General features: G+C 23.9%; 43 protein-coding genes, 3 rRNA genes and 3 pseudogenes (1 of these 49 running past the window's edge). 36 read left to right on the top strand and 13 right to left on the bottom strand.

The window, feature by feature from the left end; translation table 11 throughout:
- The 3 genes in view from AOQ89_RS01560 to mutY are tightly spaced (at most 8 nt apart) and all read right to left on the bottom strand, a layout consistent with a single transcriptional unit that may run on beyond the window.
- On the bottom strand, positions 1-867 hold the 5' portion of the coding sequence (locus AOQ89_RS01560; protein WP_080872745.1) for a murein transglycosylase domain-containing protein. The gene continues 186 nt to the left of window position 1, outside the view; only the first 867 of its 1,053 coding nucleotides appear in the window; it begins with the start codon at positions 865-867; the stop codon falls past the left edge of the window.
- Between the two features lie 8 nt (positions 868-875).
- Positions 876-1,118, bottom strand: a complete 243-nt coding sequence (locus tag AOQ89_RS01555; protein WP_080872741.1) for an oxidative damage protection protein — start codon at positions 1,116-1,118, stop codon at positions 876-878.
- Positions 1,087-2,121 (bottom strand): A/G-specific adenine glycosylase, encoded by a 1,035-nt coding sequence (mutY, locus tag AOQ89_RS01550; RefSeq protein WP_080872737.1) that lies wholly within the window; start codon positions 2,119-2,121, stop codon positions 1,087-1,089. Before mutY ends, AOQ89_RS01555 begins: the two co-directional genes overlap by 32 nt.
- A gap of 15 nt (positions 2,122-2,136) precedes the next feature.
- Between mutY and trmB the strand changes: the two genes are divergently transcribed.
- Positions 2,137-2,841 carry a tRNA (guanosine(46)-N7)-methyltransferase TrmB gene (gene trmB, locus AOQ89_RS01545; RefSeq protein ID WP_143715376.1) on the top strand — a complete coding sequence of 235 codons (705 nt, stop codon included), beginning with the start codon at positions 2,137-2,139 and terminating at the stop codon, positions 2,839-2,841.
- On the opposite strand, the gene hemW is transcribed toward trmB, so the two are convergent.
- From hemW to metK, 6 genes are read right to left on the bottom strand one after another with little or no spacing between them, the layout of a single operon-like run.
- Positions 2,833-3,969, bottom strand: coding sequence for a radical SAM family heme chaperone HemW (hemW, locus tag AOQ89_RS01540; RefSeq protein WP_243469329.1), 1,137 nt, complete (start codon positions 3,967-3,969; stop codon positions 2,833-2,835). The two genes, trmB and hemW, sit on opposite strands and share 9 nt — an antisense overlap.
- Positions 3,953-4,642, bottom strand: a complete 690-nt coding sequence (locus AOQ89_RS01535) for a YggS family pyridoxal phosphate-dependent enzyme (protein WP_080872726.1) — start codon at positions 4,640-4,642, stop codon at positions 3,953-3,955. Before AOQ89_RS01535 ends, hemW begins: the two co-directional genes overlap by 17 nt.
- Positions 4,639-4,995, bottom strand: coding sequence for a Holliday junction resolvase RuvX (gene ruvX, locus AOQ89_RS03100; RefSeq protein WP_425356351.1), 357 nt, complete (start codon positions 4,993-4,995; stop codon positions 4,639-4,641). Before ruvX ends, AOQ89_RS01535 begins: the two co-directional genes overlap by 4 nt.
- A gap of 40 nt (positions 4,996-5,035) precedes the next feature.
- A complete protein-coding gene (gene gshB / locus AOQ89_RS01525; protein ID WP_080872719.1) occupies positions 5,036-6,034 on the bottom strand; it encodes a glutathione synthase in 999 nt (332 codons plus the stop codon).
- Positions 6,022-6,756: an endonuclease gene (locus tag AOQ89_RS01520; protein WP_080872715.1), complete on the bottom strand. Its 735-nt coding sequence runs from the start codon at positions 6,754-6,756 to the stop codon at positions 6,022-6,024. Before AOQ89_RS01520 ends, gshB begins: the two co-directional genes overlap by 13 nt.
- Positions 6,757-6,772: 16 nt before the next feature.
- Positions 6,773-7,927: a methionine adenosyltransferase gene (metK, locus tag AOQ89_RS01515; protein WP_080872710.1), complete on the bottom strand. Its 1,155-nt coding sequence runs from the start codon at positions 7,925-7,927 to the stop codon at positions 6,773-6,775.
- A gap of 209 nt (positions 7,928-8,136) precedes the next feature.
- Here metK and speA point away from each other — a divergent pair, with 209 nt between their 5' ends.
- Genes speA through AOQ89_RS01480 form a run of 7 tightly spaced genes read left to right on the top strand, consistent with a single transcriptional unit; the run spans position 8,137 to position 16,252 of the window.
- A complete protein-coding gene (gene speA / locus AOQ89_RS01510) occupies positions 8,137-10,026 on the top strand; it encodes a biosynthetic arginine decarboxylase (protein WP_080872706.1) in 1,890 nt (629 codons plus the stop codon).
- Between the two features lie 17 nt (positions 10,027-10,043).
- Entirely contained in the window at positions 10,044-10,970 is a 927-nt protein-coding gene (gene speB, locus AOQ89_RS01505; RefSeq protein ID WP_080872703.1) for an agmatinase, read from the top strand.
- A 36-nt stretch (positions 10,971-11,006) separates the two neighbouring features.
- Positions 11,007-12,158 carry a phosphoglycerate kinase gene (locus AOQ89_RS01500; RefSeq protein WP_080872700.1) on the top strand — a complete coding sequence of 384 codons (1,152 nt, stop codon included), beginning with the start codon at positions 11,007-11,009 and terminating at the stop codon, positions 12,156-12,158.
- A 24-nt stretch (positions 12,159-12,182) separates the two neighbouring features.
- Entirely contained in the window at positions 12,183-13,259 is a 1,077-nt protein-coding gene (gene fbaA, locus AOQ89_RS01495; RefSeq protein WP_080872697.1) for a class II fructose-bisphosphate aldolase, read from the top strand.
- Positions 13,260-13,305: 46 nt separating this feature from the next.
- A complete protein-coding gene (rpiA, locus tag AOQ89_RS01490; RefSeq protein WP_080872693.1) occupies positions 13,306-13,977 on the top strand; it encodes a ribose-5-phosphate isomerase RpiA in 672 nt (223 codons plus the stop codon).
- A complete protein-coding gene (locus AOQ89_RS01485) occupies positions 13,974-15,110 on the top strand; it encodes an FAD-dependent monooxygenase (protein WP_080872689.1) in 1,137 nt (378 codons plus the stop codon). Before rpiA ends, AOQ89_RS01485 begins: the two co-directional genes overlap by 4 nt.
- Entirely contained in the window at positions 15,107-16,252 is a 1,146-nt protein-coding gene (locus AOQ89_RS01480) for an FAD-dependent monooxygenase (RefSeq protein WP_080872686.1), read from the top strand. Before AOQ89_RS01485 ends, AOQ89_RS01480 begins: the two co-directional genes overlap by 4 nt.
- Positions 16,253-16,256: 4 nt before the next feature.
- Here the strand turns inward: AOQ89_RS01480 and ygfZ are convergent, their stop codons facing one another.
- A complete protein-coding gene (ygfZ, locus tag AOQ89_RS01475) occupies positions 16,257-17,231 on the bottom strand; it encodes a CAF17-like 4Fe-4S cluster assembly/insertion protein YgfZ (RefSeq protein ID WP_080872684.1) in 975 nt (324 codons plus the stop codon).
- Between the two features lie 62 nt (positions 17,232-17,293).
- Between ygfZ and prfB the strand changes: the two genes are divergently transcribed.
- From prfB to AOQ89_RS01435, 8 genes and pseudogenes are all read left to right on the top strand, one after another.
- Positions 17,294-18,337 (top strand): peptide chain release factor 2, encoded by a 1,044-nt coding sequence (gene prfB, locus AOQ89_RS01470; protein ID WP_080872683.1) that lies wholly within the window; start codon positions 17,294-17,296, stop codon positions 18,335-18,337.
- A gap of 5 nt (positions 18,338-18,342) precedes the next feature.
- Positions 18,343-19,836 carry a lysine--tRNA ligase gene (gene lysS / locus AOQ89_RS01465; RefSeq protein ID WP_080872681.1) on the top strand — a complete coding sequence of 498 codons (1,494 nt, stop codon included), beginning with the start codon at positions 18,343-18,345 and terminating at the stop codon, positions 19,834-19,836.
- 16 nt (positions 19,837-19,852) lie between these two features.
- Positions 19,853-20,716, top strand: a complete 864-nt coding sequence (gene lgt / locus AOQ89_RS01460) for a prolipoprotein diacylglyceryl transferase (protein WP_080872680.1) — start codon at positions 19,853-19,855, stop codon at positions 20,714-20,716.
- A pseudogene (gene thyA, locus AOQ89_RS01455) lies at positions 20,700-21,499 on the top strand (thymidylate synthase). The gene lgt and the pseudogene thyA overlap by 17 nt, the downstream one beginning before the upstream one ends.
- A gap of 6 nt (positions 21,500-21,505) precedes the next feature.
- Positions 21,506-22,395, top strand: a pseudogene (locus tag AOQ89_RS01450) (exodeoxyribonuclease V subunit gamma); the annotation flags it as partial.
- Between the two features lie 192 nt (positions 22,396-22,587).
- A complete protein-coding gene (locus tag AOQ89_RS01445) occupies positions 22,588-24,783 on the top strand; it encodes an exodeoxyribonuclease V subunit gamma (RefSeq protein WP_195909760.1) in 2,196 nt (731 codons plus the stop codon).
- The gene (recB, locus tag AOQ89_RS01440; protein WP_080872674.1) at positions 24,780-28,223 is read left to right on the top strand and encodes an exodeoxyribonuclease V subunit beta; all 3,444 of its coding nucleotides are present in this window, start codon (positions 24,780-24,782) and stop codon (positions 28,221-28,223) included. The genes AOQ89_RS01445 and recB overlap by 4 nt, the downstream gene beginning before the upstream one ends.
- Complete coding sequence (locus tag AOQ89_RS01435; protein ID WP_080872672.1) at positions 28,189-30,012, top strand: hypothetical protein; 1,824 nt, start codon at positions 28,189-28,191, stop codon at positions 30,010-30,012. The genes recB and AOQ89_RS01435 overlap by 35 nt, the downstream gene beginning before the upstream one ends.
- Here AOQ89_RS01435 and AOQ89_RS01430 read toward each other — a convergent pair.
- On the bottom strand, positions 30,001-30,837 hold the full coding sequence (locus tag AOQ89_RS01430; RefSeq protein ID WP_080872670.1) for a 2,3,4,5-tetrahydropyridine-2,6-dicarboxylate N-succinyltransferase: 837 nt from the start codon (positions 30,835-30,837) through the stop codon (positions 30,001-30,003). The two genes, AOQ89_RS01435 and AOQ89_RS01430, sit on opposite strands and share 12 nt — an antisense overlap.
- Positions 30,837-31,604, bottom strand: coding sequence for a type I methionyl aminopeptidase (gene map / locus AOQ89_RS01425; protein ID WP_080872668.1), 768 nt, complete (start codon positions 31,602-31,604; stop codon positions 30,837-30,839). Before map ends, AOQ89_RS01430 begins: the two co-directional genes overlap by 1 nt.
- 117 nt (positions 31,605-31,721) lie before the next feature.
- On the opposite strand from map, the gene rpsB reads away from it, so the two are divergent.
- From rpsB to tilS, 17 genes and pseudogenes are all read left to right on the top strand, one after another.
- Positions 31,722-32,465 (top strand): 30S ribosomal protein S2, encoded by a 744-nt coding sequence (gene rpsB, locus AOQ89_RS01420; protein ID WP_080872666.1) that lies wholly within the window; start codon positions 31,722-31,724, stop codon positions 32,463-32,465.
- Positions 32,462-33,268 carry a translation elongation factor Ts gene (gene tsf / locus AOQ89_RS01415; RefSeq protein WP_080872664.1) on the top strand — a complete coding sequence of 269 codons (807 nt, stop codon included), beginning with the start codon at positions 32,462-32,464 and terminating at the stop codon, positions 33,266-33,268. The genes rpsB and tsf overlap by 4 nt, the downstream gene beginning before the upstream one ends.
- A 76-nt stretch (positions 33,269-33,344) precedes the next feature.
- Positions 33,345-34,070, top strand: a complete 726-nt coding sequence (gene pyrH, locus AOQ89_RS01410) for a UMP kinase (protein WP_080872662.1) — start codon at positions 33,345-33,347, stop codon at positions 34,068-34,070.
- A gap of 17 nt (positions 34,071-34,087) precedes the next feature.
- The gene (gene frr, locus AOQ89_RS01405) at positions 34,088-34,642 is read left to right on the top strand and encodes a ribosome recycling factor (protein ID WP_080872661.1); all 555 of its coding nucleotides are present in this window, start codon (positions 34,088-34,090) and stop codon (positions 34,640-34,642) included.
- A gap of 11 nt (positions 34,643-34,653) precedes the next feature.
- Positions 34,654-35,847: a 1-deoxy-D-xylulose-5-phosphate reductoisomerase gene (gene ispC, locus AOQ89_RS01400; protein ID WP_080872659.1), complete on the top strand. Its 1,194-nt coding sequence runs from the start codon at positions 34,654-34,656 to the stop codon at positions 35,845-35,847.
- A gap of 44 nt (positions 35,848-35,891) precedes the next feature.
- Positions 35,892-36,623, top strand: a complete 732-nt coding sequence (gene uppS / locus AOQ89_RS01395) for a polyprenyl diphosphate synthase (RefSeq protein WP_280938074.1) — start codon at positions 35,892-35,894, stop codon at positions 36,621-36,623.
- A 4-nt stretch (positions 36,624-36,627) separates the two neighbouring features.
- Positions 36,628-37,443: a phosphatidate cytidylyltransferase gene (locus AOQ89_RS01390; RefSeq protein WP_195909759.1), complete on the top strand. Its 816-nt coding sequence runs from the start codon at positions 36,628-36,630 to the stop codon at positions 37,441-37,443.
- 21 nt (positions 37,444-37,464) lie between these two features.
- On the top strand, positions 37,465-38,823 hold the full coding sequence (gene rseP / locus AOQ89_RS01385; RefSeq protein WP_080872655.1) for an RIP metalloprotease RseP: 1,359 nt from the start codon (positions 37,465-37,467) through the stop codon (positions 38,821-38,823).
- 1 nt (position 38,824) lies between these two features.
- Positions 38,825-41,248, top strand: coding sequence for an outer membrane protein assembly factor BamA (gene bamA / locus AOQ89_RS01380; protein WP_195909758.1), 2,424 nt, complete (start codon positions 38,825-38,827; stop codon positions 41,246-41,248).
- 13 nt (positions 41,249-41,261) lie between these two features.
- Positions 41,262-41,759, top strand: a complete 498-nt coding sequence (locus tag AOQ89_RS01375) for an OmpH family outer membrane protein (protein WP_080872651.1) — start codon at positions 41,262-41,264, stop codon at positions 41,757-41,759.
- 5 nt (positions 41,760-41,764) lie between these two features.
- Positions 41,765-42,766, top strand: coding sequence for a UDP-3-O-(3-hydroxymyristoyl)glucosamine N-acyltransferase (lpxD, locus tag AOQ89_RS01370; RefSeq protein WP_080872649.1), 1,002 nt, complete (start codon positions 41,765-41,767; stop codon positions 42,764-42,766).
- A 116-nt stretch (positions 42,767-42,882) separates the two neighbouring features.
- Positions 42,883-43,326 (top strand): 3-hydroxyacyl-ACP dehydratase FabZ, encoded by a 444-nt coding sequence (gene fabZ, locus AOQ89_RS01365; protein WP_080872647.1) that lies wholly within the window; start codon positions 42,883-42,885, stop codon positions 43,324-43,326.
- A 10-nt stretch (positions 43,327-43,336) separates the two neighbouring features.
- Entirely contained in the window at positions 43,337-44,125 is a 789-nt protein-coding gene (gene lpxA / locus AOQ89_RS01360) for an acyl-ACP--UDP-N-acetylglucosamine O-acyltransferase (RefSeq protein ID WP_080872645.1), read from the top strand.
- A gap of 22 nt (positions 44,126-44,147) precedes the next feature.
- Positions 44,148-45,263, top strand: coding sequence for a lipid-A-disaccharide synthase (gene lpxB / locus AOQ89_RS01355; protein ID WP_080872643.1), 1,116 nt, complete (start codon positions 44,148-44,150; stop codon positions 45,261-45,263).
- On the top strand, positions 45,254-48,703 hold the full coding sequence (gene dnaE, locus AOQ89_RS01350; RefSeq protein ID WP_080872641.1) for a DNA polymerase III subunit alpha: 3,450 nt from the start codon (positions 45,254-45,256) through the stop codon (positions 48,701-48,703). Before lpxB ends, dnaE begins: the two co-directional genes overlap by 10 nt.
- An 8-nt stretch (positions 48,704-48,711) precedes the next feature.
- Positions 48,712-49,667 (top strand): annotated as a pseudogene (locus tag AOQ89_RS01345) (acetyl-CoA carboxylase carboxyltransferase subunit alpha).
- Positions 49,654-51,069: a tRNA lysidine(34) synthetase TilS gene (gene tilS, locus AOQ89_RS01340; protein WP_080872639.1), complete on the top strand. Its 1,416-nt coding sequence runs from the start codon at positions 49,654-49,656 to the stop codon at positions 51,067-51,069. Before AOQ89_RS01345 ends, tilS begins: the two are co-directional and overlap by 14 nt.
- On the opposite strand, the gene AOQ89_RS01335 is transcribed toward tilS, so the two are convergent.
- Positions 51,066-52,751, bottom strand: coding sequence for a proline--tRNA ligase (locus AOQ89_RS01335; protein ID WP_080872637.1), 1,686 nt, complete (start codon positions 52,749-52,751; stop codon positions 51,066-51,068). The two genes, tilS and AOQ89_RS01335, sit on opposite strands and share 4 nt — an antisense overlap.
- A gap of 167 nt (positions 52,752-52,918) precedes the next feature.
- On the opposite strand from AOQ89_RS01335, the gene AOQ89_RS01330 reads away from it, so the two are divergent.
- From AOQ89_RS01330 to rrf, 3 genes are all read left to right on the top strand, one after another.
- Positions 52,919-54,495 (top strand): 16S ribosomal RNA (locus tag AOQ89_RS01330).
- An 84-nt stretch (positions 54,496-54,579) separates the two neighbouring features.
- A 23S ribosomal RNA gene (locus AOQ89_RS01325) occupies positions 54,580-57,507 on the top strand.
- A gap of 35 nt (positions 57,508-57,542) precedes the next feature.
- A 5S ribosomal RNA gene (rrf, locus tag AOQ89_RS01320) occupies positions 57,543-57,658 on the top strand.
- Together the 16S, 23S and 5S rRNA genes form the textbook arrangement of a ribosomal RNA operon.
- Positions 57,659-57,671: the final 13 nt, after the last annotated feature.

The following is a 57,671-nucleotide window of genomic DNA, read 5'->3' as shown; positions in this document are numbered from 1 at the left end:
ACTATTGTACGAACAAATTATTAAATATTGTAAAGATTTTTTATTTTTTACTCTGTAAAGATATTTATTTTGTAGTATACTTAAATAAGAAACTCCTATTTCTATATTATTGCTAGGATTTAAAAGTTGTTTTTTACTAGGAAATCCATTTTTTCCCTTTTGTATAAATACTTCTCTTCCAGCGCTTTTTTGTATAATTTGCATTAGTCCAATTGCTTGTGATGCACTAATAGCATTTGGATTAAATTTCGATTCTATTTGTATCATTGCCAACACTAAATAAGGATCTATACTATATTTTTTAGAAATCTTTTTTACTATTTTCATATAATTTTCCATTTTTTCATTTATGTATAAAAGTTTTATTTTCACATTTATGTACCAAACTTTTATGTCTGATTTTCTCATACTAATTTTTCTATCCAAAAATTGATCTGCAATTTTTTCAATAAAATACTGTGATTGTATAAAATTATTGAAATTATTTTGATTTTTATTAAGAAATACAATTTTTTTTTCGAATTGATATTTCATTTCTTTTTCTGTAAAAATATCAAAATACTCTACTTTTTTTTTCAATATAGAATCTATTAATCCTTTTTTTAAATATTCTCTATACTTATTTTTATGTATGGTTTCTATAAATAACTTTTTAGATTTTAAATCTATATAAATTCTAGTATAAGGATTTAGATATCTAACAAAAAATTTAGACTTTGCTCTTATAAGTTCTTTTTTCCCCCACTTATTCTTTATTTCTTCTGAAATAGTAAGATTTTTTAAAAATTTGAATAAGTATCCTTTATTCTGTAATGAACAAGAAAAGAAAATTTGTACTAGAATAAAGAAAATAATTCCTATTTTCATAAAAATTTCTATTTAAAATTTTTTTTAAATAAAAAAGCAATCATTTTTTTTTCTACTAATTTTCTATCTTGCAAAGTTTTCATATCTAATTTATGTTCATTAATTAGTATTGTTTGTTTTTTTATCCATAAATTCCAAGCTTTTTGAGAAATATGCTTATAAATTTTTTTTCCTAATTTTCCCGGATAATTAATATACTGTAAACCTTCCAAAAATTCTTTAAAAAATACACAAAAAATTTTTCTCTTCATATTTATTTTTTTTAATATTTGAAATTATTTTAGATACTATAGAAGAAATACCTATGAGTTCATTTTCGTAAATATCATACCAGATTCCTTTTTTATCATTAATAAATTTTTTATATTTTTTATTTTTCTTGAGAACAATAAGAGAGAACTTTATCTTCTTGTTACTTATTCTTTTTGAAAAAGAATCTAATATAACAAAGTATTTTTCTATTTCTTTAGTACCTTTTATTTCTGGGAAATTAAATAAACCTGCATAAATTTCATTTTCCGAATTTCTTTGCAACCATACTTTTTGATTTTTTTTTAAAATTAGTAAATATATTCTTTTTTTTTTAATTTTTTTTTTACGATTTAATATAGTGCTAAAAATTTTTTTTTTATTAGAAGAACAACTTTGATTTAATGGACAATAGAAACATTTCGGTTTTTTAATACAAAGTTCAGATCCTATATCCATCATAGCTTGATTAAAATGATGAGATTCGTATTTTGGAAGATTCATTTGTGCTTTATGCCAAAAAAAATCTTCCATTTTTTTTTTGTTTGTGAATTTTGTACAATCGTAAAATCTATACAGTACCTTTTTGACATTTGCATCTAGAATAGGATAGTGCTTCTGAAAGGCAAAAGACAGTATTGCATGAGCTGTTGATTTACCAATACCAGGAAGCTCTATTAATTCAGAAAATTTTTTAGGAAACACTCCCAAATATTTTTTTTGTATTATTTTGGAAGAAGCATGTATATTTTTTGCTCTTTTATAGTATCCTAAACCACTCCACAAAAAAAATACTTCATCAATAGAAGATTGAGATAATTTTTTAATATTTGGAAAAAAAGAAATAAATCTTTTAAAATAAGGAATTACTGTTTTTACTCTAGTTTGTTGCAACATTATTTCAGAAATCCAAATTTTGTAAGGATTTTTTGTTTTCTTCCATGGCAAATTTTTTCTTCCAAATTTTTTGTACCAATATAAAACACCTGATTGAATTTTTTTCATAAATTGGTTATTAGAATGAAAAGTTTATTTAAAAAAATACAAAAATTTCAAGAAGATTTTATTTTTAAAAAAACTATTAAAAATTCTTCTATTAGAAGAAGAAAAATAACAAATATGCAAAGAAAATATATTTGTGAACAATGGAACAAAAATTTAGTACAATTCAAAAAAAAATATATCAAATCTCTAATTTTTTTTCAAAAAAATTCAGTTATTTTAGAAATAGGATTTGGTAATGGAATTTTTATAACGCAATTAGCAAAAAAATTTCCTAAAAAATTCTTTTTAGGAATTGAAGTATACCTTCCTGGAATCGCACGATGCTTACAGATAATAGAAGAAATGAAAATTACAAATTTAAAAATTATATATTTTGATGCATACTCAATTCTACAGTATATGATACCTGATAATTCTATTGAAGAAATATTTGTTTTTTTTCCCGATCCTTGGAATAAAAATAAACATAAAAAAAGAAGAATGCTTAAAAAAAATTTTTTAGAAAAAATATTTAAAAAATTAAAGTATTTTGGAAAATTTAGAATGGTTAGCGATAGTGTTTCTTATATAAAAGAAGTGAAAAATATATTAAAAAAAAGTTCCTATTTTCATAAAATACAAAATAAAACAAGAGTAGTAAAGTATTTAAATACAAAATATTTTTTTAAAAAATCTCAAAATTCAAAAATACTAGAATTATCTTATAAAAAACTATACTAAAAATAATTCTAGTAAATTATCTAAAAAATTTTTTCCCATTTTAGTTACTTTCCAAAATTTATTTTTTTCAATAAGATACTTTTTTTTTATTGATTTAGTAATACATGGTTTTAATTTTTTAGGATTTATTCCAGTCTTATCGAAAAATTCTTGTTTTTGAATAAGACTATTTATTCTAAATTTATTCATAAAAAACTCTATTATTATATCTTTTTCTTGTAGAGTAATTATTTTTTTTATGAAGTTATTTTTCATATATTTGTTCAATACTTTATTTTTTTCCGTTCTATAAATTTTTTTATTTTTTGTAATTTTTCCATGTGCACCACATCCTATTCCTATATAATCTCCAAAATTCCAATAATTTAAATTATGTAAGCATTGATTTTGAGTATTTTTTGCATAAGAAGAAATTTCGTATTTTTTATAACCATTTTCTTCTAAAAATTTTTCTCCAACATTAGATATTTCAATTGCTGTATCTTCTGAAATGTTCTTTTTCTTCATAGTGTTTTCGCTTACGGTAAATCTATACCAAGATATGTGATTTGTTTGTAAAGAAATAGAATTTTTTAGATCTTCTATAGCTAAATTTAAATTTTGATTTGGGAGAGCATACATAATATCTAAATTAATATTTTTAAAACCGCAATCTTTAATTATCTTTAAAAAATTATTTATCATATGAAAATTATAACTTCTATCAATGAGATTCAATTGATTTTTGTAGGTAGATTGCATTCCAAAAGATATTCTATTGATTCCAGAAGACAAATATGAATAAATTTTTTTGTAGTTTACGTCTTTTGGATGTATTTCTATAGTAATTTCTGCATTTTTTTGTATTTCTATTCTTTTAGATATTTCATGCATTAAAAATTTTATCAATTTTTCAGATACGAGACTTGGAGTTCCTCCTCCAATAAATACAGTTCGTATTCTACTTTTTTTTAAATTAAAAAGAAGTATATCTTGTTCTAAATCTTTTAAAAGATTTTTTATATAAATTTTATGTAAAAAAGAATTTTGAAGCTTATAAGTATGCAAATCACAATAGTAGCATCTTTTCCTGCACCAAGGTATGTGTATGTACAAACTAATTGATTTTGAATTATTCAAATATGCCACTCCCTATCCTTATAAGATTGCTTCCAGAAATAATAGCAGATTGCATATCTTGAGTAGTACCCATAGAAAGTACACTAATCTGTGGATGTACTTTTTTTAATTTATCAAATATTTCTTTAGCATATAAAAATTTTTTTATTTGTTTCGTAAAAGATTTCTCTATTTTTGGCATCACCATAATTCCGGAAAAATCTAAATTTTTAAATTTTTTTATATAATTAGCTAAAAGAAACGCATTTTCTTCAGAAACTCCAAAATTATTTTCTCTTTTATCTACATTTAATTGTATCAATACTTTAATTGGTTTCATACTATTCGGTCTTTGTTTTTCTATTCTATCAGCTATTTTAAAACTATTTAAACTATGGTACCAATCAAAATTTTTGGCTACATAAGAACTTTTATTTGATTGCAAATTTCCTATAAAATGCCAAGAAATTTTTTTTTCTTTTTTGAAAAAATTGATCTTTTTTATTGACTCTTGCACATAATTTTCTCCAAAATTAAAATTTTTGCAATTAAGTACAGATTGCATTTCCTCTAAAGATCTACCTTTTGTAACTACTAAAATAGTAATTTTTTTACTACTTAAAAAATTTTTTTTAGATATTTCTTTTATTCTACGTTTTAAAGAAAAAAAATTTTTTTTAATTTTACTTTTTTGTGTATTCATATAAAATTAGATTCATTAAACCAACTTTCTAGTATAACAACTGCAGAATAGGAATTAATATAGTGTTTGTTAAAATATTTTTTCTTACGCATATTTAATATGTTTCTTTTAGCTTCTACGGTAGTTAGTCTTTCATCTTGCAAGAAAACTTTTTTCTTATATTTTTTTTGTATTTTTTTTGCAAAATTTTTTGAAAGAATAGAAATATTTTGTAGTTTTCCATATATATCTATTGGGTATCCTACAACTATGTAGTATGGATTCCATTCTTCAAGAACTTTAGAAATTTTATTCCAATCTGGATTTCCTAAAACACATCGAATACAATCTATAGGAGAAGCAGTTTGAGTAATAAATTGTCCTACAGCTACTCCTATATTCTTAATTCCGTAATCAAAGCAAATAACGTTTTTTTTTATTTTTTTTCATACTGGATTTTTTTTTTATTTTTTCTTCTAGTATATCAAAAAAAATTTTTTTTATAGAAATTGAAGATTCTCTTTCTATTTGTTGCATACATGTAGGACTAGTTATGTTTATTTCTGTTAAGTACTTTCCTATCACATCTAATCCTGCAAAAAAAATTTCTTTTTTTTTTAGAATCTGGCCTATGGATTTAGAAATTTCCCAATCTTGATCAGAAAGTAATTCCACTTTTCCAGTTCCACCTGCAGAAAGATTGCTTCGAATTTCCCCGTATTTAGGAAATCTGCAAAAACAATAAGGTATAGGTTCTCCATCAACTAAAAAAATTCTTTTATCTCCCAATTTTCTTATTTCTGGCAAAAACTTTTGTGCTATACAAAAATTTTTTCCATTTTTTGTAATACTTTCATAAATAACAGAAAAATTTGGATCTTGTTTTTTGACATAAAAAACACAATGACCACCAAAAAATCCAGTAGGTTTTAAAATGACTTCTTTGTGAAATTCTAAAAATTCTTTTATAATTTTATAATCGCAACTAATGATAGTTTCTGGAGAATATTTTCTAAATATATTAGAAGAAATTTTTTCATTAAAATTTCTTAAAATTTTTGGTTTATTGATAATTAATGTTCCTTGATTTTCTGCATACTCTAATATATAAGTTGCATTTAGAAAATTTTCATTTACTGGAGGATCTTTCCTCATTAGAATAATATCTAAATTTTGCAATTCTATATCTTCATGATTCTGAAAGAAACACCATTTTTTTTCTTTATTTTTTATAGATAAAATTCTTACTTTAGATTTAGCGATATTATTTTTTAGATAAAGATCACTAATTTCCATATAAAATATTTTATATTTTCTTTTTTGAGCTTCTAAAAGCATTGCATACGTAGTATCTTTAAAAATATTAATTTTATTGATACTATCCATTACAACTCCAATATTTATTGTATCCATGGTTTTATAAAGTTTATTTTATTTTTATTTTTCTTACAGGATTCACTAATATACTTATTTATTCTTCCTTGTACTTTATATATTTTTATGTTTCTTAAACATTCCCAATCTTTTGCAGGGTACAAATTATTCCAATTACGATAAATTTCCATATCTTCATCTGAAATTTTTATTTCATACATACTATTCATGTACATATAAGTTCTTGCTACTATTCCTTTACTTTCTTGAAAAGGTTCTATAATTTTTTTATGAAAATCTATCTTGATTTTGCAAGATCCATATTGAAAATCAGTATAATTTTCTAATTCTCCATATCGATAGTTTCTTCTATCTCCGTTTATTTCTCCAATTACAGGCTGTAAATTATGCAGGTCATTTTTCGCTTGCTGAAATTTTTTATTTTTTGAACAAATCTCTTTTTTTTCTTTTCTACAGTATTTTTCTTTAATTACCGAAACTGGAACGATATGTTCCCATTCTATTCTATTAGCGCGAACTTTGTTTTTTCTTATTTTATAAGAGCAAGAACTTAGATCTGGAATTAATTTATTAGAATTTTGGTATATTATTTTACAAGAACAATAAAAAGTTTTTGGATTCTCATAATGTATACTTTTAGCAATTTTTTTAGTAATTAGGAAATTTTTTGAAAAAATAGAAAAAGAATAAAATAAAGAAAAAAGTAGTATAATTTTTTTAATTTTTTTTGTATGTTTCATAGTATTTATAAAATTTCTAATAATTTTTTACTGATTTTTTAAGTAAATCAGCTTTATCAGTTTTTTCCCAAGAAAATTCTTTTCTTCCAAAATGTCCATATACAGAAGTTTTTTTATAAATTGGTTTTAAAAGATCCAGCATTTTTATTAAACCATACGGTCTAAGATCAAAAAGTTCAATTACTAATTTAGAAAGAGTACTATTTGGTATTTTTTCTGTTCCAAAACCGTCTATTGTTATTGCTGTAGGTTCTGGTACTCCTATAGCATAGGAAATTTGTATTTCGCATTTATCTGCAAGGCCTGCAGCTACTATATTTTTTGCTATATATCTTGCTCCATATGCAGCAGAACGATCTACCTTAGAAGGGTCTTTTCCAGAAAATGCTCCTCCTCCATGTCTCGCCATTCCTCCGTATGTATCTACAATTATTTTTCTTCCTGTAAGTCCGCAATCTCCTATAGGTCCTCCAATAACAAATCTTCCAGTAGGATTAATAAAATATTTTGTATACTTCGAAAGCCATTTATTAGGTAAAACTGGTTTGATAATTTCTTCCATAACTGCTTCTCTAATTTCTGTAATCTTAATATCTTTCTCATGTTGAGTAGATAATACTACTGAATCTATTCCAATTATTTTTCCGTCTTTATATACAAATGTAATTTGACTTTTTGCGTCTGGTTTTAGCCATGGAATTATTTTTTTTTTTCTAGTGTACGACTGTCTTTTCATTAGCAAATTGGCATATGTGATAGGAGCTGGCATAAGAAATTCTGTTTCATTAGTTGCGTATCCAAAAACTATCCCTTGATCTCCAGCTCCTTGTTGAAAAGGGTTTTTATTTTTTATTCCTCTTGCAATATCTTTAGATTGTTTTCCTAAAAAATTGAGTATAGCACAAGAATTAGAATTAAAATCTGAATCTATATGAAAATCTTGAATTTCATCAATTGTTTTTTTTACTAAATCTTCTATGTTAATAGAAGCAGTAGTATCTACTTCTCCTCCAACTAAAATCATATTAGTTTTAATATAAGTTTCACAAGCAACCTTTGCAAAAGAATCTTGAGATAAAATAGCATCTAGTATAGTGTCAGAAATTTGATCAGCAATTTTATCGGGATGACCTTCTGAAACAGATTCAGAGGTAAATAATTTATGAGACATTTGTTTTTCCTAATTAATTTTTCAATGTTTTATTTATTAATTTATTGTTAATATATATTAAAATATAACATCTATTTTTTTGTAAAATTTAGTAAAATAAAAAAATTTATAATTTATTTCATAATTCTTATATTTATAAAATAAGCAATTTTAAGAAAAATTTTTTATTTATACAATAATTCTTTAAAAATACATTTTACATAAAATTCATGAAAATTAGAAAAATAAAGGTTTCTAAAAATATGTATAATATCAAAAATTGGGGCGAAAGATACTATCAGATTAGCAAATTTGGAAGTATTCTTGTTTATCCTAATCCTAATAATACGGAAAATTTTATTGATTTGTTTGAATTAACAAAAAATACTAAAATTAGTAATAAAAAATATCCTTATACAGTATCTTTCCCTCAAATTTTAAAAAATAGAGTCAAATTAATAAATTATTGTTTTAAAAGAGCAAAAAAAAAGTACAATTTTTTCGGAAAATATATATTTGTCTATCCAATCAAAGTTAATCAAAATCATTACGTAATAAAGAGTATCTTATCCACTAAATATACTGTTGGATTAGAATGTGGATCAAAAGCTGAATTAATGGCAATATATTCTTTTGCAATTAGTAAAAAAACAATAATTATATGTAATGGAAATAAAGATACCGAATATATTAAATTAGCTTTAATTGGAAAAAAAATTAAATACAAAGTATATATAGTAATTGAAAAAATTCAAGAAATTAAACTAATATTACAGTCTATAAATGATATTTCTTTATTTCCTCATATAGGAATTAGAGTAAAGTTGCTAGAAGAAAAAAAATACAATAAAGAAGAAAAAAATAGTTTTTATAATAAATACAAATTTGGACTTTCTATAAGAGATATTGTTAAAATAGTTAGGTTTTTAAGAAGAAATAAAATACTTAAAAAATTAGACTTTTTGCATTTTCATATTGGTTCGCAAATATTCGATATAAAATATATAAGAAAAAGTATAAAAGAATGCGTAAAATTTTTTATAGAGATTTCTAAACTTGGAATAGAAGTACATTATATAGATGTTGGAGGAGGCATAGCAGTAGATTATTCTGGAATAAGGAATCATCAAAGTAGCAAAAATTACGAAATGCAAGAGTATGCTAATTGTATAGTGAAATACATTAAAAATGCTTGTCAAGAAAATCGATTATTATTTCCAACAATTATTACTGAATCTGGAAGAACTATTACAGCTCATCATAAAGTTTTAATATCTAAAGTAACTTTTACAGAAAGAAGTAGATATAAAAAAATACTTAGTATTAATAAACAATCAAAAATTATTAAGCTATTTTGGAAAAAGAAAAAAAATTTAATTCAATCGATTAAGACAGAAAAAAAATTAATGGATGGGATAGATGAAATAGAAAAATGGTTTCAAAAACTACAAAAGAAATACAAAAATGAAAAAATTGACATCTTTACCATGAACTTAGTAGATCAAATATACAAAAATTTTTTCCATTCTATCTTTAAGATTTTTGAAAAAATGCATATTAAAAATAGAAAAATACAAGAAAAAATTGAAAAAGAAATAGCTGAAAAAATGCATGTAAATTTTTCTATTTTTCAATCTTTACCAGATATTTGGGGTATAAAACAAATTTTTCCAATTCTTCCAATACATGGATTAAATGAAAAACTTTCTAATAGATCAATTTTGGTAGATAATACTTGTGATTCTGATGGTATAATCAAAAAATACGTAGGAAATGGAAATATTAAAAAAACTTTACTTATGTATGACTATAATATTAATAATCCACCTGTAATAGGATTTTTTATGATAGGTGCATACCAAGATATTTTAGGAAATTTTCATAATTTATTTGGAAAAACTAAAAATTTTATAGTTAAAATTAGTAGAAGAAAAAAACTAAAAATTAAACAAATATCTTCAAATGATAAAATTTCGGATATGCTAAATTTTACAAATATAAACTACAAAAACTTTATAAATAATCTTGAAAATAAAAAAAATAAGAATGATCTAGAAGAAAAAAATAAAATCATTCGATACATAAAATCTTTTTTAAAAAAAAGTACATATTTAGAATAAATGGAAAAAATCTTATAATGAAAATTTTATTTAAAAATCAAAAAAATTCTTCTTTGGTTTCAAATTCTTTTGGATTTTTGAAGTTTCCAATTGTATCAAATGCTTACAATTCTTCTTCAGATTTCGTAGTAACTGGTGTTCCTTTTGATATGGCTAGTTCTGGAAGATCAGGAAGTAAGTTAGCTCCTACGCATATTAGAAAAATATCTAGTAATTTATTTTGGGAAGAAAAAAGATGGCCTTGGAATTTTAATTTCAGAAAATATCTACGAGTTGTAGATTACGGTGATTTAGAATTTCCTTGTGGCAACATAGAATCTTTTTGCAATATTTTACAAAAACACTCCGAAAATTTATTAAAAAATAAAAAAAAAATGCTCACTTTTGGAGGAGATCACTTCATTACTTTGCCTATATTAAGAGCTTATAAAAAATTTTTTGGAAAAATTTCTATTATTCAATTTGATGCTCATTCTGATGATTATGAAACAAATAATTTATTCGATCATGGAACAATTTTTCTGCAGGCCAAAAAAGAAGACTTAATAGAAGAAAAGAATTGCATAAGAATTGGAGTTCGAACTGAATACGAAAAAAATGATTTTCTAACTTTAGATTCAGATTACATAAATAACACAAGCATAAAGAAAATTTCTGATATAATTATAAAAACTGTTAAAGATTCATTCGTTTATTTAACTTTTGATATAGATTGTGTTGATCCTTCTTATGCTCCAGGTACAGGTACTCCTGTAGTAGGAGGAATAAGTAGTAATAAAGTTTTACAAATAATTAGAAAATTGAAAAATATCAATATAATAGGAATGGACATTGTTGAAGTTTCCCCTCCTTACGATTATGCAGAGATCACATCTTTACTTGCAGCAACTATAGCTTTAGAAATGTTGTATATACAAGCTTTTCGATTTTATAATTTTCGATAAAAAATTTAACCATTTAATATATACTTTCGTACAAATATGAAAATACTCACTATAAAAGATATAGACATACAAAATAAAACTTTATTTATTAGATCAGATTTAAATGTTCCTATACACTCTGGAAAAATATTATCTGATTTTCGTATTAAATCGGCACTTCCTACAATACAATTTGCGTTAAAAAAAAATGCTAATATCATACTAGCTTCTCATTTAGGAAGACCTAAAGAAGGACTTTATGAAGAAAAATATTCTTTATATCCAATTGCAAAATTACTGCAAAAATTACTAAATTTTCCTGTATTTTTAAAGAAGGATTTATCTAAAAAAGAAAATTTTGATCAAAAAGGAATTTTTTTATTAGAGAACGTTAGATTTAATAAAGGAGAAAAGAATAATGAAATTCTACTTTCAAAAAAATATGCTTCTTTATGCGATATTTTTGTAATGGATGCATTTGGTGTTGCTCATAGAAAACAATCTTCCAATTATGGAATTAGTAAATTTGTTCCTATTTCTTGTGGAGGAATTCTATTAGAAAAGGAAATTTTAAATATACAAAAAGCTTTGTTAAATCCTAAAAAACCTATAGTATCTATACTAGGAGGAGCTAAATTATCCACAAAATTTTCTATTATAAAAAACTTACTAAAAATATCTAATAATATTATTGTAGGTGGAGGAATAGCAAATACTTTTATAGCAGCAAAAAATTGTAGTATTGGAAATTCTTTATACGAACCTTCCTACATAGAAAAAGCAAAAAAATTTTTTAATACAAAAAAAATTTACTATCCAATAGATGTAAAAGTACTAAATTCTAGTAAAAAAAGTCAAATTTTTAATAAAAAAATCTATGAAATTGAAAATAAAGAAAAAATTCTTGATATAGGAAATCAATCAATAAAAATTTTTAAGAAACTAATTCTACAAGCAAAAACTATTATTTGGAATGGACCAATGGGAGTATGTGAAATACAAGGATTTTCGGAAGGAACTAAAAAAATTATTCAGTATATTATTGATAGTGGAGCATTTTCTTTACTAGGAGGAGGAGATACAATAGCTACACTAAAAACACTAAATTTTTCTTTAGAAAATTTTTCTTATGTTTCGACAGGAGGAGGTTCGTTTTTAAAATTTATAGAAGGAAAAAAAATACCTTGTATCGAAATACTAAAAAAATAATTAAAACTATAAGTAGAGAGAAAAATGCTAAAAATTTCACAATTTGTAAAACCTGGAGTAGTAGTAGGAAGAGATTTAGAAAACATTTTTTCATTTGCAAAAGAAAAAAAATTTGCAATACCTGCTATCAATTGCATCAATACTGATTCAATTAATGCAGTTATGGAAGCTTCTGCAGAAAGAAGATCTCCAGTAATTATTCAATTTTCTTACGGAGGCTCATCCTTTATAGCAGGAAACTATTTCTATAAAAATAATAAATACGCTCCAATTATAGGAGCAATTTCTGGAGCTATGCATATAATAAATTTATCTAAGTACTATAAAATACCTGTTATAATTAACACGGATCATTGTAATAAAAAAATAATATATTGGTTAAATAAAATTCTTGAAGAAGAAAAAAAATACTATTCTTTATATAAAAAACCAATTTTTTCTTCTCATATGCTTGATCTTTCAAAAGAAAAACTAAAAAACAATATATCTATTAGTAAAAAATATCTGAAAATTACAAAGAAATTAGATATAAATTTAGAAATAGAAATTGGATGCACTGGAGGAGAAGAAGATGGAGTAGATAATAGTAATATAAAGAATGAGCTCCTTTACACTAATCCTAAAGAGGTATTTTATGCTTATAAGGAACTTAACAAAATAGGAAAAAATTTTACAATTGCTGCTTCTTTTGGAAACGTACATGGAGTATACAAAAAAGAAAATATTAAGCTAAAACCTAAAATATTGTACGAATCTCAAAAATATGTATCTAAGAAAAATTTTGTTCCAAAAAATCCTATAAATTTCGTATTTCATGGAGGTTCTGGAACTGAAGAAGAAAAAATAAAAGAATGTATAGAATATGGAGTTGTAAAAATTAATTTTGATACAGACATACAATGGAGCTCTTGGATAGGAGTACTAAATTTTTATAAAAAGTATAAAGATTTTCTTCATTCTCAAATAGGAAATCCTAAAGGAAAATACTTACCGAATAAAAAGTTCTATGATCCAAGATCCTGGATTAGAAATTCGCAAAAATGTGTTATCTCAAAGTTAAAATCTATATTCAGAATTTGCAATTCTGAAAATTTTTTATAAATTTTTATTTTAGTCTAAAATTTTTCTATAAGTATCAAAAATAAATATGAATAAAGAAATTTTAAAAAAAATAGGAATTGAGGCAATAAAGTATATACCTAAAGGATCAATTTTAGGAATAGGAACAGGAAAAACTGTATCTTATTTTATTCAACAAATTCAATGTATTAGACACAAAATTGTAGGAATTGTATCTACTTCTATGCATTCTTTGCTACAAATTAAAAAAATTAAGATACCTATATTTGACTGTAATTTTGTAGAAAAAATTGATGTTTACATTGACAGTGCGGATGAAGTGAATAAAAATTTAGAAATGATTAAAGGAGGAGGAGGTGCTTTAACAGCAGAAAAAATAGTATCATATTGTTCAAAAAAATTTATTTGCATTGTGGAAGAAAAAAAGTTAGTAAAAAAATTTAAAAAATTTCCTATACCTGTAGAAATTATACCAATATCGTATCCTTTATTTTGTAAAGAAATTAAAAAAATAGGAGGTATTCCTATACACAGAAAAAACTTTTTTACCGAAAATGGAAATATTATAGTAGATATATACAATTTGAAAATTTCTAATCCAGAAAGTTTAGAAAAAAAAATCAATTGTATACCTGGAGTAGTAACAAATGGTATTTTTTCTATCAAAAAAGCAGATTTGTTAATAGTAGGTAAAAAAAATCAAACTATTAAAATTATAAAAAGCAAAAAAATTACATGAAAATCGCAGTTATTGGTGATAGTATAATTTCCTATATATTTTCTATAGGAATAAGAAAATTTTCAAAAAAAAAAGCAAAAATCTTTTTACTTATTAGAAAGAATAAAGAAAAGGATGAAAGTAAGACAATAGCTATTTCTTATAAAAGTTACAAAAGATTAGTATCTCTAAAAATATGGAATCATATCAAAAAATATTCTTTTCCTATAAAAAAAATAGTTTTTTCGTACCAAAATTCTGTATCTTTTTCTTATTCTCATCCTGATTGCATCAAAATTGGTTATTCAATTAATCTCAAAAAATTTAAAAATAAACTTTTAAAAATTACCAAAAAATGTTCAAATATAAAAATTATTGATTTTTCTAATATTTCTAAAATAAAAGAAAAAAAAAATAATATAATTTTCTTAAAAAATAAAAAAAAAATTAAAATTGATTTAGTTGTATATACTGAAAAAAATTTTTTTTTTGATGAATCACTCTTAGAAATACAAAAAAAAAAGTACTTTAATAAAGCTTATACATTTGAAGTGTATGTTAAAAATCCAAATTATTATACTTCTTATGAGCATTTTGGAGATTTTGGATTAATGACTCTTATTCCCAAAAAAAAATTTTTGTATTCTTTAATATGGTTTAAAAGCATAAAATATGAAAAAAAAAATTTTTCTAAAAAGAAAAATTTTTTAAAAATAAAAAAATATACAAAACCTATTTTAGGAAAAATACTAAGAATAAAAAAAAATAGGTGCTATACTCTAAATATGCATTTTACAAAAAATGTATTCTACAATAATTCTATTTTCATTGGTAATGCTGCACAAATATTTCATCCAATATGTGCACAAGGATTTAATTTAAATTTAAGAGATACTTATTGTATCATTAAAATAATATCAAAAATTATAAAAAAAAATAGGTCTATAAAATATATTGATTTGTACCAATATACTAAGTACAGAAATCAAGAGAGAAAAAAAATTATAAATTTTGTAGAAATTTTAGAAAAATTTTTTCTTTCAAAAAGTAATAGTTTTATTTTTTTAAAAAAAACTGTTTTTTTACTTATTAGAAAAATAAAATTTTTACAAAAAACTTTTATAAAAAGAATTATGTATTTTTTATTAAAATGAAAAAATTTGATATTGCAATCTATGGAGTTGGTATAGTAGGTTTGTGTCTAGCAAAAAGTTTAATTGATTTAGGATACAAGGTATGTTTATTAGATAAAATAAAAAATAAGATCTTTTATGAAAAAAAAGAACAATTTTTTGTATCTTTAAATGAATCTAGTAAAAATTTTTTAGAATATTTAGAAATTTTCAAAAATTTTCCTAATAAATTAATTAATTACTACAAAAAAATACTAATTTTCAAAAAATTTAAATTTGAAAAAATAAAATTTGAAAAAAAAAACGATTTTTTTACAAAAATAGGATATATATTAGAAAAAAATTCTCTCAAGAAAAATTTGTTAGAAAGCATTAAAAAAAAAATAGTAATATTTTGGAATAGCAGTATTACGGAAGTTAAAAGAAAAAATTTTTTGTATATTTCTCTTGCAAAAAAAGAAAAAATTAGAACAAAATTTCTAATTTGTACAGAAAAAGAAAAATTTTTTACGAATAGGAATAATATTCTACCTTTCTTTACTAACAGATATTTTATCGTTTGTGCAAATATTCAAATTACAAAAAATCATAAAAAATCTGCCTTGCAAGTATTTAGAAATAATAAAATACTTGCTTTTCTTCCTAAAAAAAATGAAAAAAGAGGTTTTATAATACTTTCAGAAAGGTACCAAAAAAATAAAAAATACAAAAAAATAACAAAAAGAAAATTAGAAAATTTAGTAAATAATTTTTTCGATTCAAAATTAGGAGTATGCAAAATACAGAAAAAAATACAATTTAATGAAATAAACACTTTTATAATAAAAAAATTTTTTAAGAAACGTGTTTTTTTTATAGGAAATTGTGCACATTGTTTACATCCTCTTGCCGGACAAAATTTAAATGCAGGAATTCATGAAGCTAAAATTTTATTTCAATTTTTTAAAAAGATAAAAAAAAAACAGTATTTGCATACTAATGAAAATAAGATAGAAAATTTCTTAAAAAAAAAATCATACTTACTTTTTTTTTCTATAGAATTTTTGTATTTTTTCTTTTTATCAAATAATTTTTTTCATAAAAGAATAAGAAATCTTTCTATCAGTATTTTAAATTATTTTCCCAAATTTAAAGAAATTTTAATTGATTTGATTTCTAAATAAAAAATTAAGAGAATTTTTTTTTTATAAAAAAAATGCTATTTTTTTCCTTTGGAAAATAGATAAATTTTTTTTTATAAGAAATATTTTTTAATACTGCTTGTATCCAAGTAATTTTTTTATTTTTTTTACAAGAAAAAAGTACATGTCCACAATTTTTCCAAATTCCCTTTTTCACTTGTACTTGCAGTATATCTTTTGGATTAGGTAATATTTTTGAGTATCCGTATAACCAGTATAAAGATTTTTTAAAAATTTTTTTATGCCTTATTTTAGAAATTTGTTCTTGTCCTAAATAGCATCCTTTTTTATAACTGATAGATCCTAATTTAGAAAAATTTAATTCATGAGGAGAAAAGAAAATAGAAGTATTTTTCTTTATTATAGGGTATCCACATTCAATATTTAAAGAATCCCACTGTACTTCTTTAGATAAAATAATTTTTTTACTACTTAAAAATTCTTTAAATTTTAAAGAAGTTTTTCTTTCTAAAATTAAAAGAAATCGTTCTTTAGGCTTTTTAAAAAGTACTAAAAAATTTTCTCTTTTTTTTATGATTTTCTTTCTGAAATGAAAAATGTTAAAAAAATTTTTTATAATTATTTTTGATTTTTTTCCTACTAATCCAAAAATATATTGTTTATTCTCTTTTTCAAATTTTATATCTGAAAAAATAGAGTATTTTTTTAATTCTTTAATGTGTGTTTCAAATAATTCCTTTCTTAAAATATAAAATACACTATTCTTAAAAAGAATAATTGAAAGATCAGTAATTAGTTTTCCTGAATTATTACAGTGAGTACAAATTTTGTACTTTAAATTTTTAAAATATTCAATATTACAAGAAAATTGACTTTGTAAGTATTTTATACAATCTTTCCCAAATGTTTTAATTATCTGTAAATTTTTAAATTCTATACATCTTAAATGCAAATTTTTGCTTTGAATAATAAAATTTTCTTTTTCTAGATTATTTTTCATATATAATATTTTTGTTTCTTTCTATAAACTAATAATTTTAAAGTACTTTTCGTAAGTAAAATATGCAAAATGAAAAATCTCTAATAAATTATTTAAATGATATAAAAAAAATAAAAAATAGTATAGAAGTTTTTTTAAAATTTCATGAAAACACAGAAAAAAAAAACTATTTTCAAAAAATTTATACAAGCAATAATCAAAATTTTAGAAAAAAATTTCTTTTATTAAAAAAAGAGCTATTAGATCTAGAAGAGATATTGAAAATGGCTATTTTAGAAAAAGAAAATACTCTTTTTTTGGACATTTTTTTAGAATTGAAAATTTTAGAAAAAAAACTCAAAAAATTGGAATTATCTCAAATGTTTAGAAAAAAATATGATACTATGAATTGTTATTTAGATATTCAATCTGGATCTGGAGGATTAGAAGCTCAAGATTGGTCATCTATATTATTAAGAATGTATCTACAATGGTGCTCATTGCATAACTATACTAAAAAAATTATTTACATTTCCAAAGGAGAGTCTTCAGGAATAAAATCTGCTACAATAAAAATCAAAGGAAAATATTCTTATGGTTGGTTGAGAACAGAAACTGGAATACATAGATTAGTTAGAAAAAGTCCTTTTAATACAAATCATAAAAGACACACTTCATTTAGTTCCATTTTTGTATATCCAGAAATACAGTGCGAAAATAAAATAAAAATTAATAATTCCGATTTAAAAATTGATTTTTATAGATCTTCTGGAGCTGGAGGACAACATGTTAATAGAACAGAATCCGCAGTTAGAATTAGACATATACCGACTAATATAGTAACCCAATGCCAAAATAGTAGATCTCAGCATTCTAATAGAAAATCTGCAATGAAGCAATTAGTAGCAAAAATTCATAGTTTTTATAGAAAAAAGAAAAAAATGAAAAAAAAAGCAATAGATAATTCTAAGTCTGAAATTGCTTGGGGAAATCAAATACGTTCTTACATACTAGACGATTCTAGGATAAAAGATTTAAGAACTAAATTAGAAATTAGAGAAGTAAATAAAGTTCTTTCTGGAAAAATTGATCAATTTATTAGAGAAAGCCTAAAAATGGGATTGTAAATTTTATGAAAATTGTAGAATATAATAAAAATTTAGAATACGGAATGAGAAAAGAAAAACTTTCTTTTTTTAAAAAAGAAAAATGTATTTTTCAAAATTTTGAAAAAAACTCTTCTGCTAAAGAAATTAAAAAAATTTTTCAAGAAAAAAAAAAAATAGAAACAGAAAAGAATAAAAAAATTTTTTGCATATCTGGAAGAATTTTATCTAAAAGAGATATAGGAAAAGTAATTTTCTTAACCATACTAGATGAAAAAGAAGAAATACAAGTATATTGTAAAAAAGATTTTATAAAAAATTTTCGATACGAAATTCTTAAAAAATATATAGATATAGGAGATATTATAGGAATAAAAGGAAAAGTTTTTAAAACAAGAACAGGAGAGTTATCTATATATTGTAAAAAAATTCAAATTTTAGCAAAATCTTTACATCCTATTCCAAAAAATTTCTATGGAATTGCAGATAAAGAAATTAAATATAGAAAAAGGTATCTAGACTTAATTTTAAATAGAAAATCTAAAGAAGTATTCTATACAAGATCTAAAATTATTCAAAAAATTAGGGATTTTATGCACTTTAAAAATTTCATAGAAGTAGAGACTCCTATGATGCAAAAAATACCTGGAGGTGCTTCTGCAAAGCCTTTTATTACATATCATAATTCTTTAAATTTAAAATTATATTTAAGAATTGCACCAGAACTTTATTTAAAAAGACTTATAGTAGGTGGTTTTGAAAAAATATTTGAAATTAGTAAGAATTTTAGAAATGAAGGAATATCTTCTAGACATAATCCAGAATTTACTATGATGGAGTTATACGTAGCTTATGCAAGTTATAAGTATTTGATGAAATTTACAGAAAAATTTTTCCATTTTATACTAAATTCAATATTTAGAAAAAAAAAAATACTATATAAAGAAAAAGAAATAGATTTTCAGAAACCATTCGAAAAAATATCTCTACAAAATATCATACTAAAAAAAATTCCAAGTATTACAAAAGAAAATTTAAAAAATTTTAAAGAATTAAAAAAAATAGCAATTTCCTTAAATATTGCAGTAGAAAACCATTGGAATTTAGGAACTCTACAACTGAAAATTTTTGAAAAGAAAATAGAAAAAAACATTATTCAACCTACTTTTATTACCGATTATCCTTCAGATATTTCTCCATTATCTAAAAAAAATAAAAAAAATTTGAATTTTTCTGAAAGATTTGAATTGTTTGTACACGGTATGGAAATTGCAAATGGATTTTCTGAACTCAACGATCCAGAAGAGCAGTCAAAAAATTTCTTACAACAACTACAAGAAAAAAAATATAAAAATGAGAAAGAATTTTATGACAAAGAATATATAGAATCTCTAGAATACGGTATGCCTCCAACAGCAGGAATGGGAATAGGAATAGATAGATTGGTAATGCTACTAACAAATTCTGAAAGTATAAAAGATGTTATCTTATTTCCTATTTTAAAAACAAAAAATAGTTAACTTTGATAGTATATTTATGCAATATCTACATTTTCCAAATTTTAAAAAAGAAATATTTTCTATAGGAGGTATTTCTTTTTATTGGTACGGATTTATGTATTTTTTAAGTTTTCTAATTGTTATGCTAATTATTGTTAATAAATCTAAAAAAAAAAATTTTTTTCTTAAAAAAGAAGAAATTATAGATTTTTTGTACTATATTTTTTTAGGAATTATAATTGGAGGAAGAATAGGATATGTTTTTATTTATGAAGCAGATTTTTTTATAAAAAATCCAAAAGAAATTTTTTTTATTTGGAAAGGAGGAATGTCATTTCATGGAGGATTAATTGGAACAATTATATCTTTAAAAATTTATTCTTATAGAATGAAGAAAAAATTTTTTAAAATTTCAGATTTAGTATCTCAATTGTCTCCTATAGGAATTTTCTTTGGAAGAATAGGAAATTTTATAAATGGAGAACTTTGGGGTAGAGTATGTACAAAATTTTCTTGGTGCATGCTTTTTCCAAATAGTCGTGCACAAGATCAAGTATTTTTACGTAACAATCCAGAATTTATAGAAACATTTAAAAAATACGGAATGCTTCCTAGACATCCATCTCAAATCTATGAAATGCTTTTAGAAGGTCTATTACTATATTTAATTTTATTATTTTTATCTAAAAAAAAATTTTCTTCTGGAATAATTTCTAGTATTTTTTTGTTTACTTATGGAATATTTAGATTTTTAGCAGAGATTTTTAGAGAACCAGATGAAAATTTAGGAGTTTTTTTAAATTTTTTAAGCATGGGTCAAATACTATCAATACTAATGATTTTTTTTGGAATTTGCATCTACATTGCTATAAATAGGAAAAAAAATGCAACAATACCTTAATTTAGTAAAAAAAATTCAAAAAACTGGAATACTAAAAGAAGATAGAACAAAAACTGGAACAATTTCAATATTTGGATATCAGATGCGATTTGATCTAAAAATAGGATTTCCTCTACTTACAACAAAAAAATGCAATACTAAAGCAATAATATGCGAATTACTTTGGTTTTTAAATGGAGATACTAATACTAAATACTTAAAAAAAAAAACGTTTCTATATGGAATGCATGGGAAGACAAAAATGGAAATTTAGGACCTATTTACGGAAAACAATGGAGAAAATGGCGTTCGTATAAAAAAAATAAAACTATCGATCAAATTTCAGAAGCTTTAAAAATTTTAAAAGAAGAAAAAAATTCTAGAAGAATATTAATTTCTTCTTGGAATGTATCTGATATTTCTAAAATGTGTATACCTCCTTGTCATGTTCTTTTTCAATTTTATGTAGGAAAAAATAATCAGCTTTCTTGTCATATGTACCAGAGATCTTGTGATGTATTTTTAGGACTACCTTTTAATATAGCTAGTTACGCACTACTAACACACATGTTTGCACAACAATGTGATTTAGATGTAGGAGATTTGATTTGGAGTGGTGGAGACATACATATTTACTTAAATCATCTAAAACAAGTTAAAATTCAATTAAGAAGAAAACCTAGAAGGTTACCGAAACTTGTAATTAAAAGAAAACCAAAATCTTTATTTCAATATGTTTTAGATGATTTTGATTTTATAGGATATAATCCATACCCATCTATTAAAGCTATAGTATCTGTATAGGTGACAATGTTTAATTTGTATAATTCTAATGAATTTGATGCACTTTTAATACTACTTTCTTGTTTCCTAAATAATAAAAAAGAAAATCCATTAGATGAAGAAATAATTATCGTGCAAAACATGAATATAGCACATTGGATTAAAATATTTTTAGCAGAAAAGACAGGAATTTCTGCAAATCTAAAGTTTTTTCTTCCTTCTACTTTTATTTGGAAAATAGTATCAAAAATTTTTCCTAAAATTTCTCTAAAAAATACTTTTAATAGAAGAGAAATTGCTTGGAGAATAATGAGAATTTTACCCAATTTAGTTCGCAATAAAAAATTCTACTCTATTAAAAACTATTTAAAAGATAAAAAAAATGTAAGAAAATACTTTCAATTTTCACAAAAGGTATCTGAATTATTTGATGAATATTTAATTTATAGACCAGATTGGATGTATCTATGGAATATGAATAAATGCATTTTTGAAATAAAAGATAAAAAAACAGAGGAATGGCAATCGTATCTTTGGAGAAAAATTTGTAAAGAAAGTTTAAATAGTAATCCACATTTTTGGGATAGATCAAGTATGTATATAAGAAGTATAAAATTTTTGGAAAAAAAGGAAAGAATATTGAATCTTCCTAAAAGGATTTTTTTTTTAATATTTTTCCAATTCCTCCAATTTTTTTAGAAATTTTTTATTCTCTTAGAAATCATACTAATTTATATTTCTTTTTAAAAAATCCTTGTCTAGAATATTGGCAAAGCATAAAAAATGAAACAAAAAATAAGAAAAAAAATTTAATTTTTTCTCATAAAAAATTTGAAAATTCTTTATTATTTTCTTTAGGGAAAATTATAAAATCTATTGTATCTATAATATATGAAAAAAAGGAAATTTTAGAAAAAAATTTTTTCATCTTAAAAAAGAGTACAAATATTTTACAAACAATTCAACAAGATATACTGTACTGTAAGAATTTTGAGAATAATAAAAAAAATAGCATAAGAAAAATTAAAAAAAACGATTTTTCCATATCAATATTCTCTTGTTGTAATATTCTAACGGAAGTAGAAGTACTAAAAAATAATATACTAAATATGATGTGCAAAAAAAAAATTTTTCCAAAGGATATTTTGGTAGTAGTAAAGGATATAGAAAAGTACAAACCTTTTATTCAATTTGTATTTTTAAATTTTAATAGAGATACAAACATATCTTTTTGCATTTCAAAAATAAAAAAAAAACACTCTAAGTTAATATTTTTAGTTTTTTTAAAATTTCTAGAATTTAATAGCAGCTATTTATCTTTAGATAAAGTTTTTTCTTTATTAGAATACAAAATAGTAAGAAAAAAATTTAAAATACAGATTAAAGATATATTTTTTTTAAAAAAATATTTTTTAGTATCTGAAATAGAAACAAAAAAACATAATAAATGGAATAGAAAAAGTTATTTTAAAGAGTATTTAAATTATTGTAAAATTAAAAAAGAAAGATTTTTTATGGAATACTGTTTTGGAAAAAAAAGAATTTGGAATAATACTTTTTATTATAAAATACAAAAAAAACAAATTCTAATAGGGAACTTTATTCATTTTTTAGAAAAAATTATATTTTGGAAAAAAGTAACTAATTCTGCAAAAAATATAGTATTTTGGAAAAATTTTGTAAAGAAAATATCTATAGATTTTTTTTACATAGATAACAAAAATAGTCAAAAAGAATTTTTTCTTTTACAAAAATGTTGGAATAGTATACTGGAGGATATAAAAAAATCAAAGTACGAAAAAAAAATTTCTTTAGAAATTCTAAAAGAAGAATACTTACTTGAGATACATAAAAAAAAAATAGAACAAAAGTTTGATTTTTCTGCAATTAATTTTTGTTCCTTTATTGCAATGAGATCTATTTCTTTTAAAGTTGTATATTTATTAGGTATGAATGAAGAGTATCCGAAAAAAGAAGTTCCTATTTCTTTCGNCGATCTTATCAATGAAACAAAAAGATCAGGAGACAGAAATACTAATGAGGAATATAAAAATTTATTTTTAGATTATTTAATCTCTGCAAAAGAAAAGTTGTTTATTAGCTATATTGAAAATAAGAAATTTCAAAATAAAAGATCACACTCTATATTTATAGATGAATTAGTAGATTATATAAAACAAAATTTTTATTTTTCTAGTGAAAATAATAAAAATAACAATTTAGTAAAAGATGCTAGTATTAAAAAAAAACTTTTTTATTTTTATAAAGAAAATGTATTTTCTAAAAATTTTTTATTTAAAAACAAAAAAATAGAAATATTTTCTAAAGAATGGAATAAATTTTTTAATTTTAAAAAAAAGAAGTATCATTTTCTTGCAAACATTTATAAAAAAGAAGAAAAAATTATAGAAATTGATAAAATAAAAGATTTTTATAAAGATCCTATAAAATTTTGGTTTAAAAATACACTAAAAACATATTTATATGAAAAAAAAGAAATTTTCAAAAAAGAAGATTCTTTTTTATCTAATAAAAGTATTTTGTACAAAATAAGAAAAAAAATTCTATATTTTTTCATAAAAAGAAGAAATATAAAAAATATACTATTCGAATTACAATATTTAGGTATCTTCCCAAACAATAATTTTAGTCTAATAATTTGGAATTCTCATGTCAATGAAATAAAAAAATTCTTTCAAAAAATAAAAAAATACTTAAAATTTTTTAAAATGCAAAAGTACCATAATTACAGAATAGAAATAGCAAAGAAAACAATTTTAGGAGGTATAAAATTCTCGAAAAAATTCGGAATTTTTCGTTTCATTCCTGAAAATATTAAAATAAAAAAACTAGTACTTTTTTGGATAAATCATTTAATTTATTGTTATATAGGAGGTAAAGGAAAAAGTAGAATATTTGGAATAGATAAAATTTGGATATTTTCAAATCTTTCTAAAAATCAGTCTAAAAAATTACTAAAAAATTTAATCATTGAATATCATACTAGAATAAAAAATCCAGGTCATCTAATTTATAAAATAGGAGGTGAATGGTGGAGAAAAAGATTCGACTTTAAAAATAAAAGACTCCATTCTTCTTTTCGTAATAAAAGAGATTCTTATAATAGTATTAAGAAAATATGGAAAGGAAATTATTTTTTATTAGGAGAGTCCAAAAATCTATATACAAAAAAAGTTATTTTTCAATTTAACAAAAAAAATTTAAAAAAAGTTATATTATGTACTAAAAAAGTTTTTTTTCCTATTTTTTTACATAGCTATATAAAAAACCTGGATAAAATATGAATTCAAAAATATTTAAATTATTTAAATTTGATTTTCCAAACTCTAGTTTAATAGAAGCTTCTGCAGGAACAGGAAAAACCTATACAATATCTACTATATATTTAAGACTCATTCTAGGAAATCTATGTAAAAGTAACTCATTGCCACCAATGAAAGTGAAAGAAATTCTGGTAGTTACTTTTACAGAATTTGCAGTTTTAGAATTAAAAAATAGAATAAAAAAGAATATAAAAAACTTGTATTTTGCCTGTAAAAATAATTTTAGTCAAGATACAATTATGAAAGAATTTCTCATGCAAATTACAGATAGAGATACTGCAACAGAGTATTTAAAAAAAGCTATGTACGATATGCATGAGTCTTCTATATATACTATTCATAGTTTTTGTTGGAGAATACTGAATTATAGTATTCTTGATACTGGAATACTATTTAAATACAATTTTTTAGAAAATGAACAAAAAATTAAATACAATTCCTGTATTTATTTTTGGAAAAAATATTTTTCTTTTCTTCCAAAAGACATTACTTTTATTATACGTTCTTATTGGAAAAATCCAGATAATTTACTAAAAAAAGTTAATCCTTTTTTGTATGAAAACTATTTTCAAATACAATCTAGAAAAATAAAAAATAATGATGTTATTCAAATATATTCGTATTCTATAAAAAAAAATCAAGAATTTAAATTATTTTTTAGAAAAAAATTTTTAAAAATAAAAAAAATTTTTTTTGCAAAAAAAATAAAATACAAAAAATTGATACAAATAAATATAATTTTTAAAAAAATTGAAAAATGGATTTATCAGTATGAAAATGAGGAAGTTTCTCTTCCTAAGTACATAAATTCTTTTTTTACAAGTAAAGAATTTAAAATTTTAGAAAAAAATTCAGATTTATTTAAAAATTTATATAAAATGTTTCAAAATACTATTTCATTTAAAGATTATTTATTTACTTTTTGTATAGAAAAAATTAAAAAAATAATAAAAAAAGAAAAAAAACATCAAAATTCTATTGGATACGATGATTTAATTTCTATTTTAAAAAATAGTATATATAAAAAAAACAGCAAACAATTAATAGATAAAATTAAAAATCTTTATCCAATAGCAATGATAGACGAATTTCAAGATACAAGCATAAAACAGTACCAAATTTTTAAAAAGATTTATCAAAACTCTAAAAATTCTTTAGTATTTATAGGAGATCCAAAACAATCTATTTATTCTTTTAGAGGAGCAAACATTTTAACCTATTTAAAAGCAAAATCTGAAACAAAATTTTGTTATACCTTAGATGTTAATTGGAGAACCTCAAAATCTTTGATAAAAATTACTAATTTTTTATTTCGTAAAATTCATTCTCCTTTTGTATTTCACAATATTTTTTTCAAAAAAATAAATTTTCTTGAAAATAACAAAAATATGCATCTTTTTATCAAAGAAAAAAAACAACCTGATATGTACGTTTGGACCATTCAAAAAAAAAATTTTTCTTTACAAAAAACAAGAGAAAAAATATCAGAAAATTGTGCAAAATTGTTAAAATATTGGATTAATGCAATAAAAAATAAAAAAGCATATTTACATAAAAAAGGTAAAAATACTAGATTGAAAATTTCTGACATAGTGATTTTAGTAAAAAATTATTTTGAAGCTGAAATTGTATCTAATTCATTAAATAAATTTGGTATCTTTCATACTTATACTTCCATAAAAAAAAATGTTTTTCATACACAAGAAGCAAAAGAAATTCTTTCCATATTACAAACAATAGTTTTTTCAAAAAAAAGTGAATTTTTTATTAAAAAAGCAATGTGTTCAGAAATATTTAATTTTTCTGCATACCAAATAAATAGATTTAATTTACATAAAAAATATAAAGAAAAAATATTTAATAAATTTTCTAAATACAAAAAAATTTGGAAAAAATTTGGTATTTTAGCACTTTTAAAAAAAATAATTTTTTCCAAACATTTTCAAAAAAAATGTTTAAAAAATGAAAATATTTGTAGAAAAATTACTAATATTCTACATATAGGAGAAATATTAGAAAGAAAATTTCAAAAAATAAAAAATTTTTATTCTTTATTAGTATTTTTAAAAAAAAAAATACAAAACCCAGAATTTTTGGAAGAATACAGCATTAGACCACAAAAAGAGAATGGAACTATTAGAATACTTACAATACATAAATCTAAAGGATTAGAATTTCCAATAGTTTTAGTTCCTTTTGCTATAAATTTAGCACAAAAAGAAAGCAACTTTTTTGAAAGTAAAGAATCTTATAAAAAATTTATTAGATTTTTGAATCAAGTAGAATCTTTCAAATTTTTTAAGAAAGAAAAAATTTCGGAAGAGATACGTTTATTTTATGTAGCAATAACTAGAGCAATATACCACTGTAGTATAGGAATACTGAAAGGAAATAAAAAAAATACAGAAAAGAAAAATATAAAATATAATCAGAAAGAGAAGATTTATCAAAATATTTTAAAATTACATAAATATTTCCATAAAAATGTTTCTTTTTTTTTTAAAGAAAAAAAATTATATAAGGAAAATTCATTGTTGAAAAAAAAAAGAACAATTGTGAGAAATTTTTTTAATTTAAAAGAAAATTATTGGAGGATAAATAGTTATAGTAGTATATTAAAAGATATAAAAAAAGACAAATTAGTAGAGAAAAAAAAAAATATTTTAAAAGAAAACAAAAAAACTTTTTCACAGCATACTTTTCCACTAGGTAGGGAATCAGGTGTTTTTTTGCATACGTTGTTGGAAAAAATAGATTTTTCTTCTCCTATTGAAGAAACTTTAATAGAAAGAGAAATAAAAAATGCTCATTTTTCTATGAAATGGTTACCTATGCTAAAAAATTGGATGCAAAAAATACAAATTTTTCCTTTAAAATATAAAGATTTAACTTTAAATTCTATAAAAAAAGAAAATTTACAAAATGAATTTGAATTTTGTGTTTCTATACATTCGAAAATAAAGTTTTCAAAATTTGAAAAAATCATAGAAAAACATAACAAAAATTTTTTCCTTTTTAAAAATTATTCTAAAGATTTTTATTTATATGGAATCATTAAAGGATTTATAGATTTACTATTTTTTTGGAAAAAAAAATACTATATATTAGATTACAAATCTAATTGGTTGGGAAAAAATTTTTCTTATTACAACAAAAAGAATATACAAAAAGAAATTACACTACATAGATACGATCTTCAGTGCTATATATACACTATAGCTATTCATAGATTTTTGAAAAATAAATTAATTAAATACAGTTATAAAAAAAATTTTGGAGGAGTATTCTATTTGTTTATTAGAGGAATCAGAAATAATAAAAAAAGCTATGCTCTTTACTTTAAAAAACCTAAAGAAAAACTAATTAATGAAATCAATAACCTACTATATGGAAGAAAATAAAAAAAATATTTTTTTAAAATCAATAAGAAAAAAAGTGTTTCATCCTATAGATGTATATTTTGGAATGTTTTTTGCAGAAAAATTTCGAATTCAATCTTATTCTATTATTTTACTACTTGTAGTGCTTAATTTTTTTACTAGGATAGGATTTTCTTGTATTTCTATAGAATTTTTATGTTTTAAAAAAATTTCAAAATTTTTTTTAAAAAAAAAATTTTTTTATAAAATTTGGAAAATGTTTGGAAAAAATTCTTCTTCAGAATGGAAAAGAGAAATTTTAAAAGAAAAATTTTTTAAAAAAAAAAAACTTTCTCCAATAATTTTGGAAGAAAATCGAATATATATATATAAGATATGGGAAATAGAAAAAAAAATTGCAATTTTTATTATTAAAAAATCAAAAGAAAATTTTGTTTCTGAAAAAAAATCTATTGATTTAATAAATAGTATATTTTATAAAAAAATTTTTTCTAATTGGGAAAAAATTGCTGTTTACGTATCTATAAATAAAAGAATTTCTTTTATTTCTACACGATATTTGTATGAGAAAATACAAATACTTCAAAAATTTTTAAAAATTTTACAAAAAATAAAATACAAAAAAAAATTTTTAGTATCTATTTTTTCTGAAGAGCAAATTTTATTAAGAAAAGTTAAAAATTTTTTAAAAAATAAAGTATTTAAAAAAAAAGAATTTTTTTTCAATAATTTTTTTTCTACACAACAACTTGTAAATTTTAAATTTAAAAAAATAAAAAAAATTTTTTTTCGTACAAATATTCTTGTAATTGATAATTTTTCTATAGTTGATATTTTTACATTTGAAAAAATTATTAAATGTATTAGAAAAAAAACTAAAATTTTAATTTTTGGCAGTCAAAAAGAAGTTTTTTCTCTAAAAAGTGGAAAAATATTTTATGATATTTTTCATTTTTACAAATTCGGATATTCTAAAAAACAAGTAGAACAAATAAGAAATTTTCTTCCTTGTTTTAAAAAAAATCAAAAAAAATTTAATAAAAAATACTGTATTTCTGATTGTATATATGCAATCGAACGAAAAAAGAAAACTTATGACATTAGTAAAATTATAAGTTCTATACCGAAAAAAAATTCTAATAAATTAACTAAAATTATATTTTCTAAAAAGAAAAATACCATTTCTATTAGTAGAAAAGAAATTAAAATAAATCAATTTATTCGTATCATTGAAAATATTTGTTCAGAATACAAAAAAAATTTTTTTATAAAAGAAAAAAAAATAGAAAAAATTATTTTTTTAAAGAAAAATTTTTGTATTTTATGTGAAAAAAAAAATGGTTTTTTAGGTAGCACACTAATCAATAAATTAGTAGAAAATGGAATAAAAAAAATGATTCCGATAAATACAGAAAAATTTTTAGTTATTCCAATTATTCTTAAAGAAGATAGCAAAAAATTAAATCTTAAAAAAAATAAAATTACATTCTTAATACAAAAAAAAGAAAAAATATACCTTATTACTAAAAAAAAATTTATTTTTTTAACAGATTGTACAGTACTACCTAAACACGAAAAAGCTTTTTCTTTAACTATACAAGAAGCAAAAAATTTACATTTTGAAAGCATAGTCATACTTTTTCCTATAAAGAACTTTCGTTTCACAAAGGAATTACTTGATAAAGCTATAGATATAACAAACGATAAAATTCTTTTCTGGTCTTCAAAAAAAAATTTACAATTTCTCATTAACAACAAACAATATAGAGAAACTGGATTATCTAAAAAAATTGAAATTTTATCTTCTTAAGTCAAAATTTATTTTTACTTTTTTTCTTGTTTTTACATCTACTTTTTTTACAATAATAGCAGAATACAATTGACAATTTTTAGTTTTTGATAGAATTGTTCCTGGAACAACAACTGAATTTTTAGGAACATAACCTTGGTACATTTTTTCTGTTTTTCTATCAAATATTTTTGTGCTTTTTCCAATAAACGTTCCCATAGAAATAACACAATTTTTCTTTATGAGAACACCCTCTGCAATTTCTGATCTAGCACCTATAAAACAATTATCTTCTATTATTGTAGGATTTTCTTGTATAGGTTCCAAAACACCTCCAATTCCAACTCCTCCAGATATGTGTACATTTTTTCCTATTTGAGCACAAGAACCAATTGTACTCCAAGTATCTATCATGCTTCCTTTTCCAATAAAAGCTCCTATGTTTATAAAGGAAGGCATAATAACTACATTATTTTCTATATATGCCCCTTTTCTTATGTAACAAAAAGGAACAGAACGAATATTTTTTTTTAAAAAATTTTTTTCCTTCCATTTTAAAAATTTGCAAGGAATCTTATCAAAAAAATTGTTTACATTTTTAATTTCTATTTTTTTACTTTTTGTAGCTAAAAAAAATAGTAGTATTGCTTTTTTTATCCAATCGTTACAAATCCAATAATTGTTTATTTTTTCTGCAACTCGAATTTTTCCTTCATCTAGTAAGTTAATAACTTTATTTATAGTATTACAATCTTTTTTAGAAAAAAAATTTTTTTTTCTATTTTTGAATATGATTTCTATATCTTTTCTAATATTTTTATATTTTTCTATCTTTTTTGTTTCCATTACAAAAATTCTTCTTCTTTTCTTTTCGTTAGTATTTCAAAATTTTTTTTTGTTACTAAAACGGTATGTTCGTATTGTGCAGAAAAACTACTATCTTTTGTTTTTACAGTCCAATTATCCTTTTCCAAGTATACAAATCTTTTTCCAAAATTAATCATAGGTTCTATTGTAAAAATCATACCATTTTTCAAAACCGATTGATTTTTTTTTGTATAATAATGTAGTACTTGTGGTTTTTCATGTAATTTTTTACCTATTCCATGCCCACAGTATTCTTTAACTACAGAAAATCCATTTTTTTCTGCAATTCCTTGTATGCATTTTCCTATTTGATTTAATTGAACACCTGGTTTTATTATCTTAATAGAGGAATACAAACATTTTTTTGTTACTTGACATAGTTTTTTATAAGAATCTTTTACATTTCCTATTAAAAACATTTTTGATGTATCTCCATAATACCCATCTTTTTCTACAGATACATCTACATTCACTATATCACCATCTTGAAGAATTTCATTTTTGCTAGGTATACCATGACAAACAATATTATTTTTTGAAACACAAACTGATTTTGGAAAACCATGGTATCCTAAACAAGCTGAATTAGCTTTTCTTAATTGCATTTGTGCTTTACAAATTGTATCTATTTCTTCTGTTGTAATTCCAACTTTAATATATGGAGATATTGCTTCTAAGATTTCTGCAGCTATTTTGCAAGATTTTCTAATCTTTTCAATTTCATACTCACTTTTTATGTAAGACATTCTGTTTAAAATATTTTTACGTATTTTATTTTAGTATAAAAAAATTAAATTATTCAGTAAAGTAAAAAATTAGTTTATGATATATACTCTAATAAAGCAAACATAAAACTAGAATTTATGGAAACTATCTCAATTAAAAAAATGCTAAAAGCAGGAATACACTTTGGACATCAAACAAAAAATTGGAATCCAAAAATGAAGCCTTTTATTTTAGGGAAAAAAAATAAAATTCATATTATTAATTTAGAAAAAACTATATCTGCAATAAAATTTGCTATTTTGAATTTAAAAAAAATTGCTAATAAAAAAGGTAAAATTCTTTTTGTTTGTACAAAAAAATCCGTAAATTCTCTAATATCGGAAACTGCTATTTCCTGCAACCAATTTTTCGTAAATTATAGATGGTTAGGAGGAATGCTTACGAATTGGAGAACTGTTAGACAATCTATTAAAAAATTAAAAGATTTGGAAAAACAATCAAAAGACGGTACATTTAAAAAACTTACCAAGAAAGAAGTTTTGATAAGAAAAAAAAAATTAAATAAGTTAGAAAATAGCTTGGGAGGTATAAAAAATATGAAAGGAATTCCGGATGCTTTGTTTATAATTGACATAAAACAAGAAAAAATTGCAGTACAAGAAGCAAACAGTTTAGGAATTCCTATATTTGCTATAGTTGATACAAATTCAGATCCAACTATAGTTGATTTCGCAATACCAGGAAATGATGATGCAATTAGAGCAATATCATTTTATTTACTTCTTATTAAACAATCTTTATGTAGAAAAGAAAATCAAAAATTTGATAGAGAAGAAGATGTTGTTTATGTAGAAAAAAGAAAATTAGGGAATGAGATATGAAAAATAGATTTTATAAGAAAAAAATTTTAGAGTTAAGAAATAGAACTGATGTTGGAATAGTAAAATGCAAAAATGCTTTAGAACAAGCAGATTATAACATAGAAAAAGCTGTAGAAATTTTAAGAAATTCTGGTTTTTTACAAGCAGAAAAAAAATTTATTAGACCCACTAAAGAAGGAGTTATTCTAACAAAAATATCTGAAAGTAAAGATTTTGGAACTATACTAGAAATTAATTGTGAAACAGATTTTGCATCTCGTGAAAAAAATTTCTTAATTTTTAGCAAAAAAATCGTAAATTTTATAATAAAAAATAGATTGTACAAAGAAAAAAAAATAAGAGAAATTTTTGAAGAAGAAAGAAGAAAACTAATTTTCCAATTATCAGAAAATATAAATATTAGGAGAATTAGTATTTTAAAAGGAAATTATATATCCACATATTTGCATAATAAAAGAATTGGAGTAATACTATCTTCCGATATAGAAGATACTCGTTTTTCTAAAGAAATTGCTATGCATATAGCTGCTTCTAAACCAAAATACTTAGACACTTTTGCAATTCCCAAAGAAGTTTTAAAAAAAGAAACCCACATACAGAAAAAAATAGCAAAAAAACTTAGGAAAAATCAAAAAATAACTAAAAAAATTGTAGAAGGAAAAGTAAAAAAATTTTCTTATTCTATATCTCTTATGAAACAACCATTTATAATGAATACAAATAAAACAGTAGGAGATATTTTAGAAGAAAAAAAGAAAAAAATTTATGAATTTATAAGATTTGAATTAGGAGAGTATACTTAGGTAAATTTTTTTTATAATCTGAATTTCTCAATTGATTTTTAGATTCTTTTTTTTATAGAATTTTTTAGGAAAAAAAATGAAAAATTTAATGCAACCAATTTATAAAAGAATTCTATTGAAATTAAGTGGAGAATATTTACAAGGAAAAAAAAAATTAGGAATTGATTTTTTTATCTTAAATAGAATAGCAGTAGAAATTAAGGAATTGATATCAATGGGGGTACAAGTTGGACTAGTAGTAGGTGGAGGGAATTTATTTAGAGGATACTATTTAAAAAAAATAGGAATTAATAAAATTATAGCTGATCAAATAGGAATGCTTTCCACTATTATCAATGGATTAGTAGTTACTGATGCTTTAAGAAAAATACACTCTAATGTTTGTTTAATGTCTCCTATTCCAATAAGTAATTTTTGTGAATCGTATAGCTATATGAAAGCTATTAGTTTGCTTTGTAATAACTATATTGTTATCTTTGCATCTGGAATAGGAATTCCTTTTTTTTCTACTGATTCGGCAGCTTGTATAAGAGGAATAGAAATTAAAGCAAATATCATACTTAAGGCTACTAAAGTAAATGGAGTTTATTCTAAAGATCCTGGAAAAGAACCTAAAGCATTTTTTTATGAGAAAATTAGTTACGAAGATATTTTAAGAAAAAAACTAAAAGTTATGGATTTAACGGCATTTACAATAGCTAAAGAACATAATTTACCGATTAGAATTTTCAATATTGATAAATTAGGTGCTTTAAAAAAAATTATTTTAGGCGGAAAAGAAGGTACTTTAATAACTAAATAAAATGAAATATTAAAAATATGAATAAAAATAGTTTTTGGAATATAAAAAAAGAAATGCAAAAATGTATAGATGCTTTTATAGAAAAAATTTCTCTTATTCATTCTAGAAGAATCAAACCGAATTTATTTCAGAAAATTTTGGTTCACTATTACGATAAAAAAATAGAATTAGGAAAAATATCTAGTATAGTTAACGAAAATGAAAATACTATTGTAATTACTGTTTTTGATAAAAATACCATTCAAAATATAAAGAACTGTATCATTGCAGAAAATTTTGGAGTAAATTTATCTATACATGAAAATATTATTAAAATATACGCTCCTCCTATTTCTGAAGAAAGGAGAGTACAATCTATCAAAAAAGTAAAAAAAATTTTTGAAGAAATAAAAATTTCTATTAGAAATACTAGAAGAATAGCTAAAGAAAAAATAAAAAAGCAACTCAAAAATAAAGAAATTAGTATAGATGAAGAAAAGAGAGAACAAAAAAATATTCAAAAAATAACTGATTTTTACACTATAAAATTACAAAAAGAACAAAAAAATAAAGAAAAAGAACTAATGAAATAGTTTAACTTTTTATGAAAAAAAAAATTACTATATTAGGTAGTACAGGAGAAATAGGAAAAAAATGCCTATCTATTATTAAAAAAAATAAAAAAATTTTTGAAGTTTATGCTTTAATTGCTAACGAAAATTTTTCTTTAATGCAAAAACAGTGTGAATTCTTTCATCCTAAATATGCATGTATGGTAAACGAAAATGCTGCAAAAATACTAAAAAAAAACCTAAATTCTGACTATACCGTAGTTTTTTCAGGAATCAAATCCGCTTGTTGCCTAGTTGCTAATAAAAAAAGTGATATTATTATTTCTGCAATTTCTGGAATATCTGGATTATTACCGACTTTAAGTGCTATAAAATCCGGTAGAATACTACTATTAGCAAATAAAGAAATTTTGATATTTTGTGGAAAACTATTTTTTAAAAAAATCAAAAAATACAAAGCGAAAATTCTTCCTATTGATAGTGAACATAGTGCAATTTTTCAAAGCATTCCTGAAAAAGCAAGAAAAAAACTAGGTTTTATTCATTTGAAAAAATACGGAATTTCTAAAATTATTCTTACTGCATCTGGTGGTCCTTGTATGAATATAAAAAGTAAATTTTTGAAATACATAACTCCAGAATATGCTTGTACGCATCCTAATTGGAAAATGGGAAAAAAAATTTCTGTAGATTCTGCTACTATGATGAATAAAGGATTAGAGTATATAGAAGCAAAATTACTTTTTAATGCAAATGATAAAGAGTTAGAAGTTCTAATACATCCAGAATCTATTGTGCATTCTATGGTTCAGTATATAGATGGAAGTATTTTGGCTCAATTAGGTATTCCAGATATGGAAATTCCTATTACGTATGCGCTTAGCTATCCTAAAAGAATTTATGTTCCAAATACTGAATTAAATTTTACTAAAATCAAAAAATTGCATTTTAGTAAAGTTTCTTTTAAAAAATATCCTTGTTTTAAATTATCTATAGAAGCTAGCAAATCTGGACAAACCGCAATAATTGCTTTAAATGCTGCTAATGAAATTTCAGTACAATCTTTTCTTAGAAAAGAAATAAATTTTACTGATATTTTTCGTGTTAATAAATATGTTTTAGAAAATTTGAGTTACAAAAATCCATCTAGTATAGAAGAATCTATTCAAATAGATAAATTATCTAGAAATATAGCTTACAAAAAAATAAAATGTATTACGGTATAATATTATTTATTTTACAAATAGAAACTGAATGAAATTTAAAAAATTTGAATAATATAGAAAATACAAATATTAGACATGTTGCTATTATAATGGATGGCAATGGAAGATGGGCAAAAAAAAAAGGGAAAGTAAGAATAGAAGGGCATAAAGAAGGAATAAAAGCGATGTTTAGAGCTATAAATTTTTCTATTAATAAAATTAAAGTTCTAACTTTATATGCTTTTAGTAGTGAAAATTGGAAAAGGCCAAAAAAAGAAGTTTCTGACTTAATGAATTTATTTGTGTATATTTTAAAAAAAAAAGTTAAAATTTTGAAAAAGAAAAAAATTAGGATAAACTTTATAGGAAATACAAAAGTATTTTGTAAAAATTTGAAAAAATATATAAAAAAAACTGAAAAAATTACAAAAAAAAATAAAAAATTAATTTTAAATATAGCAATTAATTATGGAGGAAGATGGGATATTATACAATCAGCTGTAAAAATAGCTCATTTAGTAAAATTAGGACATCTAGAACCGAAAGAAATAAACGAAAAAATTTTTTGTAAATTTATTTGTATAAACGAATTCTTTCCAGTGGATTTAGTGATTAGAACCGGAGGAGAATATAGAATAAGTAATTTTTTACTTTGGCAAATTGCCTACTCTGAACTTTTTTTTACTAAAGTTCTATGGCCTGATTTTGATAAGAAAATTTTTGAACAAGCAATTCTATCTTTTTCTAAAAGAAAAAGAAAATTTGGTGGAATTGTATCTAAAAAATTTGAGGAATAAAAATTTGTTTATAAAAAGAACTATTACATCTATTTTTGGTATTTTCGCTACTTTATCTATTATAATTTATGCAGATAGTGTTCTTTTTTCTTTTTTTATAAGCCTAATTTGTTCAATTGGTATGTTTGAATGGATAAAATTATGTAGTAAAGAAAAAGAAAAAATTATGCCTTTTTTTTTATTTTATTTATTTTTTTTAATAATTGTTTTTATAATTTTATATAAATATCCTTTTTTTTATTCTTTAAATAAAAAATACTTCTTTATTTTAAATTCTTTTTTATTTACTATCTCTATGCTTTTCGTATCAAAAATTAAGAAATTTTTAAAAATTTTTGAAAAAAAAAATCTAAAAATTCTTTTAGGAATTTTAATAATTATTAATTTTTTTTATTCTATAACTAATTTTGCATTTGAATACAAAGAATACAAAATATTTTTTATCTATATGCTAACTATTATTTGGTGTATGGACACTTTTTCATATATAGTAGGAAGCTTATTAGGAAAAATAAGAATATGTCCAAATGTATCTCCTAACAAAACTTATGAAGGATTATTGGGAGGTATTTTTTTAACAGAAATAGTTAATTTAGTACTAAAAAAAATAGTAGTATTTTCTCATGAAAGAAAAAGTTTTATTTCTGTTTTTTTAATTTTAATAGTCTCATTTTTTGGTGATATTTTTATCAGTAAAATAAAAAGAATTAAAAAAGTTAAAAATTCAGGTAGTATTTTTCCAGGACATGGAGGAGTTTTAGATAGAATAGATAGTATTTTATGCACCTTTCCTATAGTAATTAACTTTATGTATTTTTAGATTTTAATATGTACAAAATATATGATAAATTTTCTTTTTAGTTCTTTAATTTTTATTTTTTCTTTAGGAATATTAGTATTTATTCATGAATTTGGACATTTTTTTTGTGCAAGAATGATGAATGTTAGAGTAGAAAAATTTTCTATTGGATTTGGAAAAAGTGTATTCAGCTTTTCTGATAAAAAAGGAACTCAGTATTGTTTGTCTTGCATACCTATCGGCGGATATGTAAAGATGCAAGAAAAAAAAACAAATAAAGATGATCTAGATGAAAGAATTTTTAAAAAAGTAAATTTTTTTCAAAAAAGTATAATTATTTTGTCTGGACCAATTTTCAATTTATTATTTGCTTTTTTTTGCTATTGGATTATTTTTTTTATTGGTATTCCTTCTGAAAAATATTATCCAATTATAGGTAAAACAATAAAAAATTCTTTTGCAGAAAAAAATCAAATTTATTATGGAATGAGATTCTATTCAGTAAATAAAATTAATACCCCAAATTGGAATAAAGTAGTTTTACAAATTAAAAAAAATATAGGAAGAAAAATAGAAGTACTTTTAGTAGATCAAGAAAATCAATTTCATAAAAAATACTTAGATTTAAAAAATTTTTTACTAAAAAAAGATTTAATAAATGCTTTAGGAATAATTCCAGTGCAATCAGAAAATTCAGTACCGATAGTATTTAATTTAGAAAATAAGCATGCATTTTCTCAAAAAATTCAATTAGGAGACAGAATAGAAAAATTTGGCATAAAAAATATAAATTCTTGGAAAGAATTTTTTCACTATTTAAAAAATAATAAAGAAGAAAAAATTTTTCTAACAGTTATCAGAAAAGGAAAAAAAATTCCTATTACTTTTTTTTCAAATGAAATAAAAAACTTTAATTTATCAGAAGAAAAAATGTTTAGAAATATTTTAGGAATTCTATCTGAAAAAGAATGTCATTTTATGTATCAGAACAGTATAGTAAAAGCATTTAATTTTAGAGATTCTTATTTTCATGCTTTTCATAGAACTATTAGTACTGCAAAATCAATTATTAAAAATTTAGTATCTATTTTGTACAATAAAGAAAATATGAAGAATTTTTCTGGACCTATACTAATTGCAAAACATTCTGAATATTTTATTCGTAGTGGTTTTGTTTACTATTTATTTTTTTTATCTATAATTAGTATTAATTTAGGTATTGTTAATTTACTTCCTATACCTGTTTTAGATGGAGGTCAATTTACAATTTTATTGATAGAAGCAATTTTTCGTAAAAACATTCCTGATAAAATAAAAAATTTAGTTTTTCAAATTAGCATTTTCTTTTTAATTTTTTTAACAATTTTCTCTATATTTAATGATATTAAAAAATTTAAATAAAATGAATTTTATAAAAAAATTATTTTTCGTGTTTTTACTTTTGTATTTTTCTTCGCAAGCAGAAGAAAAAACTTTTTTTTTCGAAAATTTAAAAATAGAGGGATTGCAAAGAGTATCAAATAAATTTATTAGAAAAAAAATATCAAAATATCTGAATCGTGAAGTATCAGAAAAAGAAATACAAAAGATAATTTTTGATTTGTATGAAACTAAATTTTTCAATAATATAAAAGTACTAAAGAAAAATAAAATACTTATTATTCAATTATACGAAAGACCTATAATAGAAAAAATTGATTTTAATGTAGGAAAAAATTTCAAAATAGAACAGATAGAAAAAATTTTTGTAGAAAATGGAATCGAAAAAAATAGTTTTTTTGACAGAAGTAAATTATTTAAAATAAAAAAAATTTTTGAAAATTTCTTTTATGAAAATGGTCAATATTTTTCATATATTGAAATAAAAGAAAAATTTAAGAAAAATAATACAATTGCAATACAAGTGCAATTTATAGAAAATGATGCAATAAAAATTGCAAAAGTTAGTATAACAGGAAATAAAATATTTCAAAAAAAAGTTTTAGAAAAAGTTTTTTTCCAAAAATCAAAAATTTTTTCTTGGAAAAAAATTAAAACTATAAAATATAGTAAATTTTTTTTAGAAGAAAGTATAAAAAACTTAAAAAAATTCTATTTTAATAAAGGTTATGCAAATTTTAAAATCATTTCTATACAAAATAGAATTGCAAAAAATAGGAAAAGAATTTTTTTAAACATTAACATATATGAAGGAGAAAAATACAAAATTTCTAAAGTTGTAATAAAAAATAAAGAAAAAGAAGATAAAAAAATTTTAAAAATTATAAATAATATAAAAATAGATAGTTTCTATAAAAAAGAATCTATTGAAAAAGTAAAAGAAAAAATAATTTCTTATCTAGAAAAAATAGGTTTTCCTTATCCAGAGATTAATGTAAGAAACAATTTTTTTCATTCAAATAGAACTATAGAATTAGAGTTTTATATTAATAAAGGAAAAAGATATCAAGTAAGAAATATCATATTTTCAGGAAACTATTCTACTAGAGATTTTGTTCTAAGAAGAAATGTTCCCCAAATAGAAGGTTCTTGGATGGATATACAATTAGTTAGAAAAGGAAGAGAAAATTTAATTAAAACAGATTATTTCGAAGAAGTACTACTATACATTAAGAATGTTTCTTATACTTCAAATATAGTAGATATCATATATGTTGTAAAAGAAAAAAATACAGGAAGCTTTAATATAGGAGCAGGATTTGGTACACAAAGTAAACTAAATTTTCAATTTAGAATACAACAAGAAAATTTTCTAGGATCAGGAAATACCATCAGTTTTATAGGCACTAAAAATCAACATCAATCTTATCTAGAATTGTATAGTAGATACTCTCCTATGCTAGACAATTATCAAATTAGCAATAAACTTTCTTATACTCAATCTTACTATAACAAAAATTCAGTTTCTGAGTATAATTTAAATAATTTTGAAATAGAAAAAGCAATTTCTTTTCCTATAACAGAAAAAAATAGAATAAAATTAGGTATTAATTTTTCAAGAAATCAAGTATATGCTCAAAAAGTACAAGTAGATTTTTTGCAATATTTTAAAAATTTGAATCAAAATTCAAGTAAGTTAGAAAAAATAAAAGAGAATGAACCTATTAATTTAAAAAATCAAGATAAGTTTTTCGTGATTGGATGGATTTTTAATAGTCTGAATAGAGAATATTTTTCAAATTCTGGAATGAAAAACGAAATTTATGGAAAGGTAACATTACCTACTTCTACAAATAAATACTATAAGTTTATTTTAGAAAACTTTTTTTATATTCCTATAGACAGAAAAAAAGATAAGATATTTATGAATCATTTATATTTAGGATTTTTAGGAAAAATAAAAAAAAAGCAAACACCTTTTTATGACAATTTTTTTTATGGTGGTCCAGATACAATTAGAGGATTTAAATTTCATTCTATAGGTCCTAAGTCTTTTTATTATAAAAATTCTTGCAAACAAGAAGAATGTCTAAAAGAATACGATGCTGAAAGATCAACAGGAGGAAACGTGATACTATTTTTTAATACAGAATTTATTTTTCCTATTCCTTTTTTTTCTAGAAAAAATCAGGATTCCTTTAGAAATTCAATTTTTTTAGATTCAGGAATACTTCTTGATACAAATTGGAATAAAAAAATGAAAGATGTATACGGAAAATCTTTTTCTGTACAACAAACAAGAGAAATATTCAGAATTTCTAGTGGAATTTCATGGAAATGGATTACTCCGGTTGGTTTACTAAACTTTTCTTATTCTGTACCCATTAAAAAACTTCCAGAAGATAAAATAGAAAATTTTCAATTTAATTTAGGAAGTTCATGGTAAAAAAGGAGAAAATATGAAAAAAATTTTTTTTATTTTTTTTACAATATTGTTTTATTTTTACAATTTTCAAACTCAAGCAATAGAAAAGATTGCTGTGGTAAATCTTTCTAAAGTTTTTCAAAATTCTTCACAAAGAATGATAGTGATTAAAGAGTTAGAAAAAGAATTTAGAGATAGAGCATTAGAATTACAAAACATAGAAAAAGATTTAAAAAATAAAATAGATAGATTAAAAAAAGAAAAAAATAAACTTAGCATAAGCGAATCTAAAGCTCTAGAAAAATCTATATTTTTACAAAAAGAACAATTTGCTAATAAAGCTCAGCTATTCGAAAGAGACAACAGAAGAAGACAAAACGAAGAAAAAGACAAAATTATAGAACAAATTAATAAAATTATAAAAAGTATTGCAAAAAAAGATGGATATGATGTTGTTCTCGATTCAGAATGTGTGATTTATTTAAATAATACAAAAGATATTACAGAAGAAGTTTTAAAACAGGTTAAATAACAAATATGTTTTTTCCAATTGAATTATACAAAATAGCAAATTATTTAAAAGCAGAAATACATGGAAAGAAAAAAATCAAAATTTATAGATTTAACTCAATAGAAAGTGCTAAAAATGGAGAAATTTCTTTTTTATCAAATAAAAAATATAGAAAAAAGCTTCTTTCTTGTCATGCTTCTGCTGTTCTTCTAAAAAAAGAAGATTTACCTTTTTGTAAAACTTCAGCAATAATTGTAAAAAATCCTTATTTATCTTATATAAAAATAATGAATGCTTTAAAAAAAAAGAAAAAAAAATACTCTATTAGTAAATTTTCAGAAATTTCTCCTAATGCGATAGTGTCAAAAAATGTTTCTATAGGATCATATACTTGTATAGAAGAAAAAGTACTAATAGAAAAAAATGTTTCAATAGGAACAAACTGTTTTATAGGAAAAAACACCAAAATAGGAAAAGGAACTCAAATACTATCGAATGTTGTTATACATGAAAATGTTACTATAGGAGAAAAATGCTATTTAAAGTCCAATACAGTTATTGGATCTGAAGGATTTGGATTCATAAAAGAAAATCAAAAATGGATAAAAATTCCTCAAATAGGAAAAACGTATATTGGAAATAATACAGAAATTGGATCTAATACAACAATAGATAGAGGATCAATAGAATGTACTTTTGTAGAAAATGGAGTCATTATAGATAATCATTGTCATATTGCGCATAACGTATACATAGGAAGTTTTACAGCAATCGCAGGAGGAGTAATTATAGGTGGAGGAGCAAAAATAGGGAAATTTTGTATGATTGGAGGCGCTAGCGTTATAAATGGACATATAGAAATTTGTGATAAAGTTTCTATCACAGGAATGGGTATGGTTATGCGTTCTATAAAAAAAAGTGGAGTATATTCTTCTGGAATACCAGTACAAACTAATCAAAGATGGAGAAGAAATACTATTTTATCTATGAATCTTGAAAAATTAATAAAGAATTCAAAAAAATTTTAAAAAAAAAGATAAACTTTAAAATTTTTATTAGACTTTCACACTATTATCCTTATCTTTATATAATAAATCAAAATATTATTTTTATAATAAAATTATTTAAATAGGAAAATATTTTAATGAATAATAGTTGTACTCTTTATATTGAAGAGATACTAGAGTTTTTACCTCATCGTTTTCCATTTTTATTAATAGATCGAGTTTTATATTTTAAAAAAGGCAAATTTTTACGAGCTATAAAAAATGTTACTTTTAATGAACCTTTTTTTCAAGGACATTTTCCAAAAAAACCTATTTTTCCAGGAGTACTAATACTTGAAGCTATGGCACAAGCTACTGGTATACTAGCTTTTAAAAGTTCAGGAAAACTATCTAATAAAGAGCTATACTATTTTGCTGCAATAGATTATGCAAGATTTAAACATCCAGTACAACCGGGTGATCAAATGATCTTGGAAGTAGAATTTATAAAAAAAAGAAGAGGTATCGCTAGATTTAAAGGAATTGCAAAAATAGAAAATAGAATTGTATGTGAAGCATTAATGATGTGTGCTCGTCGTTAAGGATTTCAAAATGATTGATAGTTCTGTTTTTATACATCCTAGTTCTATTGTAGAAAAAGGAGCTGTTTTACGCTCTGAAGTTTATATAGGACCATTTTGTTTTATCGGAGCAAAAGTAGAAATTGGAGAAAAAACAATTTTAAAATCTCATATAGTAGTAGATGGTATTACAAAAATTGGTAAAAAAAATCAGATATATTCTTTTACTTCATTAGGAGAAATTAATCAAGATTTAAAATATTTAGGAGAAAAAACTTATGTAGAAATAGGAAATAATAATCAAATTAGAGAAAGTGTTACAATACATAGGGGTACAAAACAAGGAGGCGGTATTACAAAAATTGGAAATAATAATCTTTTGATGGTTAATTCTCATATAGCTCATGATTGTACTATAGGAAATAATTGTATTATGGCAAATCACACCACTTTGGGTGGACACGTAACTATAGAAGATCATGTAGTTATTGGAGGTATGACTGCAATACATCAATTTTGCTTAATTGGAACTAACGTTATGATAGGAGGTTGTTCAGGAGTTACAAAAGATGTACCACCGTATTTGATAGTACAAGGAAATCATGCTACTGAATATGGGCTAAATATTAAAGGATTAAAGAGAAGGGGATTTAAAAAAAAGGACTTATTTATTATAAAAAAAGCATACCAAATATTGTATAAAAAAGGAAATTCTTTACAACAAGCAAAATACAAATTGATGCGTTTATCTAAAGAGAATAGTATTATAGAAAAATTTTTACAATTTTTAAAAAAATCAAAAAGAGGGATCATTAGATAGTAATGAAAAAAAAAATTATAAAATTGTAGTAGTAGTTGGAGAAAAATCTGGAGATATTCTCGGTTTTCAACTAATCTCTGAAATAAAGAAATATCTTTCAAATGTAAAATTTTTTGGAATTTCTGGGGAAGAAATGAAGAAAACAAACATGGTGTCTTGGTATAATACTAAAGATCTCGCAATAATGGGGATATTTGAAGTTTTTTTTAGTTTGAAAAAAATTTTAAAAATAAGAAAAAATATAATAAATCAAATAAAAAAAATAAAACCAGATATATTTATAGGAATTGATTTTCCAGAATTTAATTTTTCAATAGAAAAAATTGTTAAAAAGTTTGGTATACCTGTAGTACATTATGTAAGCCCTACAGTATGGGCTTGGAGAAAGAAAAGAATTATAAATATGCAAAAATTTATAGATAAAATATTTCTTTTATTTCCATTTGAAAAAGAAATATATAAAAATTACAGCATTCCTTATGAATTTGTTGGACATTGTTTAGCAAAAAATTATCCTATTTATTACAAGAAAAAAGAAAAAAAAAACTTTCGTCTTCTGATTCTTCCAGGAAGTAGAAAGCAAGAAATCAGATATGTTATACCTACTTTTTTAAAGTGTGCAAAACTTTTAAAAAAAAAAATCAAAAAAATAGAAATTTTTATTTTATTTGGAACAGAAGAAATAAAAAAGATAATTATAAATAAAAAAAATAAAATTACTCCCGATCTTTCAGTACAGATAGTACAATTTTCTAAAGAAGTTCTTCTATCTGGAGATTTTGCTTTGGTAACTTCCGGTACTGCTACCTTAGAATGTATGCTTGCTAAATGTCCTATGATAGTAGGTTATAAAATGAATTTTTTTTCCTACTTAATAGTAAGAATGTTAATAAAAATAAAATGGATATCTATTCCAAATATTTTAGCTAAAAAAAAAATAGTTAAGGAATTTGTGCAATTTCGTCTTTGTTATAAAAATTTATTTAAAGAAACAATTACACTTCTTTCTAATAAAAAAAAAATAGATAGCATGAAAAAAGAATTTACTAAATTACATAAGTCAATTCTTAGAAATACTAATAAAAAATTGGCTTTTTCCATAATATCTATGATATATAAAAATAAAAAATGTCTATAAAAACAAAATTTATACATCTTAAGATACATACAGATTATTCTATGATAGATGGATTAGTTAAAATAGAACCTGCTATTAAGAAAGTATGCAGTTATCAAATGCCATCGTTAGCAATTACAGATTTTCATAGCCTTTCTGGGTGGATAAAGTTCTACAAACAATCCATAAAAAATGGTATCAAACCAATAGTTGGAGTAGATTTTTTAATTATGGGATGCATTGAGAATAATAGAGATTTTGAAATTACATTGATTGCCAAAAATAATACAGGATACAAAAATCTCATACTATTAATTTCAAAAGCACAAATAGAAGGATTTTCTTCTACTTATAAAATACAGTATTCTTGGCTTATAAAATATAAAGAAGGAATTATAATTTTATCTGGATCTTACAAAGGAGAAATTGCAGATTATATTATAAAAGAAAAAAAAATTAGTATTAAAAAATATTTAAGTATTTTTTTAAAACATTTCGATAATAATTTCTATATAGAAATTACTAGAATAGGAAAAGAAATAGAAGAAAAATATATAACATCCGCATTAGAATTAGCAAGAATTCAAGGAATTCCTGTAGTAGCTACAAATAACGTAAGATTTATTTCATCAGAAGATTTTGAGGCACATCAAGTAAGAATAGCAATAGGAAATAATATTTCTTTGCAAGAAGTAAAAAAAAGAGAAAAGTATACTCCACAGCAATACATAAAAAGTCAGGAAGAAATGCAAAAACTATTTTTTGATATTCCTGAAGCATTAGAAAATAGTGTTCAAATTGCTAAAAGATGCAGTGTATTTATGAATTTTAAAGATAATTTTCTTCCAAAATTTACGTATAAAAATTATTCTCCAGAAAAACTATTGTACCAATTAGCACATAAAGGTCTTAAAAAAAGACTATCTTCCTTATATTCAAAAAATTCTATAAAAAAAATAAAAGAAAAATATATAAAGAGACTGAACTATGAAATAAAAGTAATCAATTCTATGAAGTTTCCTAGTTATTTTTTAATTGTTATGGAATTTATAATTTGGGCGAAAAAAAATGGCATTCCCGTTGGTCCTGGAAGAGGATCAGGAGCAGGATCTTTAGTTGCATTTTGTTTGTATATAACAGATTTGGATCCTATAAAATTTGATTTAATATTCGAAAGATTTTTAAATAAAGAAAGGACTTCTTTGCCTGATTTTGATATAGATTTTTGTGTTAAAAAAAGAGATTTAGTAATAGAGCATGTCATAAAAAGATACGGAAAATTTTCTGTAGCACAAATCGTTACTTTTGGGAGTCTAACAGCAAAATCAGCTATTAAAGATGTAGGAAGAATTTTAGGATATCCATATACTATGGTAGATAAAATTTCAAAAATGATTCCTAACGATTTTGGAATTACTATTAGTAAAGCTCTGAATACAGAAAAAAGTTTTTTAGAACTTTATCAAAATGATGAAGAAGCAAAAATAATTATCAATATGGCAAAAAAAATAGAAGGTACAATTAAAAATGTAGGAAAACATGCAGGAGGCATAGTTATTTCTCCAACTAAAATTACTAATTTTTGCCCCGTATATTTAGATAAAGATAGCAATGCAATCATAACACAATTTGATAAACAAGATATTGAAAATATCGGTTTAGTAAAATTTGATTTTTTAGGATTAAAAACTTTAACAGTTATAGATTTAGCAAAAAAAATTATTCAAAAAAAAACAAATAAATATTTTTCTCTAAAATCTAAAGAATTCAATTTATCGGATAAAAAAAGTTTTTTAAATCTACAAAAAGCTAATACAGTAGGAATATTTCAATTAGAATCATATGGAATAAAAAAACTGATAAAAAAATTTTGTCCAAATTGTTTTCAAGATATTATTATTCTTCTTGCTTTATTTCGTCCAGGACCTTTACAATCAGGAATGGTAGAAAACTATATAAATAGGAAAAATAAAAAAGAAAAAGTTTACTATCCAGAAAAAAATTGGAATAGTAATTTACTAAAACCAATTTTAAAAGATACATATGGAATTATAGTATTTCAAGAACAAGTTATGAAAATAGCTCAAACTGTTGCAGGATATACCTTATCTAGAGCAGATATTTTAAGAAGAGCTATTAGTAAAAAAGATAAAAAAATTATGCAAAAAGAAAGCATTTTTTTTCAAAAAGGAGCAAAAAATCTAGGAATTGAAAAACTATTTTCAAAAAGAATATTTGAATTATTAGAAAAATTTGCTGGATACGGATTTAATAAATCACATTCTACAGCGTATGCTTACATTTCGTACCAAACTTTATGGTTGAAATCTAATTATCCAAAAGAGTTTTTAGTATCTGTAATGAATTCAGAAATACAAAATACAAAAAAAATTGTCTCTTTGATAGAGAATTGCAAAGAAATGGATATCACAGTTTTACCTCCAGATATAAATAAAAGTCACTATTTTTTTGATATAACAAAAAATAAAGAAATAATATTTGGTTTAGGAGCAATTAAGGGAATTGGAAAGTCTTCTGCCAAAATTATCATTGAAGAAAGAAAAAAAAATGGATTTTATTCTTCAATTTTTAATTTTTGTGAAAGAACTAATATGAAAAAAATTACTAAAAAAACTTTAGAGCAACTAATTTTTTCCGGAGCATTTGATACATTTAAAAAAAATAGACTGGAACTAATAAACTCTATACGATTTGCTATCTGTTACGCAAATCAAAAAAATAAATCCATGTTATCTAAACAAAAAGAAATGTTTCCTATAAATGAAAACAATTTATATTTTCCTATTGTAAGAATAAATCATACCGATTTTTGGAGTGAATCAAAAAAGTTAAAATATGAAAAACTTTCTACAGGAATGTACTTAACAGGACATCCTCTAAAATTTTTTTTAGAAGAAATTAAAATTTACACTAAAAAAAATGAAATAAAAAAAAAAAAAATTTTATTTGGAATAATTGAATTTATAAGAAAAAAATGGAATTCTTATAGAGAAGAATTCTATTTTATTAAAATAGATACTTTTTTATCTAAAAAAAGTATTTTTATTTCTAAAAAAAAATACAATAATTATCAAAATTTCATAAAAAAAGGAATTATTTTAGCAATTTATCATAAATCACAAAAAATAGAAAAAAATAATTCTAAAATATTTTTATGTGATAAAATTACAACATTAGAAAAAATAAGAGAAAAATATCTTAAAGAAATACGTATTACATTTGTAAAAAATAGAAAAAAAGAATCTATCTATTTTTTAAAAAATTTTTTAAAAGATTTTGTTTCTGGAAAAACAAAAATATCTTTTATAGATCAACAAAATTTCTGTACTTTTAAAAAGTTCGTCAGTAAAAAAAATTATAGTATTCAAGTTACTAATTCTCTATTAGAAAACATTTTTATTGCATTTGGAAAAAAAAATGTAGAAATGATCTTTAAATAGGAAAATTTATGAAAAAATTTTTAGATTTTGAAAAACCAATAATGGAATTAGAAGAGAAAATAAATTCTTTAGTTGGATTTTGCAAAAAAAATAGTTTTTCTGATTCTAAAATTAGTAAAGAAATAGAAAAACTAAAAAAAAAAAAAGTGAATTAACAAAAAAAATTTTTTCTAATCTAACTGATTGGCAAATAGTACAATTAGCTAGGCATCCTTTGAGACCTCATACATTGGATTATATAAATAATATATTTGAAGACTTTGATGAAATTTGTGGAGATAGATTGTATTCAGATGATCAATCTATTGTGGGTGGTATAGGAAGGTTAGAATCAGAATCAGTTATGATTATAGGACATCAAAAAGGAAGAGAAACAAAAGAAAAAATACATAGAAACTTTGGCATGCCTTATCCAGAAGGATATAGAAAATCTTTAAGAATTATGAAACTAGCAGAACAATTTGAAATACCTTTATTAACTTTTATTGATACTCCTGGTGCGTATCCAGGAATTGAAGCAGAAGAAAGAGGACAAGCGATAGCAATTGCAAATAATTTATTTCAAATGTCAAAACTAAAAACTCCCATAATATGCAACATTATAGGAGAAGGAGGATCTGGAGGAGCTTTAGCTATATGTATAGGTGATAAAATAAATATGTTAGAGTATAGTACTTATTCAGTTATTTCTCCAGAAGGATGTGCATCAATATTATGGAAGGACGTTAGTAAAGCTCCTATAGCAGCTGAATCAATGGGAGTTACTGCAAAAAGGTTAAAAAAATTAAGACTAATCGATGATATCGTATTAGAACCAATTGGTGGAGCGCATAAAGACTATTATTCTGTATTTTATTCTTTAAAAAGAAAAATATTGCAAGATTTACAAAATTTAAAAAAAATTAAAATTAAAAAACTTATCAAAATAAGATACGAAAAAATTATGAAATATGGATGTAGATAAAAAAAATACTCTTTTTTTTCAGTATACTCTAAAAAAATTAAAAAAAAAACTAAAAAAAATTTTTTCTTCTAATAAGAAATTTTTATTGGGATTTAGTGGAGGAATAGATTCAACAGTACTTTTGGATATTATATCTATCGTACTAAAAAGTTATAATTCACAGAAAGTACAATTTAGAGCTCATTATGTAGATCATACAATTAGTAAAAATTCTGAAATTTGGAAAAAGCATTGTGAAGAACAATGCAGAATAAGAAGTATAGATTTTGTTTCTACAAAAATAGAAAAAAATCCAAGTATTTCATATTCAGAACAAAAATTACGAATATTAAGATATTTAGAATTTAAAAAAATAATTTTCAAAAAAGAAATCTTACTTACTGCACATCATTTAGATGATCAAGTAGAAACTTTTTTTCTTGCTTTAAAAAGAGGAAGTGGTACATTAGGTCTTTCTGGAATGATAAAGAAAAATGGACTGTATGGAATTAATATACTAAGACCTATGATTAGTATAGAAAAAAAATTTATTAATGAATATGCAAAAAAATACAAATTACGATGGATACAAGATGAAAGTAATTTTGATTTGAAATATGATAGAAATTTTTTAAGAATAAAAATTCTTCCAATAATACGAAAAAGATGGAAATTTTTTAATCAATCTGTATATAGAACAACAAAAATATGTTCTCAACAAGAAAATCTTATTAGCTCTATTTATAAAAAAAAAATTAAAAGTATGATTTCTACAAAAAAAATTATAGATATCATAAAAATATCTTCTATGAAAAATTTTGATAGGATAGCAATACTAAGATTCTGGTTGAAAATGAATAAATTGCATATTTCGTACAAAAAAATAGGTCTTTTATGGGAAGAAATGGCAAATTCAAAAAAAGATAATAAATGCTGTTTTAAAATTGAAAATTTTTGTATTAAAAAATTTAAAAATTTTTTTTATATTATTCCATTTCATTTGCATAGTATAAAAAAAAAATTTTCTATTCTTTGGTTAAAAAACAATAAAAAAATCAACCTTCCTATGAAAATAGGAAAACTAAAAAAATCTTTTAAAAAAAAAAGAACGGTTTATAAGAATAAAAAAAATACCAACAACAAATTAAATATTCGTTGTCCTAAAAAAAACGAAAAAATACTTATAAAAATTAATATATTCCCTAAAAATTCTATTTATCTTTTAAAAGAAAAAAAAAAATATAAAATAAAAAGTATATTTCAAAAATTTAATATTCCACCTTGGGAAAGAAAATACATTCCTTTAGTGTACTACAATAAAATACTTATGGGAGCTGTTGGAAAATTTGCAACGAAAAATAGCAAAAACAAAAAAAGTAAAAAATCTTTAGAATTTACTTGGATAAATAGTATACAAAATTAAATAAAAAAACTTTCCATTTCTTCTAATTTAAGAATTATTTTTTCTTTTTTTATTCTGTCGTTTAATTCTATTTGTTCGTACTTAATAAGTCTATCACTCACTATAATAATTTTTGGTATGCCAATTAAATCTAAATCTGCATACTTTTCTCCGAAATATTTATTTCTATTGTCAAATAAAACCTTAATTTTTTTATTCTTTAAAATTGAATAAACTTTTTTAGAAAAATTTTCTATTTTTTTAGACATTTTAGTAGGTAAAATAGCAAATTTGTAAGGACAAACTTTTTTAGGCCAAATAATTCCCTTAGAATCATAATTTTTTTCTACAATTACTGAAACTAATCTAGTAATACCAATTCCATAACATCCCATAAAAATTGGAAATTTTTTACTAAATTTATCTGTATAAAACGCATTTAAAAATTTAGAGTATTTGGTTCCTATTTGAAAAATATGTCCTATTTCTATTCCTTTTTTTATAAAAAAGTTTGTTTCATTAGAATTTTCTTTTTCTACTTCTTTTTTTAAATCTTCTACTTGAGGAATACAAGTATCTATTTTCCAATTTATTCCTGATAAATATTTTCCAAAACTATTTGATCCAGAAACAAAGTCTTTCATTAAAAATGCCTTATAATCTATAAAAAATGGAATACTTAAGTTTATTGGACCTACAAATTGAACAGGAATTCTAAATAATTTTTCTATTTCTTCGTCTTTCATAATTTTTGCATCTTTTGAGCATTGAAAAACTTTTTTTAATTTAGACAGACTTATTTCTGTATCTCCTCTTAATCCAATACCAACTATTTTAGCATTATTATTTTTTCTATAAGTAAAAAAATTAAATTTTAAAATTTTTTTCAAAGGAATAGAAAATTTTTTAGAAAAATTTTCTATACTAAGTACTTCTTTAGTACTAATAGTTTGTAAAGATTTTTTTGTTTTTTTACTGCTAAGTACTTTTTTTATAAAAAAACTTTTACTATAGTATTTTTTTTTGAATTTTATTATACTACTTTCTCCTTTTTTAGAAAAAACATAAAATTCATGAGATTTGTTTCCACCTATAATTCCACTTTCTGCTTTTACAGATACAGTACGCAAATTTAAAATAGAAAAAATATTTTTATATGATTCAAAAAATTTTTTATAGGTTTTTTCTAAACATTTTACATTTGTGTGAAAAGAATAAGCATCTTTCATGATAAATTCTTTAGAACGTATAAGACCAAATCTAGATCTTATTTCATCTCTAAATTTTGTTTGAATTTGATATAAAATCATAGGCATATCCTTATAAGATTTTATCATTTCTCTAGCAAGCAATGTAAATGCTTCTTCATTTGTAGGACTAATAACAAATAATTTGTTTTCTCTATTTGTAAATTTTGCTAATTCTTTTCCATATTTAACTAATCTATTTGTCTTTTCCCAAATGTTTGCTTTTTGAACTAAAGGAGCTAAAATTTCTAAACCTCCTATTGAATTAATTTCTTTTCTAATGATTTTTTTTAAATTTCTTAGTATCTTTAATCCATAAGGCATCCAATAGTATATTCCAGAGGAAAATTTTTTTATTATTCCAGAATCTACCATAATTTGATAACTATCTAATTTTTTTGTAGCATAAGAAGTTTTTTTAGTAAAAATAGGAAGTGTTTTAGTAGATTTTTTCATATAGCTTTTTTTTCGATACTATTTAATTTTATCAAATAAAAATTTGACTCTATTATAAAATTTTGCTATATACTATAGCAATATTTTTAGTTCTTTAAAATATAAAATTTTCGTGTAGACAATACTGCTATTGTATCTACAAAAATTGTTTGTTAGTACGAAATTTCAAATTGAAGAGTTTGATCATGGCTCAGATTGAACGCTGGCGGCAAGCCTAACACATGCAAGTCGAGCGGCAGCGGAAAAAAAGATTTATTTCTTTTTTTGCCGGCGAGCGGCGAACGGGTGAGTAATATCTGGGGATCTGCCATAAGGATTGGGATAACTATTGGAAACGATAGCTAATACCGAATAAAATCATTTTTTAAAATGATTAAAGTAGGGGATCAATTTTTTGACCTTATGCCTTTTGAGGAACCCAGACGAGATTAGCTAGTAGGTAAGGTAATGGCTTACCTAGGCTACGATCTCTAGCTGATCTGAGAGGATAATCAGCCACACTGGAACTGAGACACGGTCCAGACTCCTACGGGAGGCAGCAGTGGGGAATATTGCACAATGGGGGAAACCCTGATGCAGCTATGCCGCGTGTGCGAAGAAGGCCTTAGGGTTGTAAAGCACTTTCGGTGGGAAAGAAGGTTTTTAGTACTAAAAATGCTAAAAACTTGACGTTACCTACAGAAGAAGCACTGGCTAACTCCGTGCCAGCAGCCGCGGTAATACGGAGAGTGCTAGCGTTAATCGGAATTACTGGGCGTAAAGAGTGCGCAGGTTGTTTATTAAGTCAGATGTGAAATCCCTAAGCTTAACTTAGGAACTGCATTTGAAACTAACAAACTAGAGTATCGTAGAGGGGGGTAGAATTCCAGGTGTAGCGGTGAAATGCGTAGATATCTGGAAGAATACCAGTGGCGAAGGCGACCCCCTGGACGAATACTGACACTCATGCACGAAAGCGTGGGGAGCAAACAGGATTAGATACCCTGGTAGTCCACGCCGTAAACGATGTCGATTTGAAGGTTGTAGTATGTTTTTAAAACTGTAGCTTTCGAAGTTAACACGTTAAATCGACCGCCTGGGGAGTACAACCGCAAGGTTAAAACTCAAATGAATTGACGGGGGTCCGCACAAGCGGTGGAGCATGTGGTTTAATTCGATGCAACGCGAAGAACCTTACCTACTCTTGACATCCAGAGAATTTAGCAGAGATGCTTTAGTGCCTTAGGGAACTCTGAGACAGGTGCTGCATGGCTGTCGTCAGCTCGTGTTGTGAAATGTTGGGTTAAGTCCCGCAACGAGCGCAACCCTTATCTTTTGTTGCCAGCGATTTTTTTTAGTCGGGAACTCAAAAGAGACTGCCGGTGATAAATCGGAGGAAGGCGAGGATGACGTCAAGTCATCATGGCCCTTACGAGTAGGGCTACACACGTGCTACAATGGCATATACAAAAAGAAGCGAATTCGCAAGAATTAGCAAAACTTATAAAATATGTCGTAATCCGGATTGGAGTCTGCAACTCGACTCCATGAAGTCGGAATCGCTAGTAATCGTGTATCAGAATGGCACGGTGAATACGTTCTCGGGCCTTGTACACACCGCCCGTCACACCATGGAAGTGGGTTGCAAAAGAAGCAAGCAGTTTAACCATTTACTTGGAAAACACTTACCACTTTGTGATTCATGACTGGGGTGAAGTCGTAACAAGGTAACTGTAGGGGAACCTGCAGTTGGATCACCTCCTTACATTTTTAAAAGATACGAAAAAAATTATTGTCTACACAATTTAATTGACTAGCAAATTCTAATAAAACAATTTATATATTACGAGGTTAAGTGAATAAGCGTATATGGTGGATGCCTTGGCAGTCAAAGGCGAAGAAGGACGTGCTAATCTGCGATAAGCATCGGAAAGTTGATAAGAAACGATATTTATCCGGTGATTTCCGAATAGGGAAACCAAATACTTTAAAAAAAGTATTATTACTAAATGAAAAAATAGTTTAGTAAAGCTAACCAGGAGAACTGAAACATCTTAGTAACCTGAGGAAAAGAAATCAAATTTGAGATTCCCTTAGTAGTGGCGAGTGAAAAGGGAACAGCCCAGAGAAATAAGAAGTACAAAAATTAGAAGAATAGACTTGGAAAATCTAGCTAAAAAAGGTGATAGCCCTGTATTCGAAAATTTTTGTATTTCTTTCTCAAAAGAGTAGAACGAGACACGAGAAATCTTGTTTGAAGATAGGGGGACCATCCTCTAAGGCTAAATACTCTTGACTGACCGATAGTGAACAAGTACCGTGAGGGAAAGGCGAAAAGAACCCCTGATAGGGGAGTGAAATAGAACCTGAAACCGTATACGTACAAGCAGTAGGAGCGCTTTTTTTTTAGCGTGACTGCGTACCTTTTGTATAATGGGTCAGCGACTTATATTCTATAGCGAGGTTAACTTTATAAAAAAGGAAGCCGTAGGGAAACCGAGTCTTAAAAGGGCGATGTATGTTGTATAAGTTGTAGGATATAGACCCGAAACCCGGTGATCTAACTATGAGCAGGTTGAAAATTGGGTAAATCCAATCGGAGGACCGAACCGACTAATGTTGAAAAATTAGCGGATGACTTGTGGTTAGGGGTGAAAGGCCAATCAAACCGGGAGATAGCTGGTTCTCCCCGAAAGCTATTTAGGTAGCGCCTTATAAATTCATCTTTGGGGGTAGAGCACTGTTTTGGTTAGGGGTTCATACTGGACTACCAATCCAATGCAAACTTCGAATACCAAAGAATGCTATTATAGGAGACACACGTCGGGTGCTAACGTCCGTCGTGGAAAGGGAAACAACCCAGATCACCAGCTAAGGTCCCTAAGTTATAATTAAGTGGGAAACGATGTGAGAAGGCAAAAACAGCCAGGATGTTGGCTTAGAAGCAGCCATCATTTAAAGAAAGCGTAATAGCTCACTGGTTTAGTCATCTTGCGCGAAAGATATAACGGGGCTAAATTATACACCGAAGCTGTGACAACAATCTATTTGTTGGGTAGGGGAGCGTTCTGTATGCTGTAGAAGATATATTGAAAAATATATTGGAAGTATCAGAAGTGCGAATGCTGACATAAGTAACGATAAAGCAGGTGAAAAACCTGCTCGCCGAAAGAATAAGGGTTCCTGTTCAACGTTAATCGAAGCAGGGTAAGTCGATCCTAAGATGAGGCCGAAAGGCGTAGTTGATGGATAACAGGTTAATATTCCTGTACTAAGTATAAATGCGATGGGGGGACGAAGAAAGCTAGATTCTCTGGGTTTTGGACTACCCAGTTTAAGCGAGTAGATGAAAATATAGGAAAAACCGTATTTTACTACATTGAGACGCAAATACGAGTTACTTTAAAAAAGTAATGAAGGAATTAATGCTATGCTTACAAGAAAATCCTCTAAGCACAATTTATATTTAATCGTACCCCAAACCGACACAGGTATTTAAGTAGAGAATACTAAGGCGTTTGAGAAAACTCAGGTGAAGGAACTAGGCAAAATAGTGCCGTAACTTAGGGATAAGGCACGCTGGAAGTAAGTAAGAAAATATACTTTTTAAGCTGAAACCAGTCGAAGATAAGAGCTGGCTGCAACTGTTTATTAAAAACACAGCACTGTGCAAACATGAAAATGGAAGTATACAGTGTGAAGCCTGCCCGGTGCCGGAAGGTTAATTGATGAAGTTATTCGAAAGAAAAAGCTTTTGATAAAAGCCCCGGTAAACGGCGGCCGTAACTATAACGGTCCTAAGGTAGCGAAATTCCTTGTCGGGTAAGTTCCGACCTGCACGAATGGCGTAATGATAGCCAGACTGTCTCCACCTGAGACTCAGTGAAATTGAATTTGCCGTGAAGATGCGGTGTACCCGTGGCAAGACGGAAAGACCCCGTGAACCTTTACTATAGCTTGATATTGAGTATTGAATTTTAATGTGTAGGATAGGTGGGAGACTGTGATGTACGAACGCTAGTTCGTACGGAGTCAACCTTGAAATACCACCCTTTAACATTTGATATTCTAACTCTAATCCGTTATCCGGATTGAAGACAGTGTCTGGTGGGTAGTTTGACTGGGGCGGTCTCCTCCTAAAGAGTAACGGAGGAGTACAAAGGTTAGCTAATCGCGTTTGGAAATCGCGAGTTTAGTGTAAAGGCATAAGCTAGCTTAACTGCAAGAGCGACAGCTCGAGCAGATGCGAAAGCAGGTCTTAGTGATCCGGTGGTTCTGTATGGAAGGGCCATCGCTCAACGAATAAAAGGTACTCCGGGGATAACAGGCTAATACCGCCCAAGAGTTCATATCGACGGCGGTGTTTGGCACCTCGATGTCGGCTCATCACATCCTGGGGCTGAAGTAGGTCCCAAGGGTATGGCTGTTCGCCATTTAAAGTGGTACGCGAGCTGGGTTTAGAACGTCGTGAGACAGTTCGGTCCCTATCTGCCATGGGCGTTGGAAGATTGAGAAGAGCTACTCCTAGTACGAGAGGACCGGAGTGGACGTACCTCTGGTGTTCGGGTTGTCATGCCAATGGCATTGCCCGGTAGCTATGTACGGAAAAGATAACCGCTGAAAGCATCTAAGCGGGAAACTTACTTCAAGATAAGTCTTCCCAAAAACTTTAAGTTTTCTTAAGGAACGTTAAAGACTATGACGTTGATAGGTCGGATGTGTAAGCACTGCGAAGTGTTCAGCTAACCGATACTAATGATCCGTGAGGCTTAACCTCGTGAATATATAAATTGTTTATCGAATAAAAATTGTTTTGGTAAATATAACGCGATTGATCCACCTGAAACCATTCCGAACTCAGAAGTTAAATATCGTAGTGCCGATAGTAGTGTAAATTTCTTTTATGCGAGGGTAGGAAATTGCCGGACAATTTTTATTCAA

The organism is bacterium endosymbiont of Pedicinus badii (assembly GCF_002075085.1).
In the GTDB taxonomy this organism is placed as follows: Bacteria; Pseudomonadota; Gammaproteobacteria; order Enterobacterales; family Enterobacteriaceae; genus PRUG.
This window is presented reverse-complemented; position numbering and strand designations above follow the sequence as displayed.

Excerpts from the sequence above, each read along its gene's own strand:
- frr (WP_080872661.1), top strand. The coding sequence starts at position 34,088 with ATGAATAAAAATAGTTTTTGGAATATAAAAAAAGAAATGCAAAAATGT.
- lpxA (WP_080872645.1), top strand. The coding sequence starts at position 43,337 with ATGATTGATAGTTCTGTTTTTATACATCCTAGTTCTATTGTAGAAAAA.
- lgt (WP_080872680.1), top strand. The coding sequence starts at position 19,853 with ATGCAATATCTACATTTTCCAAATTTTAAAAAAGAAATATTTTCTATA.
- AOQ89_RS01435 (WP_080872672.1), top strand. The coding sequence starts at position 28,189 with ATGAAATCAATAACCTACTATATGGAAGAAAATAAAAAAAATATTTTT.
- rpsB (WP_080872666.1), top strand. The coding sequence starts at position 31,722 with ATGGAAACTATCTCAATTAAAAAAATGCTAAAAGCAGGAATACACTTT.
- dnaE (WP_080872641.1), top strand. The coding sequence starts at position 45,254 with ATGTCTATAAAAACAAAATTTATACATCTTAAGATACATACAGATTAT.
- lysS (WP_080872681.1), top strand. The coding sequence starts at position 18,343 with ATGAAAATTGTAGAATATAATAAAAATTTAGAATACGGAATGAGAAAA.
- metK (WP_080872710.1), bottom strand. The coding sequence starts at position 7,927 with ATGTCTCATAAATTATTTACCTCTGAATCTGTTTCAGAAGGTCATCCC.
- speA (WP_080872706.1), top strand. The coding sequence starts at position 8,137 with ATGAAAATTAGAAAAATAAAGGTTTCTAAAAATATGTATAATATCAAA.
- AOQ89_RS01375 (WP_080872651.1), top strand. The coding sequence starts at position 41,262 with ATGAAAAAAATTTTTTTTATTTTTTTTACAATATTGTTTTATTTTTAC.
- prfB (WP_080872683.1), top strand. The coding sequence starts at position 17,294 with ATGCAAAATGAAAAATCTCTAATAAATTATTTAAATGATATAAAAAAA.
- tilS (WP_080872639.1), top strand. The coding sequence starts at position 49,654 with ATGGATGTAGATAAAAAAAATACTCTTTTTTTTCAGTATACTCTAAAA.
- tsf (WP_080872664.1), top strand. The coding sequence starts at position 32,462 with ATGAAAAATAGATTTTATAAGAAAAAAATTTTAGAGTTAAGAAATAGA.
- ygfZ (WP_080872684.1), bottom strand. The coding sequence starts at position 17,231 with ATGAAAAATAATCTAGAAAAAGAAAATTTTATTATTCAAAGCAAAAAT.
- AOQ89_RS01430 (WP_080872670.1), bottom strand. The coding sequence starts at position 30,837 with ATGGAAACAAAAAAGATAGAAAAATATAAAAATATTAGAAAAGATATA.
- bamA (WP_195909758.1), top strand. The coding sequence starts at position 38,825 with ATGAATTTTATAAAAAAATTATTTTTCGTGTTTTTACTTTTGTATTTT.
- map (WP_080872668.1), bottom strand. The coding sequence starts at position 31,604 with ATGTCTTACATAAAAAGTGAGTATGAAATTGAAAAGATTAGAAAATCT.
- ispC (WP_080872659.1), top strand. The coding sequence starts at position 34,654 with ATGAAAAAAAAAATTACTATATTAGGTAGTACAGGAGAAATAGGAAAA.
- AOQ89_RS01520 (WP_080872715.1), bottom strand. The coding sequence starts at position 6,756 with ATGAAACATACAAAAAAAATTAAAAAAATTATACTACTTTTTTCTTTA.
- AOQ89_RS01555 (WP_080872741.1), bottom strand. The coding sequence starts at position 1,118 with ATGAAGAGAAAAATTTTTTGTGTATTTTTTAAAGAATTTTTGGAAGGT.
- lpxD (WP_080872649.1), top strand. The coding sequence starts at position 41,765 with ATGTTTTTTCCAATTGAATTATACAAAATAGCAAATTATTTAAAAGCA.
- AOQ89_RS01500 (WP_080872700.1), top strand. The coding sequence starts at position 11,007 with ATGAAAATACTCACTATAAAAGATATAGACATACAAAATAAAACTTTA.
- AOQ89_RS01480 (WP_080872686.1), top strand. The coding sequence starts at position 15,107 with ATGAAAAAATTTGATATTGCAATCTATGGAGTTGGTATAGTAGGTTTG.
- pyrH (WP_080872662.1), top strand. The coding sequence starts at position 33,345 with ATGAAAAATTTAATGCAACCAATTTATAAAAGAATTCTATTGAAATTA.
- fbaA (WP_080872697.1), top strand. The coding sequence starts at position 12,183 with ATGCTAAAAATTTCACAATTTGTAAAACCTGGAGTAGTAGTAGGAAGA.
- recB (WP_080872674.1), top strand. The coding sequence starts at position 24,780 with ATGAATTCAAAAATATTTAAATTATTTAAATTTGATTTTCCAAACTCT.
- rpiA (WP_080872693.1), top strand. The coding sequence starts at position 13,306 with ATGAATAAAGAAATTTTAAAAAAAATAGGAATTGAGGCAATAAAGTAT.
- AOQ89_RS01485 (WP_080872689.1), top strand. The coding sequence starts at position 13,974 with ATGAAAATCGCAGTTATTGGTGATAGTATAATTTCCTATATATTTTCT.
- AOQ89_RS01535 (WP_080872726.1), bottom strand. The coding sequence starts at position 4,642 with ATGAATACACAAAAAAGTAAAATTAAAAAAAATTTTTTTTCTTTAAAA.
- rseP (WP_080872655.1), top strand. The coding sequence starts at position 37,465 with ATGATAAATTTTCTTTTTAGTTCTTTAATTTTTATTTTTTCTTTAGGA.
- AOQ89_RS01335 (WP_080872637.1), bottom strand. The coding sequence starts at position 52,751 with ATGAAAAAATCTACTAAAACACTTCCTATTTTTACTAAAAAAACTTCT.
- fabZ (WP_080872647.1), top strand. The coding sequence starts at position 42,883 with ATGAATAATAGTTGTACTCTTTATATTGAAGAGATACTAGAGTTTTTA.
- gshB (WP_080872719.1), bottom strand. The coding sequence starts at position 6,034 with ATGGATACAATAAATATTGGAGTTGTAATGGATAGTATCAATAAAATT.
- speB (WP_080872703.1), top strand. The coding sequence starts at position 10,044 with ATGAAAATTTTATTTAAAAATCAAAAAAATTCTTCTTTGGTTTCAAAT.
- trmB (WP_143715376.1), top strand. The coding sequence starts at position 2,137 with ATGAAAAGTTTATTTAAAAAAATACAAAAATTTCAAGAAGATTTTATT.
- mutY (WP_080872737.1), bottom strand. The coding sequence starts at position 2,121 with ATGAAAAAAATTCAATCAGGTGTTTTATATTGGTACAAAAAATTTGGA.